Source organism: Pyxidicoccus caerfyrddinensis (assembly GCF_010894405.1).
In the GTDB taxonomy this organism is placed as follows: Bacteria; Myxococcota; Myxococcia; order Myxococcales; family Myxococcaceae; genus Myxococcus; species Myxococcus caerfyrddinensis.
Window position 1 is genome coordinate 228,922 of sequence record NZ_JAAIYA010000006.1, and the last position, 56,397, is coordinate 285,318.

General features: G+C 70.8%; 51 protein-coding genes (2 of these 51 cut by a window edge). 32 read left to right on the forward strand and 19 right to left on the reverse strand.

What is annotated here, in order from left to right; translation table 11 throughout:
- The 6 genes from G4D86_RS16315 to G4D86_RS52915 all read right to left on the reverse strand — a co-directional run.
- On the reverse strand, positions 1-1,820 hold the 5' portion of the coding sequence (locus G4D86_RS16315) for a leucine-rich repeat domain-containing protein (RefSeq protein ID WP_163994666.1). 208 nt of this gene lie to the left of the window's left edge; the window shows 1,820 of its 2,028 coding nt (coding positions 1-1,820); its start codon is at positions 1,818-1,820; the stop codon falls past the left edge of the window.
- A gap of 34 nt (positions 1,821-1,854) precedes the next feature.
- Positions 1,855-3,573, reverse strand: a complete 1,719-nt coding sequence (locus tag G4D86_RS16320; protein WP_163994669.1) for a caspase family protein — start codon at positions 3,571-3,573, stop codon at positions 1,855-1,857.
- Complete coding sequence (locus tag G4D86_RS16325; protein ID WP_205519595.1) at positions 3,570-4,322, reverse strand: hypothetical protein; 753 nt, start codon at positions 4,320-4,322, stop codon at positions 3,570-3,572. Before G4D86_RS16325 ends, G4D86_RS16320 begins: the two co-directional genes overlap by 4 nt.
- Positions 4,319-4,984 (reverse strand): RNA polymerase sigma factor, encoded by a 666-nt coding sequence (locus tag G4D86_RS16330; protein ID WP_240360284.1) that lies wholly within the window; start codon positions 4,982-4,984, stop codon positions 4,319-4,321. Before G4D86_RS16330 ends, G4D86_RS16325 begins: the two co-directional genes overlap by 4 nt.
- A gap of 594 nt (positions 4,985-5,578) precedes the next feature.
- Positions 5,579-6,235, reverse strand: a complete 657-nt coding sequence (locus tag G4D86_RS52125; protein ID WP_205519596.1) for a hypothetical protein — start codon at positions 6,233-6,235, stop codon at positions 5,579-5,581.
- A gap of 115 nt (positions 6,236-6,350) precedes the next feature.
- Positions 6,351-8,642 carry a lamin tail domain-containing protein gene (locus G4D86_RS52915; RefSeq protein WP_240360285.1) on the reverse strand — a complete coding sequence of 764 codons (2,292 nt, stop codon included), beginning with the start codon at positions 8,640-8,642 and terminating at the stop codon, positions 6,351-6,353.
- Positions 8,643-8,884: 242 nt separating this feature from the next.
- Between G4D86_RS52915 and G4D86_RS16345 the strand changes: the two genes are divergently transcribed.
- From G4D86_RS16345 to G4D86_RS16365, 5 genes are all read left to right on the forward strand, one after another.
- Positions 8,885-9,394 (forward strand): transcriptional regulator, encoded by a 510-nt coding sequence (locus G4D86_RS16345; RefSeq protein WP_163994678.1) that lies wholly within the window; start codon positions 8,885-8,887, stop codon positions 9,392-9,394.
- A 95-nt stretch (positions 9,395-9,489) separates the two neighbouring features.
- On the forward strand, positions 9,490-10,368 hold the full coding sequence (gene grpE, locus G4D86_RS16350; protein ID WP_163994680.1) for a nucleotide exchange factor GrpE: 879 nt from the start codon (positions 9,490-9,492) through the stop codon (positions 10,366-10,368).
- Between the two features lie 5 nt (positions 10,369-10,373).
- Entirely contained in the window at positions 10,374-12,197 is a 1,824-nt protein-coding gene (gene dnaK, locus G4D86_RS16355; protein WP_163994682.1) for a molecular chaperone DnaK, read from the forward strand.
- Positions 12,198-12,284: 87 nt separating this feature from the next.
- A complete protein-coding gene (locus tag G4D86_RS16360; protein WP_163994684.1) occupies positions 12,285-12,584 on the forward strand; it encodes a hypothetical protein in 300 nt (99 codons plus the stop codon).
- Between the two features lie 115 nt (positions 12,585-12,699).
- Positions 12,700-14,145 carry a serine/threonine-protein kinase gene (locus G4D86_RS16365; protein ID WP_163995138.1) on the forward strand — a complete coding sequence of 482 codons (1,446 nt, stop codon included), beginning with the start codon at positions 12,700-12,702 and terminating at the stop codon, positions 14,143-14,145.
- A gap of 95 nt (positions 14,146-14,240) precedes the next feature.
- Here the strand turns inward: G4D86_RS16365 and G4D86_RS16370 are convergent, their stop codons facing one another.
- The gene (locus tag G4D86_RS16370) at positions 14,241-15,026 is read right to left on the reverse strand and encodes a YsnF/AvaK domain-containing protein (protein ID WP_163994685.1); all 786 of its coding nucleotides are present in this window, start codon (positions 15,024-15,026) and stop codon (positions 14,241-14,243) included.
- 346 nt (positions 15,027-15,372) lie between these two features.
- On the opposite strand from G4D86_RS16370, the gene G4D86_RS16375 reads away from it, so the two are divergent.
- The 10 genes from G4D86_RS16375 (at position 15,373) to G4D86_RS16420 (ending at position 25,808) form a co-directional block, all read left to right on the forward strand.
- A complete protein-coding gene (locus G4D86_RS16375; protein WP_240360287.1) occupies positions 15,373-15,723 on the forward strand; it encodes a hypothetical protein in 351 nt (116 codons plus the stop codon).
- A gap of 34 nt (positions 15,724-15,757) precedes the next feature.
- Complete coding sequence (locus tag G4D86_RS16380; protein ID WP_163994687.1) at positions 15,758-16,468, forward strand: YsnF/AvaK domain-containing protein; 711 nt, start codon at positions 15,758-15,760, stop codon at positions 16,466-16,468.
- A 120-nt stretch (positions 16,469-16,588) separates the two neighbouring features.
- Positions 16,589-17,797 carry an ABC transporter substrate-binding protein gene (locus tag G4D86_RS16385; RefSeq protein WP_163994689.1) on the forward strand — a complete coding sequence of 403 codons (1,209 nt, stop codon included), beginning with the start codon at positions 16,589-16,591 and terminating at the stop codon, positions 17,795-17,797.
- Complete coding sequence (locus tag G4D86_RS16390; RefSeq protein ID WP_163994691.1) at positions 17,797-18,717, forward strand: branched-chain amino acid ABC transporter permease; 921 nt, start codon at positions 17,797-17,799, stop codon at positions 18,715-18,717. Before G4D86_RS16385 ends, G4D86_RS16390 begins: the two co-directional genes overlap by 1 nt.
- Positions 18,717-19,781, forward strand: a complete 1,065-nt coding sequence (locus G4D86_RS16395) for a branched-chain amino acid ABC transporter permease (RefSeq protein ID WP_163994694.1) — start codon at positions 18,717-18,719, stop codon at positions 19,779-19,781. The genes G4D86_RS16390 and G4D86_RS16395 overlap by 1 nt, the downstream gene beginning before the upstream one ends.
- Positions 19,778-20,659, forward strand: a complete 882-nt coding sequence (locus tag G4D86_RS16400) for an ABC transporter ATP-binding protein (RefSeq protein ID WP_163994696.1) — start codon at positions 19,778-19,780, stop codon at positions 20,657-20,659. The genes G4D86_RS16395 and G4D86_RS16400 overlap by 4 nt, the downstream gene beginning before the upstream one ends.
- Positions 20,656-21,411 carry an ABC transporter ATP-binding protein gene (locus G4D86_RS16405; RefSeq protein ID WP_163994697.1) on the forward strand — a complete coding sequence of 252 codons (756 nt, stop codon included), beginning with the start codon at positions 20,656-20,658 and terminating at the stop codon, positions 21,409-21,411. The genes G4D86_RS16400 and G4D86_RS16405 overlap by 4 nt, the downstream gene beginning before the upstream one ends.
- 165 nt (positions 21,412-21,576) lie before the next feature.
- A complete protein-coding gene (locus tag G4D86_RS16410) occupies positions 21,577-22,344 on the forward strand; it encodes a hypothetical protein (protein ID WP_240360288.1) in 768 nt (255 codons plus the stop codon).
- Positions 22,345-22,535: 191 nt separating this feature from the next.
- Positions 22,536-24,977: a sialidase family protein gene (locus G4D86_RS16415; RefSeq protein WP_163994701.1), complete on the forward strand. Its 2,442-nt coding sequence runs from the start codon at positions 22,536-22,538 to the stop codon at positions 24,975-24,977.
- Between the two features lie 63 nt (positions 24,978-25,040).
- The gene (locus G4D86_RS16420) at positions 25,041-25,808 is read left to right on the forward strand and encodes a methyltransferase domain-containing protein (RefSeq protein WP_163994702.1); all 768 of its coding nucleotides are present in this window, start codon (positions 25,041-25,043) and stop codon (positions 25,806-25,808) included.
- A 6-nt stretch (positions 25,809-25,814) separates the two neighbouring features.
- Here the strand turns inward: G4D86_RS16420 and G4D86_RS16425 are convergent, their stop codons facing one another.
- The 4 genes from G4D86_RS16425 to G4D86_RS16440 all read right to left on the reverse strand — a co-directional run bounded on the left by G4D86_RS16425 (position 25,815) and on the right by G4D86_RS16440 (position 29,776).
- Positions 25,815-27,887 carry a putative metal-binding motif-containing protein gene (locus G4D86_RS16425; RefSeq protein ID WP_163994704.1) on the reverse strand — a complete coding sequence of 691 codons (2,073 nt, stop codon included), beginning with the start codon at positions 27,885-27,887 and terminating at the stop codon, positions 25,815-25,817.
- 90 nt (positions 27,888-27,977) lie between these two features.
- Positions 27,978-28,592: a YiiX family permuted papain-like enzyme gene (locus G4D86_RS16430; protein WP_240360289.1), complete on the reverse strand. Its 615-nt coding sequence runs from the start codon at positions 28,590-28,592 to the stop codon at positions 27,978-27,980.
- A gap of 101 nt (positions 28,593-28,693) precedes the next feature.
- Positions 28,694-29,248 carry an RNA 2',3'-cyclic phosphodiesterase gene (gene thpR, locus G4D86_RS16435; protein WP_163994706.1) on the reverse strand — a complete coding sequence of 185 codons (555 nt, stop codon included), beginning with the start codon at positions 29,246-29,248 and terminating at the stop codon, positions 28,694-28,696.
- Positions 29,249-29,251: 3 nt separating this feature from the next.
- Positions 29,252-29,776: a metal-dependent hydrolase gene (locus G4D86_RS16440; RefSeq protein WP_163994708.1), complete on the reverse strand. Its 525-nt coding sequence runs from the start codon at positions 29,774-29,776 to the stop codon at positions 29,252-29,254.
- Between the two features lie 79 nt (positions 29,777-29,855).
- Here G4D86_RS16440 and G4D86_RS16445 point away from each other — a divergent pair, with 79 nt between their 5' ends.
- Both G4D86_RS16445 and G4D86_RS16450 read left to right on the forward strand, forming a co-directional pair.
- On the forward strand, positions 29,856-31,118 hold the full coding sequence (locus tag G4D86_RS16445) for an adenylate/guanylate cyclase domain-containing protein (RefSeq protein ID WP_163994710.1): 1,263 nt from the start codon (positions 29,856-29,858) through the stop codon (positions 31,116-31,118).
- A gap of 77 nt (positions 31,119-31,195) precedes the next feature.
- Positions 31,196-32,056: a caspase family protein gene (locus G4D86_RS16450; protein ID WP_163994713.1), complete on the forward strand. Its 861-nt coding sequence runs from the start codon at positions 31,196-31,198 to the stop codon at positions 32,054-32,056.
- A 75-nt stretch (positions 32,057-32,131) separates the two neighbouring features.
- Here G4D86_RS16450 and proS read toward each other — a convergent pair whose 3' ends face one another.
- The gene (proS, locus tag G4D86_RS16455; protein ID WP_163994716.1) at positions 32,132-33,565 is read right to left on the reverse strand and encodes a proline--tRNA ligase; all 1,434 of its coding nucleotides are present in this window, start codon (positions 33,563-33,565) and stop codon (positions 32,132-32,134) included.
- 179 nt (positions 33,566-33,744) lie between these two features.
- Between proS and G4D86_RS16460 the strand changes: the two genes are divergently transcribed.
- The 4 genes from G4D86_RS16460 to G4D86_RS16475 all read left to right on the forward strand — a co-directional run bounded on the left by G4D86_RS16460 (position 33,745) and on the right by G4D86_RS16475 (position 36,784).
- Positions 33,745-34,419, forward strand: coding sequence for a DUF4336 domain-containing protein (locus G4D86_RS16460; protein ID WP_163994719.1), 675 nt, complete (start codon positions 33,745-33,747; stop codon positions 34,417-34,419).
- Positions 34,400-35,119: a TetR/AcrR family transcriptional regulator gene (locus tag G4D86_RS16465; protein ID WP_163994722.1), complete on the forward strand. Its 720-nt coding sequence runs from the start codon at positions 34,400-34,402 to the stop codon at positions 35,117-35,119. The genes G4D86_RS16460 and G4D86_RS16465 overlap by 20 nt, the downstream gene beginning before the upstream one ends.
- A gap of 73 nt (positions 35,120-35,192) precedes the next feature.
- Complete coding sequence (locus tag G4D86_RS16470; protein WP_163994725.1) at positions 35,193-35,804, forward strand: MXAN_6652 family MXYO-CTERM-anchored protein; 612 nt, start codon at positions 35,193-35,195, stop codon at positions 35,802-35,804.
- Between the two features lie 203 nt (positions 35,805-36,007).
- Entirely contained in the window at positions 36,008-36,784 is a 777-nt protein-coding gene (locus G4D86_RS16475) for an endonuclease/exonuclease/phosphatase family protein (RefSeq protein ID WP_240360291.1), read from the forward strand.
- 42 nt (positions 36,785-36,826) lie between these two features.
- Here G4D86_RS16475 and G4D86_RS16480 read toward each other — a convergent pair whose 3' ends face one another.
- Together G4D86_RS16480 and G4D86_RS16485 are read right to left on the reverse strand one after the other, a co-directional pair.
- A complete protein-coding gene (locus G4D86_RS16480; RefSeq protein WP_163994730.1) occupies positions 36,827-37,378 on the reverse strand; it encodes a hypothetical protein in 552 nt (183 codons plus the stop codon).
- 129 nt (positions 37,379-37,507) lie between these two features.
- Positions 37,508-37,897: a hypothetical protein gene (locus G4D86_RS16485; RefSeq protein WP_163994732.1), complete on the reverse strand. Its 390-nt coding sequence runs from the start codon at positions 37,895-37,897 to the stop codon at positions 37,508-37,510.
- A gap of 235 nt (positions 37,898-38,132) precedes the next feature.
- Between G4D86_RS16485 and G4D86_RS16490 the strand changes: the two genes are divergently transcribed.
- The gene (locus G4D86_RS16490) at positions 38,133-39,512 is read left to right on the forward strand and encodes an NHL repeat-containing protein (protein WP_163994734.1); all 1,380 of its coding nucleotides are present in this window, start codon (positions 38,133-38,135) and stop codon (positions 39,510-39,512) included.
- Positions 39,513-39,588: 76 nt separating this feature from the next.
- Positions 39,589-40,242: a YdcF family protein gene (locus G4D86_RS16495; protein ID WP_163995141.1), complete on the forward strand. Its 654-nt coding sequence runs from the start codon at positions 39,589-39,591 to the stop codon at positions 40,240-40,242.
- Here the strand turns inward: G4D86_RS16495 and G4D86_RS16500 are convergent.
- Positions 40,223-41,764 carry a Do family serine endopeptidase gene (locus G4D86_RS16500; RefSeq protein ID WP_163994738.1) on the reverse strand — a complete coding sequence of 514 codons (1,542 nt, stop codon included), beginning with the start codon at positions 41,762-41,764 and terminating at the stop codon, positions 40,223-40,225. The two genes, G4D86_RS16495 and G4D86_RS16500, sit on opposite strands and share 20 nt — an antisense overlap.
- A 204-nt stretch (positions 41,765-41,968) precedes the next feature.
- On the reverse strand, positions 41,969-42,472 hold the full coding sequence (locus tag G4D86_RS16505) for a MarR family winged helix-turn-helix transcriptional regulator (protein ID WP_163994740.1): 504 nt from the start codon (positions 42,470-42,472) through the stop codon (positions 41,969-41,971).
- A gap of 110 nt (positions 42,473-42,582) precedes the next feature.
- On the opposite strand from G4D86_RS16505, the gene modA reads away from it, so the two are divergent.
- The 4 genes from modA (at position 42,583) to G4D86_RS16525 (ending at position 46,302) form a co-directional block, all read left to right on the forward strand.
- Entirely contained in the window at positions 42,583-43,350 is a 768-nt protein-coding gene (gene modA / locus G4D86_RS16510; protein WP_163994742.1) for a molybdate ABC transporter substrate-binding protein, read from the forward strand.
- Entirely contained in the window at positions 43,350-44,024 is a 675-nt protein-coding gene (gene modB / locus G4D86_RS16515) for a molybdate ABC transporter permease subunit (protein WP_163995142.1), read from the forward strand. Before modA ends, modB begins: the two co-directional genes overlap by 1 nt.
- Positions 44,021-45,091: a molybdenum ABC transporter ATP-binding protein gene (gene modC / locus G4D86_RS16520; protein WP_163994744.1), complete on the forward strand. Its 1,071-nt coding sequence runs from the start codon at positions 44,021-44,023 to the stop codon at positions 45,089-45,091. The genes modB and modC overlap by 4 nt, the downstream gene beginning before the upstream one ends.
- 92 nt (positions 45,092-45,183) lie before the next feature.
- Complete coding sequence (locus G4D86_RS16525) at positions 45,184-46,302, forward strand: serine hydrolase domain-containing protein (RefSeq protein WP_163994747.1); 1,119 nt, start codon at positions 45,184-45,186, stop codon at positions 46,300-46,302.
- A gap of 9 nt (positions 46,303-46,311) precedes the next feature.
- Here G4D86_RS16525 and G4D86_RS16530 read toward each other — a convergent pair whose 3' ends face one another.
- The 3 genes from G4D86_RS16530 to G4D86_RS16540 all read right to left on the reverse strand — a co-directional run bounded on the left by G4D86_RS16530 (position 46,312) and on the right by G4D86_RS16540 (position 51,145).
- Positions 46,312-47,922 (reverse strand): TIGR02996 domain-containing protein, encoded by a 1,611-nt coding sequence (locus G4D86_RS16530; protein ID WP_163994749.1) that lies wholly within the window; start codon positions 47,920-47,922, stop codon positions 46,312-46,314.
- 44 nt (positions 47,923-47,966) lie between these two features.
- The gene (locus G4D86_RS16535) at positions 47,967-48,938 is read right to left on the reverse strand and encodes a helix-turn-helix domain-containing protein (protein WP_163994752.1); all 972 of its coding nucleotides are present in this window, start codon (positions 48,936-48,938) and stop codon (positions 47,967-47,969) included.
- 146 nt (positions 48,939-49,084) lie between these two features.
- On the reverse strand, positions 49,085-51,145 hold the full coding sequence (locus G4D86_RS16540) for a S8 family serine peptidase (RefSeq protein ID WP_163994755.1): 2,061 nt from the start codon (positions 51,143-51,145) through the stop codon (positions 49,085-49,087).
- Between the two features lie 236 nt (positions 51,146-51,381).
- Between G4D86_RS16540 and glgC the strand changes: the two genes are divergently transcribed.
- From glgC to G4D86_RS16565, 5 genes are all read left to right on the forward strand, one after another.
- Positions 51,382-52,629 carry a glucose-1-phosphate adenylyltransferase gene (gene glgC / locus G4D86_RS16545; RefSeq protein WP_163994757.1) on the forward strand — a complete coding sequence of 416 codons (1,248 nt, stop codon included), beginning with the start codon at positions 51,382-51,384 and terminating at the stop codon, positions 52,627-52,629.
- A 237-nt stretch (positions 52,630-52,866) separates the two neighbouring features.
- The gene (locus tag G4D86_RS16550; protein WP_163994759.1) at positions 52,867-53,952 is read left to right on the forward strand and encodes a type III polyketide synthase; all 1,086 of its coding nucleotides are present in this window, start codon (positions 52,867-52,869) and stop codon (positions 53,950-53,952) included.
- Complete coding sequence (locus tag G4D86_RS16555; protein WP_163994762.1) at positions 53,946-54,521, forward strand: isoprenylcysteine carboxyl methyltransferase family protein; 576 nt, start codon at positions 53,946-53,948, stop codon at positions 54,519-54,521. Before G4D86_RS16550 ends, G4D86_RS16555 begins: the two co-directional genes overlap by 7 nt.
- Entirely contained in the window at positions 54,514-54,801 is a 288-nt protein-coding gene (locus G4D86_RS16560) for an acyl carrier protein (protein WP_163994765.1), read from the forward strand. Before G4D86_RS16555 ends, G4D86_RS16560 begins: the two co-directional genes overlap by 8 nt.
- A gap of 86 nt (positions 54,802-54,887) precedes the next feature.
- Positions 54,888-56,397: the 5' portion of a fatty acyl-AMP ligase gene (locus tag G4D86_RS16565; protein WP_163995143.1), read on the forward strand. It continues 200 nt past the right edge of the window; 1,510 of the gene's 1,710 nt are visible here — the first part of the coding sequence; it begins with the start codon at positions 54,888-54,890; its stop codon lies off the right edge, out of view.

The window sequence follows — 56,397 nt, forward strand, 5'->3', positions numbered from 1 at the left end:
CGCAGGTGGCCCAGGTCGGCCAGGGTCGTCAGGCCGCTGCTGAACTCCACGCCCAGCACGCGCAATGACTCCAGTTGCTCCAGGCCCTTCAGGTGCGTCAGCAGCGGGTTGTGGCCGACGAACAGGGTGTCCAGGCTGCGAAACTTGAAGGTGCCCAGGGAGGTGAGCTTCGCGTTCTCACTGATGCTGAGGTGGCTCGCGAACCTCAGCATGGGGAACGCGGCCACCGTCTCCAGCAGGGGGTTGCGGGCCACGTGGAGCAACCCCACCGAGGACAGCGTCTCCATCCCCGCCGTGGAGAGCAGGCCGTCGTTCTCCACCACCGTCAGGCCGCCGGTGACGGACTCGAGGGCCGGCATGCCGCTCAGGTCGGTCAGCGCGGCGTTTCGGGAGATGTCGAGCCTGTCGCCGATGGTCATCAGCGAAGCGCACGTCAGGGTGGGCAGCACCTTGTTGGAGGTGATGGTGAAGCTGCCACCCACCCGCCACAGGCTGGCGAAGGGCAGGCTCATCAGCGCGTCGTTGTCGCCGACGAGGATGGAACCCTTGAGCTCATGGAGCTCATCGAAGGACCCCGACGTCACCATGGCGTCGTTGTCAGAGAGGGTGATGTTGCCACCGGGGACGATGCTCCTCAGCCCGAACAGCGTGGGGAGGCTGGCATTGCTCTCCACGTTCAGGTCGCCCGCAACCCAGAGCCGGCTGCCCGAGCCCATCTGGTTTCCGAGCTTGAGCGTCTCCAGCGCCGAGTTGTTGATGATGAGCAGGTCCTGCGCCACGAAGCGCAGGCCGGTCAGCTCCATGCGGGTCAGCGAGCCGTTGTCGGTGATGACGAGCTGGCCCTCCACGGACTGGAGACCGGGGAGCACCACCTCGTTGACGACAGAGCTGTTGATGCGGAGGGAGCCCCGGACGCGGCCGATGCCCTGGAGCGCCGCGACGTCCGCCGCGCTCTTCACCTCGAAGGTGCCGTCGAACGTGCGCGCGGGATGGCACACGGCCGTGCTGGCGCCCACCTCCTGGTCCTCGAACGTCCCGTCGCCGTCGTCGTCCGCGCCGACCTCCACGCGAATCCCCCCGGCGGCGCACGCGGCGCCGATGGGCTCCGGGCGCTGCCGGACGCGGAGCTGCGGGATCTCCGTACAGGCGATGACCGAGGCCCGGCGCTCGTCGTCGTCGAGCACGCCGTCGCGGTCCAGGTCCACGCCCGCCTCCACCAATGAGCCCTCGGGGAAGCAGGGTGACAGCCGCGAGGGAGCCTGGCTCGCGCGGGTGACGACGGTGTCCGGCTCCGTGCAGCCATACACCTCGCTCGAGACTTCGGCGTCCTCCAGCTCGCGGTTGTCGTTGGCGTCGTAGCCGGCGCGCGACACCTGTCCGCCCAGGGCGCACCGCTCCCCGGGAGGCACGGCCTGGGCGCGCATCAGCACGCGCGGAATGGCCGTGGCGCAGAGGTACTCGGTGACCGTGACTTCGGCGTCTTCGAGCGTGCCGTTGCCGTCCACGTCCAGGCCCGTCTCCACCGCCCGGCCGCCATTCAGGCAGTGCGTGCCCGCCGGCTCCTCGCGCGTGCGCGTCAGCGCGCTCGGGGGAGCGTCATCACAGTCGTACGTGGTGCTCTTCACCTCGTCGTCGGCCAGCACGCCGTCGTCGTCCAGGTCCAGGCCCGTGAGCACCGCGCTGCCGCCGTGCTCGCAGTGGGGGCCCGCTGGCTCCTCGGTGATGCGGGTGAGCGGAGCGTGCTGCCGCACGAGCCGCTCCAGGTCGATGCCGTCACAACCCGCCGACAGCGCGAGCACCACCATCCAGGTCCATCTCATGGCTACGCTTCTCATGGGCCGCCTCGCGCTGCCTTCAGCGCCTCAGCGCCAGCTCCAGACCGTAGGAGCGGTCCCAGTGGTCATCCCCGTCGAGCGTGACGCGGTCCGCGGACAGCGTGGCCGCCAGCCGCAGCCGCAGCCCCGCCACCGTCGCCGTCACGCCCGCGGCCGCGTGCGTGGTGAGCATCACCGGGTCGCCCATGCGCAGCGCGCCCTTCGTCACGCCCAGCATGCCCCAGCCGGCCCCGGCCTCCAGGAACAGCGGCGCGCGGTACAGCCCCTCGGTGCCCACCAGCCCCTGCACCGTGGCGCGGTGCAGGCGGAAGCCGTCGCGCGCCACCGGCGTCAGCGCGTAGGTGCCGCGCACGCCGTAGTAGAGGAAGGGCGCGAACTCGTTGCGCCAGCCCACGCTCGGGCCCAGGGCGAAGGTGCTCAACCCCAGCGGGGCCCGCAATGCCGTCAGGCCCAGGTCCCAGCCCGTGGTCTTCGGAGAGCGCAGCACCAGGTGCGGCAGCGAGCCCCCTTCCGCGGGCGGGAAGGCTCGGCCCAGGTCCACCGGCACCAGGCCGGCGGCGGCCACGTATTGCTCGTAGAAGCCCTTGTCCAGGGGCACGGCGAACAGGCCGCGCCGCAGCGCCTCCTCGGCGGGACCGCGCTCCTGCAGCTCGCGCGAGGACATGTTCACCACCCCGGTGGACAGCTCCGCCAGGGTGATGCGCGCCTCCGCGTTGGGGGTGCGCACCCAGTACACGTCGCGCTCGGGCAGCCGCAGCAGCACGTACTGGTCTTCCGCGCGCCGCACGTCCGCCAGGCGCCGACCGTCGGCGTCCTCCACGGAGATGCGCGAGTGCTCGAAGCCGGAGGGCAGGGTGAGGCTCGGGCCCTTCGGGGCCGGGCCCACCAGCGGGCGCCGGGGCTCGGCGAGGGGTGCGAAGGCGTGGATGGTGAGCCGCGCCGGCAGGCCCTTCACCGCCTGGAGTGACGCGGAGACGAAGGCGCCCAGCTCGCTGTACTCCACCCGCCCGTCGCCGTTGATGTCCGCCGCGCCCATGAGGCCGGAGCGCGCCACGTGGCTGAAGACGCCGGCGCGGATGCGGGACCACTCGTGCGTCTCGCCGTCGTCGCTCTCCGCGAAGAGGGCGCCCACGGTGGGCCGGGTGGCCAGTTGCTCGCGCGCGAGCATGCCGCGCAGCTCCGCCAGCACGGCCGCGTCGGTGCCGCCGCCGCGGCTGCCCACCACGCCCGAGGCGCGGCACGCATCCACGATGACGTGCACGTAGTCCGCGCCGAGCGGGTCCACCACGTCGGAGTAGAGGCTCGCCTTGTCCAGCCGCCCCCCCGCGAGGGTGAAGTAGGCGCGGCCGGCCTCGTCCGTGTTGCCGTGGCCCACGTAGATGACGAGCACGTCCGTCTGCCGGCCCAGCTCGTCGTCGGCCAGGCTGGCCGCGCGCAGCCTTGCCACTTCGCGCTTCACCTCGTCCGGCGTGGGCGGACGGGCCCCGGCCAGCACGGGCCGGCCGCCGGCACGCGTCGAGGCGTCCGCGTCCACCAGCAGCGTCGTCTCCACGCCCAGCCGCTGGAGCGTCTCCGCCCACAGCACGCCGTCGTCATCCGCGAAGCGCAAATCCGGCAGCGACGGGTCATCGCTGCCGTTGTGGGCGATGACCAGCGCGCGGCGCACCACCCCTTCCGCCGAGGCGCCGCGGGCGAACAGCAGCGCGACAGCCCCGAGGAGCAGTCCCAACTTTCTCATGGACCCTCCTCTACCTTGACCTCCTGCTTGAGCACCACGGACCCTTCGTGCTCCTCCCCACGGAGGGCCGCCAGGGCCGCGGTCGGGCGGTCCGCGAAGGCCGCGGCGACTTCCACCGCGCCGGCCTGCCTGGGCATGGGGACGGTCAGCTCCAGGGTGCCTTCCTTGCCGGGCGTGCCGGACAGGGAGAAGGGGCCCGCCACGACTTCGGCCTTCTTCGCGCCGCGCACCTGCACGGCCACGTGGGTGTAGGGCGCGTTGCCACCGGCGGCGAAGGCCAGCATGGCGCCTGCCCGGCAGCTGTCACCCGCGTGCAGCTCGCGGATGGGCTGGCCGGCTGTCGCGCAGAAGATGCGCAGCGCCACGCCCGGCGGAGGCGTGCCCTCGCCGCGCGAGGTGAACTCGTTCAGTCCCGTGGCGTGCGGAGTCAGCACCACCGCCAGGAAGACGGCGGCCAGCGCGCCGCCGAGCACCGCCAGCGAGGGCCAGCGCGACGGGGCCTCCTGGGGTTCCGCCGCGGCCAGGGCCGCAGCGAGTCCGGCGTCACCCAGCGCCTGAAGCTCCACGGAGGAGGGCTGGTCCACGTCGCCCTCGAGGGCGCGGTGGGCCTGGGCCCAGCGCTCGTACCGGGGACCGCAGCGTGTGCAGCCATGAGCGTGGCGCAGCAGGCGGGCGGACTCGTGGGAGGACAGCGCTCCCAGCGACCAGCGCGTCAGACTGGCGTCGATGTGTCTCTCGTACCACCTCATGAGGGCATGCTCCCTATCGCGCACAAGGCGAGCGAGGCCAGGAGGACTCCCAGCTCCATCCGCCCGGGCTCGGCCGATGCTTCCAGCCAGCCCGAGGCCTTCAGATGCTCCGTGAACTGCGTCCGCAGCCGCTTCTCCCGCACCCGGACCTCTCCCCGGGTGAGCTGGAGCTGCTCGGCGGCGGATTCCTGCGACAGCCCTTCCACGAAGCGCAATTGCGCCAGCGCGCGCCCCTCTTCCGACAGCGCCTCCAGGAAGCGGCGCACCAGTGTGCGCACCTCGGTGCCCAGCGCCTCCTCCTCCGGGCTGCGGCTCTCGGTGGGCAGGTGGCTCAATTCCGGAGCGTCGTCCATGGGGACGGCCTCGCGTGCCACGCGCCCCGACGCCCGCATCAGGTCGATGGCCGTCGAGCGTGCCACCGTCAGCAGGAAGCCGAGGTAGGGGCGCACCCCGTCGTAGGCCTGCCGCATGTTGGGGCGGAAGGCGCGCACGAAGGTCTCCTGGTGGGCCGCGTCCAGGTCCAGCGCGGACAGGGCCACCGTCCGCGTCCCCGCCTCCCCGCCCACCGCGAACTTGCGCGACAGGTAGCGCAGCACCTCCGGCGAGTACGACCGATAGACCTGGGTGAGCACGGCCGCGTCCCCCCGGCGGAACGCGTCCAAGACGGACCTGTCGTTTCCTGGCAGCACGGATTCTCCGTCCCAGCCGAGCCGGCGCGGGCTCCGTGCCCGCGCCGTCCGTCACCCTCACGAAAAGGGATACGGAGCGTGCTCATAATCTGGGTCGTGCCAGGAACGACGAGCGGCCGATTCCTTGACCCGGAAGGCCGAATTCGTTGCGCGGACGCGGTTGTCAGGGCTCAAACGACCCGGCGAGGACTTCCGTACGTGCGGAAGCAGGGCCTGCGCCGGCGGGGGGCCTTACTTCTGCACGTGCAGAAGCAGGGCCTGTTCCGGCCGGGGGCTTCACTTCCGCACGTGCGGAAGCAGGGGTGCCTCACTTCTGCACGTGCAGAAGCAGGGCCTGCGCCGGCGGGGGCTCACTTCTGCACGTGCAGAAGCAGGGCCTGCGCCGGCGGGGGCTCACTTCTGCACGTGCAGAAGCAGGGCCTGTTCCGGCCGGGGGGCTTCACTTCCGCACGTGCGGAAGCAGGGGGTGCCTCACTTCTGCACGTGCAGAAGCAGGGCCTGCGCCGGCGGGGGGCTCACTTCTGCACGTGCAGAAGTGAGGCCTCATCCGAGCGGCCCGCCGGTCCTCTACCGCCGCGCCGGTGGTAGGTGCCCCTCGGGCTGGGGCTGCTGTCCGGGCAGCGGCCACCCCGGAAATGTCGTCGCCCACGCCGTGTGCACCCGGGCGAGCAGGCCGTCGCGGACGCCATCCTCCAGCCCCTGCGCCCGGGCCGGGGTGGTCTCCCACCAGCCGGCGTTGAAGAGGACCACGGCCGGACAGGCGCGGAGCACCTCCTGGAGCCGGGCGTCGGACGCCCCCGCGCGCTCGTGCAGGGCGCGGAGCTGCGACGCCAGCGGCCCCAGCGGCGAGTCCACGCCCCGGTAGGCCGGGCCATACCAGGCCTCGGTGAAGCGCACCGGGCCCACCAGGTGGGCATTGAAGTCCGCCAGCTCCTCCGCCGGCACCCACAGCTCCTGGTGTCCCCGGCTGCCCACCGTGCGCACGGGGAAGCGGGCGGCGTACGCCGCGTCCACGTCGAAGGCGGTGACGAAGCCCACGTGCCCCGAGCCCGCGTCCGGCGCGTTCCAGTCGCGGGCAATCTGCCGCGCGTAGGCCGCGTTCATGACGGGGTAGAAGATGGGCTGGTCCGGCAGCCGGGGCGGGAAGCCCGAGCAGTCGCTGGCCAGGACGAGCTCCGCCTCCTTCAGCCCCACCGGGCGGTACAGCGTGAGCGTCTCCACCATGGCGACCCCCCTCCTTTATATACGGGGTGGGCCCGGCCACTCTGAAAGGTGTCGCTGACGCCGGGCTGGCCCGGGCGGACGGGGGCAGAGCGCGCCCCCTGACCGCCGCGCCGCCCTAGAACGCCGTCCCGTTGGCGCGCTTGCCGGGCGAGGCGGTGAGACTGGCGTTCAGGGCGCTGTGCTGCACCCAGGTGCCGCTGCTGCTGGCATCCGGGCTCCGGTTGTAGGAGACGCCCTGGTAGGTGTCACGGTAGCTGGAGCTGTCCTGCACGGTGCCGTTCGGCAGGACGAGGTACACCACGTCTCCGCTGCTGCCCACGTTGACGCCCCGGTTGAAGCGCAGCCCGTCACCGCCGCTCGCATAGGCGACGTTGCTCGTGCCCGAGGGCACCGCGGAGGCGCCTCCGTAGACGACGTACGCCTTGCCCGGCTGCAGCACCGTACCGGCGGGGAAGACGTGCCGGGTGGGCTCCGCGCCGCTGTACGACTTGTCGTCGTGAAGCTTCCAGCCGCTGATGTCCACCGCCGTGCTGCCGGTGTTGAGCAGCTCCACGAACATCTGGTCGTAGTCCGGGGTGCTCGTCCCAGGCACGTTGTTCGGGATGGGCAGGTACTCGTTGATGAAGACCTGCTGCGCGGCGTGGTTCAGCACGAAGGTGTTGTCGCTGACGTCGAACACGGTGGCATCCCCCGTGTCGCTCACCCGCACACGGCCACCGCCGGACGCATCCGCGGGCACCGTCCACGTGTAGCTCCCGGAGGCGGCGGACACGGACGCGGCCAGGTCGCGCCAGGTGCCCCCATTGTCCACCGAGTACTGAAGCTTCACCGTGTCCACGCCGCTCGCCGTCCAGGTGATGGCGTACTGGGTGCCGGCCAGGAGCGTCTCCCCGCCGTTGGGCGCGGTGACCTTCAGCAGGCGCCCGCCCTGCCCGAAGTCGTAGCGGCTGATCACCGGGTAGTGGTCGGACGTGGACGCGCTGTAGTTGGAGATGAGCGGCTGCAGCACCCGGGTGGAGTTGGCGACGTAGTTGGCGGCCAGCTCGTTGGTGACGAGCTGATGGTCGATGAACGTGCTGCGGCCCACCGTGCTGCCCACGTTGGCCAGCGACAGGGCCTGGGTGACGAAGGTGTAGCGCTGCGTGTCGTTGACGAAGTTGCGGAAGGGGGTGTCGTACTTCTGCTGGGTGTCCGGGTCCGTGGTCGTGGACTTGTCCACGTCGTCATTCCAGTCACCCACCACCATGGCCCGCTGCGTGGGCAGCGAGGTGTCCAGGTAGCCCTTGAGCCACCCGGCCGAGGCCAGGCGCCGCGCGTACTCCTCCGCGCCCGCGAGCGCCTTCAGGTGCACGACGAGGGCGGTGACGTCCACGGTGGAGCTGCCCCGGGTGACGCGCAGGTCCACCCGCAGCGGGGGCCGCCCGGCGAAGTCGAAGTCCTTGTCCGTCAGGACGACCTCCGCCCGCAGCACCCGCACCACGTCCGACTTGAAGAGCACGCCGAGCTTCTGCTCGCTGGCCGTATAGGAGCCCGAGCCGGCGGATACGCGCGTGCTGTCGTCCGAGAGGAAGCCGTCGTACCCGGGCAGCCGCTTCTTCAGCTCGTTGAACTGCGCCGTGCTGACGATTTCGCCCACGCCCCAGAAGTCCACGCCCGCATCGGCGAGCACGGCCTGGACATTGGCCAGCTGCAGCGGGTCGTCCGTCGGACCGTAGGTGGCGTCGCCGAACCACTCGATGTTCCAGTTGCCCACCGACAGCGGGAAGTTCGACGGCAGCGGGCCGCCGTCGGTCTGCTCTCCCGGCGCGAGCACCGGCAGCCCGCGCCGCGCCTCGGACGTCGCCCCGCTGGCGTCCTGCACGCGCAAGGTGAAGGAGTAGGAGCCGCTGCCCAGGGGAACGCCGCTGACCACGCCTTCCGGGCTGAGCGACAGGCCCGACGGCAGCTGTCCGTCCGCCACGGACCAGCGCAGCGGCGGCCGGCCGCCCGCGCAGACGAAGGTGTACTCGTAGCTGCTGCCCACGACTCCGTTCGGCGCGGTGTCCTCGCCCAGATAGGGCGCTGGCCACACCTTCAGCGCCCAGGTGCGGGTGTCCTCGCTACCGGCCGCGTCCCGGACGTTCATGGTGAGGGTGAACTCGCCGGACTCGGTGGCCGGGCCCGTCAGCTTCGCCTCGGACGAAGAGAAGGCGAAGCCCGGCGGCACCTGGCCCCCCACAATCGTATAGGTCAGCGGCTGCGCGCCCCCGGTGGCAGGGAGTGCGGCCTCGTAGGGGGCGCCCACCGTGGTGGGGGACAGCTCGATGGCGGGAAGCCGTGGACCGTCCGTCGGGTCTCCACGGCCCTCGGAACAGGCGCACAGCAGGACGAGGACGGCGAGCGTCCCAGCCAATCGGGCAGACGACATGTCAGCGGGCTCCGGGGTGGGCTCCGGGCAGGGGACCCGAAACGCACCCGACACTCTAGCGCCACCTCGCTCCCGCTTGCACGAGGCGCGTGACACCTGCCCGCGCCCCACTGCCCGCACGGAGGCAATCGGCGCCGCCCTCGTGCGTGATTCCAGAAAGCCCGGGAAGGTTTTGCGCCCCCAACGGGCGTGGAGTGCCATGATTCACAGGGGGGCCCCGCTGCCCCACGGAGGACACAGCAATGGCCGAGAAGTGGGACAAGCAGCTGATGGACTTCCTCAAGCGCACCGGTGACGAGCTCAAGCGCACCACCGATGACCTGCGCGGCGAGGCCCAGCGCCTCCTCAAGGAGGTGAAGGACCCGCAGAACCAGACCAAGGTGAAGGAGGGGCTGGAGCAACTGCGCACCTGGGCTGCCACCACCAGCAAGGCGGCGACGGAGAAGATTGAGGGCGCCGTGCGCCAGGTCGAGGGCGCCGTGGAGCGCGCCTTCAAGCCCGAGGAGGGCGGGCCCCAGGCCCCGGCCTCGAAGGCCAGCCCGGCCTCTGGTGCTGCTTCCGCCGCGCCCGCCGCGGCTCCGAAGTCGGAAGGCCGCGCCGCGAAGAAGGCCGCCCCCAAGTCCATCGGCCGCAAGAAGGCCGCCGCAAAGAGCGCGGCCAAGGGCGCGGCCAAGGGCACCACCGCCAGGAAGGGTGCTTCGACTTCCAAGAAGACGATTGGTCGGTCGAAGAAGCCCACCGCAGGAGCGTGAAGTTCCGCTGCGTGTGAAGCCAGCCCGCTCGGACCCCGGGGCTGGGTTCTGCCAGTCGTTTCCCTGAGTTGGAACGGCCCCGGGCGCGTGACATAGTGCGCGCCGTGGCCGGCTCGAACGAGAAGGGCAGCATCCAGACGGACATCGGGCAGGACGTCATCGACGCGGCGGTCCGCAGCGTCGAACGTCACATGGACGATGATGACGAGGTGACGGTCATCGAGATGGAGGCCCCCGGGGCCCCCTCCGAGGACGTCGCCGAGGCCCCTCCTGCCGAGGAGAGCGCCCCCGCCGCGGCGGCGACGCCCGAGGAGGTGGCCGCCCTGCGCCAGGAGGTGGAGTCCCTCAAGGCGCAGCTCGAGTTCAGCCAGGCCAAGGGCCGCGAAACCATGGAGCGCCTGCGCGAGACGCACGAGCGCACCAAGGACGCGCAGGAGCGCACCCTGCGCGCCGCCGCCGACCTGGAGAACTACCGCAAGCGCGCGCAGAAGGAGAAGGAGGAGGTCCAGCGCTTCGGCTCGGAGAAGCTGCTCAAGGACCTGCTCCCCGTCCTGGACAACCTGGACCGCGCGCTCGACGCGGCGGCGAAGTCCCCGGACATCGACAGCTTCCAGAAGGGCGTGGCCATGACGCGCAAGTCCTTCGAGGACGCGCTCGGCCGCCACGGCGTGAAGGCCTTCAGCGCGAAGGGTCAGCCGTTCGACCCGCGCATGCACGAGGCGATTCAGCAGGTGGAGACGGCGGACGTGCCCGCGGGCCACGTGGCCCACGAGGTGGTGCGCGGCTTCTTCCTGAATGAGCGCCTGGTGCGTCCGGCCATGGTCGTCGTCGCGCGCCCGCCCGCGCCCGTCGCCGAGCCTGCTGCCGCGCCCGCCGCAGTCGAGTCCAAGGAGGCCTCACCGGCCTCCGCGTCCGCAGCCGAGGGGACCACCGTGCCCCCGCAGCCCGAAGATTCTTCCGGGGGGAGTCAGTAACCGTCATGGGCAAGGTGATTGGAATCGACCTTGGGACGACCAACTCGTGCGTCTCCGTCATGGAGGGCGGCGAGCCGGTGGTCATCCCCAACAGTGAAGGCAGCCGCACCACGCCTTCCATGGTGGGCTTCACCGACTCTGGCGAGCGCCTCGTGGGGCAGATTGCCAAGCGGCAGGCCATCACCAACCCGGAGAACACCGTCTTCGCGGTGAAGCGCCTCATCGGCCGAAAGTTCGACTCGCCCGAGGCGAAGAAGGCCATCAGCGTCAGCTCCTTCCGGGTGGCGCCCAGCCCCAACGGCGACGCGTGGGTGGAGATTCGCCAGAAGGGCTACAGCCCGCCGGAAATCTCCGCCATCGTCCTGATGAAGATGAAGCAGACGGCGGAGGACTACCTCGGCGAGCCCGTCACCGAGGCCGTGATTACCGCTCCGGCCTACTTCAACGACAGCCAGCGCCAGGCCACCAAGGACGCGGGCCGCATCGCCGGCCTCAACGTCCTGCGCATCATCAACGAGCCCACAGCGGCGGCCCTGGCCTACGGCCTGGACAAGGTGAAGGACGGCGGCACCGAGCGCATCGCCGTCTACGACCTCGGCGGCGGCACGTTCGATATCTCCATCCTGGAGCTCAACGCCGGCGTGTTCGAGGTGAAGAGCACCAACGGCGACACGTTCCTCGGCGGCGAGGACTTCGACCAGCGCCTCATCGACTACCTCGCCAAGCGCTTCGCCGAGCAGAACAACGGCCTGGACCTGCGCAGGGACCGCATGGCCCTGCAGCGCCTCAAGGAGGCCGCCGAGCGCGCCAAGCACGAGCTGTCCAGCGCGCCGGAGACGGAGGTCAACCTTCCCTTCATCACCGCCGACGCCAGCGGCCCCAAGCACCTCACCGAGACGGTGGACCGCACCACCTTCGAGGCGCTGGTGGCGGACCTCATCGACCGCACGATTGAGCCGTGCCGCATTGCCCTGAAGGACGCGGGCGTGCCGGCGCAGCAGATCAACCAGGTGCTGCTGGTGGGCGGCATGACGCGCATGCCGCGCGTGCAGCAGAAGGTGAAGGAGTTCTTCGGCAAGGAGCCGCACAAGGGCATCAACCCGGATGAAGTCGTCGCCGTGGGCGCGGCCATCCAGGGCGGCGTGCTCAAGGGCGAGGTGAAGGACGTCCTCCTCTTGGACGTGACGCCCCTGTCGCTGGGCGTCGAGACGGCGGGCGGCGTCTTCACGAAAATCATCGACAAGAACACCACCATCCCCTGCAAGAAGAGCCAGGTGTTCTCCACCGCGGTGGACAACCAGCCGCTGGTGAGCGTGCACGTGCTCCAGGGCGAGCGCGAGATGGCGGCGGACAACAAGACGCTGGCCCGCTTCGAGCTCGTCGGCATCCCCCCCGCGCCGCGCGGCGTGCCGCAGATTGAAGTCTCCTTCGACATCGACGCGAACGGCATCGTCCACGTCAGCGCCAAGGACCTCGGCACCGGCAAGGTCCAGCAGGTGCGCGTGGTGAGCAACTCCGGCCTGTCCGAGGCGGAAATCCAGGGGATGATTACCGACGCCCAGTCGCACGCGGCGGACGACAAGAAGAAGAAGGAGCTGGCGGAGCTGCGCAACAACGCGGACGGGCTCATCTACACGACGGAGAAGAGCCTGGAGGAGTACGCCAGCCTCCTGTCGGAGAAGGACCGCGACGAAATCAAGGCGGACCTGGAGCGGCTCAAGGGCCTGCTCAACACCTCCGACGCGGTTGCGCTGAAGGACGCCTTCCAGCGACTGGAGGGCAGCGCCTACCGCATCGCCGACGCCATCTACACGGGTCAGGCGAGCTGAAGCCGGCGCCTCCACCGGGCGCGCGCAATCGTTCGCGCGCCCGGTCGTAGACCGCGGTACCCCCGCGGTCCGCCCGAGGCAGCCTCCATGGAAAATATCGCCGAAGCCGTCACCACCGTCCTCATCGTGACCATGGTGGTGGGAGTCCCCATGCTGGGGCTCACCATCCGCTTCTCCCTCAAGCCCCTGGTGGAGGCCTTCATCCGCCTGCGCGAGGCGCAGCTGGGCGTCACCGACACCACGCTGCTGCGTGAGCGCATTTCCTACCTGGAGCGCGTGCTGGAGGCGCATGGCCTCATGGACGAGCGCAACCTGCTGCCGCCGCGTCAGGGCGCGCCCGAGCGTCTGCCCTCCGGCGTTTCCCTGAAGGACCGCGAGCGGGTGTAGTCCCGGGTTACCCGTCTTCCACGGGTGGCGCCCGCGGGTGTTGAATGCACCCGTGGAATTTCCCTCTCTGCAGACGGAAGTCGCCTTCCTGCGCGGCCTGGTGGCCGTGCACCGGATGGCGGACGACATCCTCGAGGACTGCCTGGAGCGGGGCCTGGACCTGGACGCCGGGCTGGACGTGTTCCTCACGCAGTGCGCGCGGATGGTGCATGCGCCCGCGGGCTTCGTGTCCCTGCGGGGCACGCGGGGCCCGGTGCTGACGCGTGTGCTGGGCGACCTGGGCGTGGACGTCTTCGAGGCGGCGCGCTGGACGGGGCCGCGCCGGCTGAAGGACGGGCGGATGCTCTTCTGCACCCGGCTGACGCTGGGGAAGCTGGAGCTGGGGGGCCTGGGGCTGGCGGTGGAGGGTGGCTTCGAGGACGGCGGCGGGCTGGTGATGAAGCTGGTGGAGGCCATCGGCGAGCAGCTCGACTCGGCGGTGCTGGGCTTCCTGGCGCTCACCGACGGGCGCAACGCGCTGGAGCGGCTGGACGAGCTGTCCCTGGACGAGACGCCCGCGCCGCGCGGCCGCATTGGCAAGTATGAAGTGGTGACGCCGCTGGGCACCGGCGGCATGGCGCAGGTGCTGGTGGCGCGGGCGCGCGGGCCGGAGGGACTGGGCCGGCTGGTGGCGCTCAAGCGCATCCTCCCACACCTGACCGCGGACCCCTCCATCATCCAGCAGTTCCTGGACGAGGCGCGCATCGGCCTGCGGCTGTCGCACCCCAACCTCGTCCACGTCTACGACTTCGGCGAGGCGCAGGGCGCCTACTACATCGCCATGGAGCTGGTGCGGGGCGTGGACCTGGACCGGCTCATCCGCGCGCTCAAGGGCCCGCTGGAGCCGGCGCATGCGGTGGCGGTGGTGGTGCAGGCGCTGCAAGGCCTGCAGGCGGCGCACGGCCTGAGGGGCGAGGACGGCGCGCCGCTGCAGCTCGTGCACCGCGACTTGTCCCCGCACAACCTGATGGTGGGGTTCGACGGGCGGGTGAAGGTGCTGGACTTCGGCGTGGCGAAGGCGCGCGCCCAGCGCACGGTGACGCTGCCGGGAATCGTGAAGGGCAAGCCGCTCTACATGTCGCCGGAGCAGGCGCGGGGCCAGCGGCTGGACGCGCGCAGTGACTTGTTCGCCATGGGCCTCATCCTCTACGAGGCGCTCACCGGGCGCCGCGCGTTCGACCGCGGGGACGAGCTGGCCTCCATGCAGGCCATCTGCGACGAGCGGCTGCCCCGGCCGGACTCGCTCCCGCGCCCCCTGTGGGACGTGCTGGAGGTGGCGCTGGCCAAGCAGCCCCAGTCGCGCTTCGGCAGCGCGCAGGAGATGGCGGACCGGCTGTCGGACGTATGCCGCCCGGCGAAGGACGTGGAGCTGTCCCGGCTCACCTCGAAGCACTTCCCGGACCGGCTGCGCGAGTTCAACCGCATGGACCGGACGGAGGCGGCCGGAAGGCCCGGCGTGCCGGTGGCCGACGGGAATGAGGAGACGAACGTGCGCCCTCCGCCCCGCAGGCCCGAGCGCTGAAGCGCGGGCGTCTTCCGGACATGAAACGCCCCCGCCTCCCTCGCGGGGGCCGGGGGCTGCTTCACGACTCGGCGTCGGAGCCCGTGGCGCTAACCTCAGTAACCGCGCTTCAGCGGGTCATCGCTGGGCGACTCCAGGGAGCGCTTGCCCTCCACGTCCCCGTCGGTGCGGATGCTGACGTCCTCGCGGCGGACGCTCTCCGCGACGCGGCGCTCCTCCTCGATGTCGTCCTTGTGGATGACGACCTCCTCATCCACCACGGCGCGCTTCCGGACCTCGACCTCCTCGGCGCGCAGCGGGACGACGACCGTCTCTTCCTGGAAGGAGGCATTCATCGCCGGGCGGTCCGGACTCACGTCGCGGCGCTCCACGCGCACGCGCTCGCGGCGCACCGGCACGTCCATCACCTTCTCCTCCTCGACGACGTCCTTCTTCACGCGCACCTCGCCGGCCTGCACCTCGCGCTTGACGACGTCCAGTTCCTCCTTGTGCACGGGGATGGAGATGTCCTCCGTGCGGCCCGTCACGGTGCGCTCGTTGCCCAGGCCCATGCGTGTGTCGGTGCCCAGCCCGCTGCCCGACAGCGAGGCATCCCGCTCCCCCAGGCCGCGCGTGTCCGCGCCCATGCCCAGGCCCGCCGTCGTGGCGTAGCGGTTGTCGTCGCGCGACAGGGTGCTCAGCGCTTCCTTGCCGTGGTTGAGGATGATTTCCCCGGCCCGGATGTCGCTGATTTCGGAGTACCGGACGAGATAGTCCTTCGGGAAGAAGAGGCCCTTCTCGATGTGGAACTCGCCGTCGCCGATGGCAAACACCTTGCCGAGCTTCTCGCCGTCGATGCTGCGGACGACCATTCCTTCTCTCACATCGGTACGCTGGAACATGGCTGACTCCTTGTGACCAGGGTGGGGTGCCGGGGCGGGACGCCCCCTCGGCCCTGGTGACTGCCTGCCTCGCGCGCCTGCACGAGGCCTCGGGTGTCCTGCGCCCCGGGTTTCATCGGGAAGGTGGGAGCGGGTGGGCCAAACGACAGGGGACGGGCAGTGCGGCGAGAGGGCCCGGTCAGGTGCCTGCCCACCCGAACGCGGGCACGGCCCCTTGCTCCCTCTCAGGGCGAGGAGCGCGACGGCAGGCGGGCATTCATCCCCGAGGGGTTTCATTCCGGAGACGGCCCACCCCACTTTCGTACGCGCCCTGAAGGCGCCGTGAGTGCCCACGCGGGAGACCTTGATGAGCACCAGGCAGGAGAGCACGCGGAAGGGACGCTGGAGCGAGCTGCTACTGGGCGGCGCGGCGGCGGGCCTGGGGGCGCCCCTCATGCTGCGCGGCCTGCGCCGCTTCCTCCACCTGGGCCAGGGGGGCTCATCCGCCAGCATGGGCTGGGCGGCGGGGCTGCTGGGCGCGCTCGTGGCCGGAGGGCTCGCGCGCCGCCGGCTCCACGCCGGCTCTGGAGGAGAGGAGCGCGAGGCTTCAGCGGCGTCCGGACAGGAAGTGCGCCAGGCAGTGGAGCGCGGGCCCCGGCGCGGGCCCAGCGGCAGGGAACAACCCTGGCACGAGGCCCTGGCGTCCACCCCCGGGTGAGCGCGGGACGTTGCCGGACTCGAGAGGAGCGGGGATGCGCACGGACGTAAGGGAAGGCATGCGGGTCTTCACGGCGGAAGGTGTGAAGCTGGGCAGCGTGGTGGGGTGCGGTGAGGACACCTTCGTCGTCGAGGGCGGGTTGCTCCGCGCGCGGGACTACGTGGCCCGCTATGGGGACGTGGTGGCGGTGCGCGACGGGGAGGTGCACCTGGGCCTCACGCGGGACGAGCTGACGCCCGGGCCTGGCAGCCGTGCGGAGCTGGAGGCCCACCGTCCGGAGTCGCGAGTCACCGAGAAGCTCGGGGAGGCGCATGACCTCGTCATCCCGCTGGCCCACGAGGAGGCCCTCCCCCGTGCCGTGGTGCACGAGGTGGGACACCTGCGTGTCCGCAAGGAGGTGCGCACGGAGGTGAAGCACTTCTCCATCGCCGTGCGGCGTGAGGAATTGGTGGTGGAGCGGATTCAGTCCGAGGACGGGGAGGGCGGCGCGAGCCCCCGGGCGGCACGGGAGGGGACGGTGCCGGGGGGGCTGGTGCCCTTCGAGGAGGCCACCCTGGTCATCCCCCTGCACGAGGAGCAGGTGGAGTTCACCAAGACGGCCCGCGTCTGGCAGGAGGTCACCATCGCCAGGACGACCCAGGAGGAGCTGCGCCAGGTGCACACCACCGTCCGCAGGGAGACAGCCCGGGTGGAGGAGCAGGGGGAGGTGCTCCACGACGGCCCCCCGGACGGGCTGCACTCCTGACTGACGCACCGCACGCAGCGTGTGGGAGCGGGCCGGCTCGGCTGCGAGCTTGACCCATGGAGAGGGCTCCCCTAGAAAACCGGGGCTTTGCCGTCATCCCCCCTTGGAGGGAAGCCCCGCATGCGACGCCTTGCCCCGATGCTGCTCGCCGCGCTCGCCGTCCTGGCGGCCGCCTGCGAGAAGAAGACGCAGCCCGCCCCGTCCGGTGAGGGCGGCGCGCAGACCGCGCAGCAGGCACAGCCCGCCCCTGGTGGTGAGACACCCGCGGGCTCCGACGTCATCCTCCTGGGCCAGGTGGGCGCGCTCACCGGCGGCCAGGCCACCTTCGGCATCTCCACGCGCAACGGCATCGAGATGGCCATCAAGGAGGCCAACGCCGCGGGCGGTGTGAAGGGCAAGAAGCTGGCCATCCGCGTCTACGACAATCAGAGCAAGCCGGAGGAGGCCGCGCAGGCCGCCACCCGCCTGATTACGCAGGACAAGGTGGTGCTCATCCTCGGCGACGTGGCCTCGTCCAACTCGCTGGCCATGGCGGAGAAGGCGCAGGCGGCGGGCGTGCCGATGATTACGCCCTCGTCCACCAACACCACCGTCACGCAGAAGGGTGACTTCATCTTCCGCGTCTGCTTCATCGACCCGTTCCAGGGCTACGTCATGGCGAAGTTCGCCCGGGAGAACCTGAAGCTGGGCAAGGTGGCGGTGCTCCAGGACAACAAGAGCGCCTACTCCATCGACCTGTCGGACGTCTTCACGCGCAAGTTCACGGAGATGGGCGGCAAGGTCGCCACCACGGAGAGCTACAGCCAGGGCGACACGGACTACCGCGCGCAGCTCACCGCCATCCGCAAGACGCAGCCGGAAGGCATCTACGTACCGGGCTACTACAGCGAGGTGGGCATCATCGCCCGCCAGGCGCGCGAGGTGGGTCTCAAGGTTCCGCTGATGGGCGGCGACGGCTGGGACTCCGAGAAGCTCTTCGAGCTGGGCGGCACCGCCATCCAGGGCAGCTACTTCTCCAACCACTACTCACCGGACAACCCGGACCCGCGCGTGCAGAAGTTCATCTCCGAGTACAAGGCCGCCTACGGTGGCGTGCCGGACGCGCTGGCGGCGCTGGGCTACGACGCGGCCCGCGTGGCGATTGAGGCCCTCAAGCGCGCCAAGGACCTGAGCGGCCCGGCCGTGCGCGACGCCATCGCCCAGACGAAGGACTTCCCCGGGGTGGCGGGCACCATCACCCTGGACGACAAGCGCAACGCCGTGAAGTCCGCCGTCGTCCTCAAGGTCGGGGACGGCAAGACCGAGTACGTCACCACCGTCAACCCCTAATGGCGCAGCTCCTCCAGCATCTCATCAACGGTCTGGCCTCCGGCACCATCTACGCGCTCGTCGCGCTCGGCTACACGATGGTCTACGGCGTCCTCAAGCTCATCAACTTCGCCCATGGCGACGTCATGATGGTCGGCGTCTACATGGGCTATGCCACCGCGTTCGCCCTCGGGCGCGAGGTGCGCGGCTCCCTGCTGGGCGTGGCGCTCATCTTCGCCGTGGCCATGCTGGGCTGCGCGCTGCTCGGCTTCCTCATCGAGCGGTTCGCCTACCGGCCGCTGCGCGAGAAGCCCCGGCTGACGGCGCTCATCACCGCCATCGGCATCTCCTTCGCGCTCTCGTACGGCTTCCAGCTCGACATCGGCTTCCTCCCTGGCGCGTCCCCGCGCGCCTTCCCGGAGGTCATCGAGCCGAAGGAGTGGATCATCATCGGTGACCGCGACGTCGTCGTGTGGAACTGGCAGATCATCAGCTTCCTCATCGCCGTGGGCCTGATGGTGGCGCTCCAGTACCTCGTGTTCCGCACGCGCTTCGGCCGGGCGATGCGCGCGGTGTCCTGGGACCACCGGGTGGCGGCGCTGATGGGCATCCCCACCGACCGCGTGATTGCGCTGACGTTCATGCTCAGCAGCGCGCTGGCGGCGGGCGCGGGGCTGCTCTACGCCATCAAGGACACGTCGGTGAGTCCGCTGATGGGGCTGTACGTGGGCCTCAAGGCCTTCGTGGCGGCGGTGATTGGCGGCATCGGCCACGTGCCGGGCGCGGTGGTGGGCGCCCTGGTGCTGGGTCTGGTGGAGGAGTTCGTCGTGGGCTACGCGGCCAGCACCTGGCGTGACGCGGTGGCCTTCGGCTTCCTCATCCTGGTGCTGCTGGTGAAGCCGGGCGGGCTGTTCGGCCGCGTTGCCGCGGAGAAGGTCTGATGGAGACCCCGGCTCTTCCGGTGCCCGAGGCGCGCTCCGCCATTCCGCCCGCGCTGCGCGGCATCCTCCCCGTGCTGGTGGCGCTGCCGGTGCTGGCGCTGTTCCAGTGGGTGACCAACGAGTCCCCCTTCGCCGTGTACCTGCTGTCGGTGATGGGGGTGAACATCATCCTCGCGGTGAGCCTCAACATCGTGAACGGCATGACGGGCCAGTTCTCCATCGGCCATGCGGGCTTCATGGCGGTGGGGGCGTACATCTCTGGCGTGATGTCGCTGAACCTCAAGGAGGTGGCGCTGTCCTTCCTCCCGGTGGCGGCCAGCGACCAGGTGCTCTTCACGCTGGCGCTGCTGGTGGGCGGCCTGGCCGCGGCGGCGTGCGGCTTCCTGGTGGGCCTGCCCTCGCTGCGGCTTCGCGGTGACTACCTGGCGATTGTCACGCTGGGCTTCGGCGAAATCATCCGCGTGGTGGTGCAGAACACGGACGCGTTCGGCCGCGCGCTGGGCCTGTCCGGCATCCCCCAGTACTCCAGCCCGTACATGATTTATTTCTGGGTCTTCCTCACGGTGCTGGTGGCGCGGCGCATCGCCGGCAGCAGCCACGGCCGCAGCCTGTGGGCCATCCGCGAGGACGAAGTCGCCGCCGAGGCCATGGGCGTGGACACCACGGGCTACAAGGTCCGCTCGTTCGTCATCTCCTCGTTCTTCGCGGGCATCGCCGGCGGGCTGTTCGCGCACTTCGTGCCCATCATCAACCCCGGCTCCTTCACCTTCGTGAAGTCGATGGAAATCGTCGTCATGGTGGTGCTGGGCGGCCTGGGCTCCACCACGGGCGCCATCGTCGCGGCCATCTTCCTCACGCTGCTGCCGGAGGGCCTGCGCTCGGCGTTCAACCTGCTGGGCACGGAGAGCACGCTGGCGCAGAAGGTGGACCAGATTCGCATGCCCATCTACGGCCTGCTGCTGGTGGTGCTGATGTTGTCGCGGCCGCAGGGCCTGTTCGGCACCCGGGAACTCTGGGACGTGCTGCCGCGGTGGATTCCGCGCCGGCGCAGGGGGCTGTCGTGAGCGCGGCGGTGCAGGCGAATCAGGACTCCCGGGCGCCGCTGCTCCAGGCGGACGGGGTGAGCATCCAGTTCGGCGGCCTCAAGGCGCTGACGGACTTCTCCCTCACCGTCCGCCAGGGAGATTTGCTGGGCCTCATCGGTCCCAACGGCGCGGGCAAGTCCACCGCGTTCAACGTGCTCACCGGCGTGTACCAGCCCTCCCAGGGCGAGGTGCGCGTGGCCGGGCAGCGGGTGAACGGGCGCAAGCCGCATCAAATCAACCACCTGGGCCTGGCGCGCACCTTCCAGAACATCCGTCTGTTCCGCGCGCTCACCGCGCTGGACAACGTGAAGGTGGCGTGCCGGGCGCAGGGCGCGCTGCACCCGACGGGGATGGGCGTATCCGCGAAGCTGAGCAACGCGCTCGTCAACTACCGCGACTGGTGGCGGGCGCTGATGCTCACCCCGCACTTCCAGGCGGAGGAGCGGGAGTTGACGCGGCAGGCGGAGCACCTGCTGGAGGTCATGGGCCTGTCGCACCGCCGCGACGAGGAGGCGCGCAACCTGCCCTACGGCGAGCAGCGCCGGCTGGAGATTGCGCGCGCGCTGGGCACCCGGCCCCGCGTGCTGCTGCTGGACGAGCCCGCCGCGGGCATGAACACCCGCGAGAAGGCGGACCTGATGGTGCTCATCCGCAAGCTGCGCGACGACTTCAAGCTCGGCGTGCTGGTCATCGAGCACGACATGAAGCTGGTCATGGGCATCTGCGAGCACATCACCGTGCTGGACCACGGCGAGACGATTTCCCGGGGCGCTCCGGCGGAGGTGCGCGGCGACCGGAAGGTCATCGAGGCGTACCTGGGCGACAGCTACCTGGAGAGCCACGGAGGGGCGGCGTGAGCGAGGCTCAGGTGAAGACGCTGGGCGAGCGCCGGGCCTTCCCGCCGCTCCTGGCGGTGGACGGCATCAAGGTGCACTACGGCGCCATCCAGGCGCTCAAGGGCGTGTCGCTGACGGTGGGCAAGGGCGAGGTGGTGGCCCTCATCGGCGCCAACGGCGCGGGCAAGACGAGCACCCTGCGCGCGGTGAGCGGCATGCTCAAGCCCAGCGCCGGCCGGATTACGCTCGAGGGCAAGGAGACCACGTCCCTCAAGGCGCACCAACTGGTGCCGCGCGGCATGGCGCACGCGCCGGAGGGGCGGGGCGTGTTCCCCAACCTCACCGTGCTGGAGAACCTGGAGCTGGGCGCGTACCTGCGCAAGGACGCGGCCGGCATCCAGCAGGATTTGGAGAAGGGCTTCACGCTCTTCCCGGTGCTCAAGGAGCGCCGCAAGCAGTTGGCGGGCACGCTGTCCGGCGGCGAGCAGCAGATGCTCGCCATTGCCCGCGCGCTCCTGAGCCGGCCCCAGCTGCTGCTCCTGGACGAGCCCTCGCTGGGCCTGGCGCCGCAGGTGACGGAGACCATCTTCCGCACCCTGCGCGAGGTGAACGCCACCGGGGTGAGCGTGCTGCTGGTGGAGCAGAACGCGCACCTCGCGCTCAACTGCGCCCACTACGGCTACGTGCTGGAGACGGGCGAGGTGGCGATGGCGGGCCCCGGCAGGGCGCTGCTGGAGAGCCCCGAGGTCCGTCGCGCCTACCTGGGCGAGTAACGGAAGGACGTAGGGCCAACCCCTTACGTCCTCCCGCTGACGCTCCCCGACCGCAGAAGTCGCATTGAAACTGGCAAGCCCCCGAATCTCGGGTAGTCAGCAGGCAAGCAGTTCGTCTAGCGTCCGAAGACGCACCGCGTTCAACCTCAATTAGGAAGCGTGCCCATGCCTTCGTTGTCCCGCCTCCTCGCCGCCGTTGCCACAATCGCGCTGATTGCCGCCGCGTGCGCCGGTCAGCAGAAGACCGACAACCAGCAAGCCTCCTCCACGATTGAGGAGATTCCCAACGAGGGCGGCGACAACTCGGCCCCCCCGGTGGACACCGGCCCGCAGCTGGCCACCGTGAATGCGGAGGAGGGCTTCTCCGTGAAGATGCCCGGCCAGCCGCAGGTGCAGCGGCAGAAGGTCACCATTCCGGCGGGCGACGTGGCCACGGCCGCGTACTCGCTCCAGACTCCGGAAGGCGTCATCTTCTCCGTCAGCATCGCGGACTACCCGGAGAAGGTCGTCGCCGCGCGTCCCGCGGAGGCCTTCCTCAACGAGGGCCGTGACGGCCTCACCAACCAGCTCAAGGGCACCGTCAGCAACGAGCAGGAAGTCACTGTCGACGGCTACCCCGGCAAGTCCTACACGGTGTCCTCGCCCAACGGCGAGGTGAAGGCGCGCAACTACCTGGTGGGCCCGCGCCTCTACACCATGCTCGTCCTCTACAACCCGAGCATCGGCGCGCCGGGCTCGGACGACTTCCTCGGCTCGCTGGCGCTCGTCAACCCGCCGCCGCCGGTGCAGCGCGCGGGTGCGGCTGGCGCGGATGCCGGCACGGCCGACGGCGGCCTGGTGGCTGCCGACAGCGGCACGAGCGTGGAGCCGGCGGCCGACGCGGGCACCACCGCGCCGGACGCGGGCACCACCCGCCGCCGCCGCGCGAAGTAGGTCGTCACCCCGGGCACGCTCCCTCGCGGGGGAGCGTGCGCCAGGTACGCTCCCACGAGGAAGCGTGGGCCGGGCGGCAGGCAGCCTGGCGGGCTCGGCGTATGGGCCCATGTGGTTGTTTTGACCCGGTTTCCTTCCCTATGCCCCGGTCCTAGCTTCCTTCCGGGGAGTTGACAGGGAGGGGGACAGGAATGACGGGGCTGGCTGGTGCCCTGCTCGCCGCGGTGCTCGCGGCAGGCGGGACGTCGCTGGTACCGGTGAGCGGGGGCAATGCCCTCACGCTCCCGGCACAGCGACACATTGTTCGCATCGAGACGGGTTCAGGGCGTCCTCCTTCGTTGCTGGTGGCCATCCAGCACGGGGGCAGGGACGGCAAGGGGCTGGTGCTGTACCGCTCCGAGGACGGGCTTCGCTCGCTCCGGCGCGTCGCGGACATCCAGTCGGACCCGACGCACGCGGACCGGGCGGAATTGCTCGCGGTGGGGCGGGACGTGGCGCTCGTGTACTCGTACGAGGACCCGTCGCTGGCGCCCTCGCGGCGGCATGACGTGTACTTCCAGTGGTGGCGCTACCAGTCCGGCTCGGACACGTGGACGCCGCAGCCGGCGGTGCGCGTGCTGGACACGCCGGACGACAACACGGGCTTCTCACGGGCGCTGCTGGCGAGGGACTCGCGCGGGCGGTTCTGGGTGCAGGCCTTCCGGCTGGAGCGGGACGGCACCTCCACCGCGGTGGTGTCGGTGTCCACGGACGGCGGCGCCAGCTTCACGCGGCAGCCGGACCTGGGGAAGGTGAAGCACCGGGGCGGTGGGCGGCTGCTGAGCGTGGGCTCGCGGCTCGTCTTCTTCTACGCCATGCACGACGGCTTCGAGCCCACGCGCATGCGCATCCGCAACGACTCGGACCCGCTGGACACGTGGGGCTCGGTGCGCGACGCGTTCTCCGACGGCATCTACCACGGCGCCGCGCTGAGCGCGGTGGAGGACGGGCAGGGCGGCATCGACCTCGTCTACAAGGACGAGACGGAGAAGCTCTACTACCGGCACTTCGACGGCACGTCCTTCGGGCCGCGCGTCCTGGTGGAGGGCACGTCGGACTGGGCGATGCAGGCGGCCACCACGCGCATCGGTGACACGCTGTATGTCTTCTACAACCGCGTGCGCGTGCTGAACGAGCACTACGAGCTGCGCGTGCGCGTGCTGAAGGACGGGAGCTTCGGCAACGCGGTGACGCTCGACGGGGACGAGACGTTCAAGGGCTACCTCAACGCGGTGGACGTGCTGCCCGCGGACAGCACCGAGGTGCCGTGCCTCTTCGGCGAGGCGCCCGATGCGAGCAATTGGGGCACGGTGTCTCGCGTGGCGTTGTCCGTCACGCCGCAGCCGGTGCCGGATGGTGGGACGGATGGAGGCACGCCGCCGCCGGATGGTGGGACGGGGACGGATGGGGGGACGCCGGGAACCGACGGAGGCACGAGCACGGATGGCGGCACTCCAGGTACCGACGGAGGCACGAGCACGGATGGCGGCACTCCAGGTACGGACGGAGGCACGAGCACGGACGGGGGCACCCCGGGCACCGACGGAGGCACGCCGCTGCCGGACGGGGGCACGTCGGGGGCCATCACGCTGGAGCCCGTGTACACGAACACCACGCACGAGGTGCTCGCGGTGGATGGCGCGGGCACGGTGTATGCGCTGGCGCTCGACGGGAGCCGCTCGAACCTGGTGGCGAGCACGGACGGCGGGCGCACCTTCACGGCGCGCGGGCAGAACGGCGGCAACCTCTGGGTGATGGCCGCGATGAAGAACGGCACGCTGCTCGCGGTGGCGAGCCGCAGCGGCGTCTACCAGCTCCAGCGCTCGACGGATGGCGGGCGCACGTGGGGGAGCGCGGTGAGCCTGGGGAACTACCGCGCCTACGGCCCGCGGAGCTTCGCGGAGCTGGGGAGCACTTGGTTCTTCCTCGAGTACCAGACCTTCACCTCGTCCAACACGCCGATACGGCTGTGGGCCAGCAGCGACGGTGGGGCCACATGGGCGGTGCGCTCCACGCTCACCGCGCACCGGCATGGCTACTCGCTCTTCGTGGACGCGACGACCAACGTGCTGTGGGCCACGATGGGCAGCAGCAAGGCGCAGTCGGCGGTGCTCCGCTCCACGGATGGCGGGCGGAACTGGACGACCCTCTTCAGCGGCTACGCGGCCAATGGCGTGGCGGGAGCGGTGCAGTCGGACGGCGCGCTGCTATTGGGACAGTCCACGCTGTTCGAGCCCGAGCACCCGAAGCTGCTGCGCCTCTTCCCGAGTGGCCGCGTGGACGCGCTGCTGGAGCTGCCCGGCCCCGCGTACTCCTTCATGCCGGTGCCCGGCGGTGGCTGGGCCATGGGCACGGGCTGGGCAAGCGCGGGAGACGTCCAGGCGCCGGGTGACCTCTACGCCCGCCTCTTCACGAGCGGAGACGGGGTGACGTGGCGAGAGGCGCTGCGCTACGAGCGGCTGAGCAGCAGCGCCTTCGCACAGGCGGATGTGTGGGGCGTGCTGCCCTCGGGAGACCTGGTGGTGCGGATGGACAACGTGCGTGGCTTCGGCACGTCCGGCCGCGGCTTCCAGGTGCTGAGAGTGAAGCGCTGAGCAGCCCATTGGGTTACACCTCCTGGCGCGCGGTGCCCGCGGCACCGCCAGGAGGTGGTCGCCATGTGGGACCCGACGCAGTACTCGCACTTCCGTGACGAGCGGAAGCGTCCCTTCTTCGAGCTGCTGATGCGCGTGGACGTGGATGCGCCCGCGCAGGTGGCGGACCTGGGCTGTGGCACCGGTGATTTGACGCGCGTGCTCGCCGGGCGGTGGAAGGACGCGCGGGTGTACGGCGTGGACTCGTCGGATGCGATGGTGGAGGAGGCGCGCCGCCGTCCGCCGCCGGAGTCCCTGCGCTTCGAGGTGGCGGACCTCGCGGGCTGGGAGGCTCCGGCGCCGCTGGACGTGCTCGTCTCCAACGCGGCGCTGCACTGGGTGCCGGACCACGGCGCGCTCTTGAAGCAGCTGGTGGCGAAGCTGGCGCCCGCCGGGGTGCTGGCCTTCCAGGTGCCGGCCAACTTCGAGGCGCCCTCGCACCGGCACATCGACGAGGTGCGGGCCCTGCCGCGCTTCGCCCCGAAGCTGGAGGCGGTGCGCCGGGGGCACGCGGAGCCGCTCGCCACCTACGAGGCGTGGCTGTCCGACCTGGGAATGACGGTGGACGCGTGGGAGACGGCGTACCTGCACATGCTGCCGGGCGAGGACGCGGTGCTCCAGTGGTTGCTGGGCACCACGCTGAGGCCCGTGCTGGCGGCGCTGGGGCCGGAGGAGGGAAGGGACTTCCTCGACACGCTGAAGCCCCTGCTGCGCCAGTCCTACCCGAAGCACGCGCGAGGCACGCCGTACCTCTTCAGCCGCCGCTTCGTGGTGGCGCGGCGGATGCGCTGAGCCGCGTCACTGGGGCCAGTGGAGGATCTTCCCGTTGTTGCCCACCACCCACAGGTCCGCGGGGCTGGTCCCGGCGATGTCCTTGAACTGGACGTTCGCGACCTCGTGGATTTTCTGCCAGTCCACGCCGTTGTACCGGTAGATGCGGCCCTTGGTACCGCTTTGGGCGGTGGCGTAGGCCGAGTTCGCGCCAAAGGCGACGACGGAGGTGAGGTCGTCGCTGTTGGGGAAGGTCAGCTTGCTCCAGGTCGTGCCGTTCCATTTCAGGGCGGACCCGCTATCGCCTACGGCGAAAGCGACCTTGTCATTCACCACCCAGATGCCAATGAGGCGCCCCAGCCCGGAGATGGCCTGCACGTTCTGCGTCTGCCACGTCCCATCGCCAGGCATGTAGCGGTAGATGCGAGGCCCGACCGTGCCAGTGGAATAGCCGCCGGCCGCGAAGAGCGTGTTCCGGGTCGTTCCGTGGACGTCGAACACATAGCTGATGTCGTTGGCGGTGGGGTTGAAGGTCACCGTGGTGGTGGCACCGTCCCAGAGGAAGGCCGCACCTTCGCCAACGGCGCTGCTTGCACTGACTCCGTAGAGCTCGAGGACGGAGTTGTTCCGGACGCCCGTGATGCCGTAGGTGGCCAGGTCCGTGACGGTGACCTGGGTGCAGCTCGTGCTGGTCGAGTCCTGATTGGCCAACCGGCCACTGGCGGACGTGAAATAGGCGCGGCCATTGTTGTTCGGGTCGGCCCACACGGCATACCAGGCGGTAGACGCATCGCCACACCCGGACGTTGTCACGGTGAAGCCCGAGTCTCCCGGCCTCATCACGGCGCGGCGATTGTTGTCCCCCGTCGCCCATACCCCACCGGGCGTCCAGGTGGAGACCGAGTGCCATATCTGCGTCCCCGAGCCTTCGGTGCGCGTGTTCCACGTCCCTCCACCCGCCGGGCACGCAGCGGCGGTCTCGACGAGGGTGTCACAGTCATTGTCGAGCCCATCGCACAGCTCGGTCGCGTTGCGGTACGTGAAGGGATTGCCGTCGTCGCAGTCCTCTCCCTGGCTGACGAAAGCGCCCGCGGGCTGCACACAGGTCTGCTGCCGATCGCTGGTCCGGCCAAACCCGTCGCCGTCATCATCCGGGTACCAGCTGGGCACCGGCTGGGGAATCACGCACGTGAGGGCCGTGCCTTGCGCATTGCACTGCTGCGTACCGTTGCACTGCGTGCCCGGGTCATTGCACGCCTGGTTGAGTTGCGGGAAGTCCTCGTCACTCGGGCCGTCGCAATCATTGTCCTTGCCGTCGCAGCGCTCCTGCGCGCCGGGAAACACGTTGGCACCGGTGCCGACTCTGTCGTCGCAGTCATCGTTCGGGCTGGTGACGAAGCCCGTGGGCACGCCGTTGCAGAAGGCCGTGGCAGTGGCGTTCTTGTCCCCGTGCCCATCCCCGTCCGCGTCCGGGTACGCCATGGCAGCGCTCGGCACGTTGCAGACGACCTTGCCGTTGTCGCCGCAGGCGCTCGTGCCCTGGCAGTTGGTGCCCGTCGTGCACGACTGTCCCAGTTGGAGCTCCACCGCATCCGCCTGGTCATTGCAGTTGTCGTCCACGCCGTTGCACAGCTCTTCCGTCACGCCCGGGTTGATGGTGGGCCTGTCGTCATTGCAGTCCGTGCCGCCGGTGAGCCTGGACACGTAGCCGTCCGCGTCCTCGTCTTCCGCGAGCAGCAGCAGCGTCGTGGACGTCGACTCGCCTCGCGTCATGGTGACTGCCTGCGACCTGCGCACCACCGGTTCGCCGTCGCAGGTGCGCTCGAAGGCCTGCGCTTCCACCTCCACCGCGCTGCTCCAGTTGTCGGGCGGGAGCACGCCCACGACGATGCTGCCGCCAGTGGCCTCGCCCCTGACCTTCTCGGCCGCCACGTCCTCGGAGAGCGGGTCGTGGCCACCTTCCACGTCGCGCGCAATCACCCGCACGCAGCCGGGCTTGAAGCCATCGTAGCTCACGGTGACCTTCACGCCACCCTGAGGAGTCTCTTCCTTGCAGCCAGCAAGCGCGAGGAGGGGGAGGAACAGCAGGACGCGTCGCATACCGCGCATCCTAGCTGTGTGCTCCCGCAATTCCACAGCCCCGCCCCCCTCCCGCCCGCTCGCCTCGAGGTCCGGGTGTTCGGGTGGGAACTATCTCACCGCGGGGAAGTCCGAGTGCACCACCTCCAGCTTCTCATCGACGGCCAGGCTGGCAGGCGTCACCAGCTCCAGGTCCAGCGGAACCTTCACGCCATAGCGCTCGCGCATGACCTTCTCCAGGCCCTGCACCTTGAGCGAGCCCAGGCGCTCCATCTTCCCGTACTCCACGCCCGCGCCCTGGGCGTACGCCTTGCGCACCAGCTCCGAGCAGTACATCGCCTCGTCATCCCAGCCGAACTTCCAGTCGTACGGCTTGCCCAGGTGCTTCTTCGCCGCGTCCACCGCCTGCTGCCGCTGTGCGTCGCTCAGCTCCTTCGGCCGCAGCACCAGGATGTGGCCCTTCAACCCGCGCGCCTTCCACTTCGCGAAGGGCACGCGCTGCACCGGCTGGACGGCCTCCACCACCCAGGCCCCCTGGGGCGTCACCTCCACCATGCCGACATGGGACAGCGGGCTCTCCGTCGCCGCCCGGATGGCCTCCGACTGACGTGAGCGCGAGGTGTGCAGGACGATGTCTCCCGTCCGCAGCGACGCCTCCAGCCGTGGCGCCGCGACCGCGCCGTGCGCTCCGAGCCACACCGCCACGAGGACACTCCACCGCATCATCCAGTCCTTTCCGGCGCTTGCCCGCGCCTGCCCGGAAACAGTGCAGACCCGGTGCCAACCGGCCAGGACAGCGCTCGTACCGCACTCTCCGCGTGCGCGCCTCACCCCGCGCGCGTGAGCGGTACCTCCAGCCGGGAGTGGTAGTGCCCCCCTTTGCTCTCGAAGAGGATGAGCCGGTCCACGCGCCCCTCGCCGAAGTCCGCCTCCGCCAGCGTCTGCGAGCACCGCGCGAGGGCCGGGTCTCCGCGCGGGTCCTTCGAGCGCGCCAGGGTGAGGTGCGCGGTGTACTCGCGGTGCTCGGGCTCGAAGCCCAGCGGTTGCAGCGCCGCGGCCGTGTCCGCCTGCAGCACCTTCAGCGCCTCCGTCGCCCCGCGCACGTCCGCCCAGAGCACGCGCGGGTGGGACGGCGAACCAAAGCTCCCCCCGCCTCCGACGGACAACACGAAGGGCGCGTGTCTCGGGCCCACCGGCTCCAGCGCCGCGCGCAGCTCCGGCAGCCGCGCCTCGTCCACGTCGCCCAGGAACACGAGCGTGAGGTGGACGCCCTCCACCTTCACCCAGCGGGCATGAGGCGCCAGGACGCGCAGCCGCTCCAGCCCGGCGAGGGTGCGCGCCTCAATCGTGCTTCCCAGCGTGACGGCGGTGAACAGGCGCATGGCTCAGGACTCCTGGCGGCGCCCACGCGGCCAGAGCGCGTAGGCCCAGAAGGGGATGAAGGCGAGCAGCTCCACGCCGACGACATACAGGCCGCGCGCGGACAGCATCCTCGCGCCGATGGGCGACACCGGCAGCGGATGCACCGGCGCGAAGTAGCGCCCCTCCGAGAAGGGCCACAGCAGCGCCGCGCCCAGGCCGCCATCGGTGAGCGCGTCCAGCAGTCCGTGGCTCGCCACCGCGAGGAGCGTGAGCGCCCCCCACCGCGCGGCCGGAGCGCGCAGCGCCCGCGCCACCATCATCGCGACGAGCGCCACGCCCAGGGCGAACACCAGCGAGTGCGACGCGCCCCGGTGCCCCCACGGCGCCGCGTAGGCGATGCCGAACTTGAAGCCCACCACGTCCGCGTCGGGCAGCAGCGCGAGCAGGGAGAGCAGCGCCATGGCGCCCGCCTGCCTGCGCAGGGATGCGCCGCCCGCCTCGTACCTCCCCAGGGCCATGCCCACCGCCACGTGACCGATGCTCGCCATATGCCGGAAAGATAGCCCACCTGGACGCGGTGGCCCGTGACTGGAGGGGGCGCAGCACGTGGGCTAGCGTCCGGGCTCCATGTGGAATCGCTCCCATGTCGAGGACACACTCCAGCGGCGCCTGAGGGGCTGGCGCTCGCAGGTGGGTGAGTGGCTCAACCGGTTCCGGTTCGCGGGCGGGGCGGGCTGGCTGTTCGTGGCCTGGCGGTACGAGTGGCAGGTGCCCCTGGACAGGTTGGCCCTCTACCCGGGATTGGCCTTCCTGCTGTGGCTCGCCGCGCGGCGCTTTCCCGCGCTCCTGCGCCGGTCGGCCCTGCTGCTCGCCTTCGTGGACATGCCCGCCGTCTTCATCATCCAGAAGATGGCCGTCGAGCGGCTGGCCCTCCAGCGTCTGACCGACCCCTCCGCGACGGACCCGGGCTTCGTCGCGGTGATGTCGCTGGGCGTCTACATCACCCTGGTGGTCATCGTGGCGCTGGTGACGCTGTCGCGCGTGAGCGTGGTGGCGGCCGCGGCGGTGGCCATCGCCCTGCAGACGTTGCTGGCGGACGCTGCCGGCCTGCCGAGGGAGTCCTTCTTCTCCGGCGTGGTGCTGGTGCTGTCGCTGGCCGCGCTGGCGGCCGTCTTCATCGGCCGGCAGGTGCTGGGCCTGGTGACGCAGGTGGCCCAGGAGGAGGTGCAGCGCGAGCGGCTGGGCCGCTACTTCTCCCCGGAGGTGGCCCGCCATCTCGCCGAGCGTGGCGCCGAGGCGGGCGGCGGCGAGCACCGAGAGGTGACGCTCCTCTTCTCCGACATCCGCGGCTTCACCTCCATGTCCGAGCGCATGGACAGCCCGCAGGTGGTGGCGCTGCTCAACGAGTACCTCTCGCGCATGGTGGAGGTGGTGTTCCGCCACGGAGGCACGCTCGACAAGTTCATCGGCGACGGCATCCTCGCGTACTTCGGCGCGCCGCTGGAATTGCCGGGGCACCCCAAGGCCGCCGTCGCCTGTGGCCTCGCCATGCTGGAGGCGCTGGAGAAACTCAACGCCGAGCGCGCCGCGCGGGGCGAGGAGCCGCTGCGCATCGGCATTGGCATCCACACCGGGCGCGTCGTCGTCGGGGACGTGGGCAGCGAGCAGCGGCGCGAGTACACGGTGATTGGCGACGCAGTGAACCTGGCCAGCCGGATTGAGGGGCTCACCAAGAAGGTGGGCGTCCCCATGCTCGTGTCCGGAGCGACGATGGGGGAGTGCCAGGCAGGCTTCGACTTCGAGCCGGCCGCCCCCCTGCCCGTGGCTGGCAAGGCCGAGCCCGTGGCCACCTTTGCCCCCCGCAAGCCGGGCCTGCTCGCCGCGAACTGAGCGCCCGGCCGCCGCCCCGCTGAGTCACAAGGTCCGCACCCGCGCTCCATCCGGACAACCACGGAGGAGTGTGACTCATGGCGCAGGGATATTCGTTGAACATCGGCTTGAACTCGGTGGACCCGGCTCACTACGCGGGCTGGGACGGGGCGCTCCTGGCCTGCGAGGCGGACGCGGACGACATGGAGGCCATCGCCCGCGGGCAGAAGTTCGGCAAGGTGACGAAGTTGCTCACGAAGGAGGCGACGCGCGCTCGCGTGCTGAAGGAATTCGACGAGGCGGCCCGGGTGCTGGCACCCGGCGACTTGTTCCTGCTGACGTACTCGGGGCACGGCGGCCAGCTTCCGGACATGAACGGCGACGAGGTGGACGGGCGGGACGAGACGTGGGTGCTCTTTGATGGCGAGCTCGTCGACGACGAAATCTACGCCGCGCTCTCGAAGCTGAAGCAGGGCGTGCGCGTGTTCATGCTCTCCGACAGCTGTCACAGCGGCTCGGTGAGCAGGACGGCCTACGCGGCGCTGCGCAGCAGCGGCAACCTGGCGATGCTGGCGGACTCGGTGCAGGACACGCACGAGGAGGAGCGGCGCTTCCGGAACATGCCGGAGGTCATCGCCCTGCGCACCTACCGGAACAACCGCCCCATGTACGACGCCATCATGAAGGACCTGCCGAAGGAGGACCCGCGCGCGACGATGAAGGCCACGGTGCTGCTCATCTCCGGGTGCATGGACAATCAGCTCTCCAGCGACGGCACGTTCAACGGCCTGTTCACCGCCAACCTGCTGCGCGTCTACAACGGCGGGAAGTTCCGCGGCAGCCACAACACCTTCCACCGCCGCATCTGCCGGCGCATGCCGCCCCTGCAGTCGCCGGCCTACTCCATCGTCGGCGTCCCCAGCCGCGAGTTCGAGCGCCAGACGCCGTTCCATCCCTGACGCACGGGCCCTGAAACGCCAAAGGGCCGCGGGAGTGACTCCCCGCGGCCCTTCGTCAACGACTGGAGGCGTGGCTCAGTACGACTTGGAGAACACGATGCGGCCCGGCGAGGGCTCGCCGGTGACGACGCACTTGCCCGGCTCCTGCTTGAGGCTGAAGGGGCGGCAGCGCGTGGTGAGCCCCGTCTCCTCCTTGATGCGGGCCTCCACCTTCGCGTCCCCGTTCCAGTGGGCCAGCAGGAAGCCGTCGTCCGCCTTCGCCTTCAGCTCCTCGTAGGAGTTGACCTCGAAGGTGTGCGAGTCGCGGAAGGACTTCGCCTTGTTGAACAGGTCCTTCTGCATGGAGTCCAGCATGGACTGCGCCTTGGAGACGGCCTCGCCCAGCGGGATGAACTCCTTCTGCTTCAAGTCGCGGCGCACCATGACGCACGAGTCCTTGGCCAGGTCCTTGGGGCCAATCTCGATGCGCACGCACGTGCCGGTGAGCTCGTGCTCGTAGTACTTGAAGCCCGGGCCCTTCGACTCGTCGTCGTCCACCGTGACGCCCAGGCCCTGCTTGCGCAGGTCCGCGGCCAGCGCGTGGCTCTTCTCCAGCACCTGCGTCTTCTCCGCGTCGGACGCCTTGCCGAAGATGGGGATGATGACCACGTGCGTGGACGCCAGCTTCGGCGGGACGATGAGGCCCGAGTCATCCGAGTGCGTCATGATGAGGCCGCCGATGAGGCGCGTGGACGAGCCCCAGGACGTCTGCCAGACGTAGTGCTGCTTGCCGTCGCGGCCCTGGAACTGGGTGTCGAAGGCCTTGGCGAAGTTCTGCCCCAGGTTGTGGCTGGTGCCCGCCTGCAGCGCCTTCTTGTCCTGCATCATCGCCTCGATGCTGTACGTGCGCAGCGCGCCGGCGAACCGCTCCGACTCCGACTTGCGCCCCGGCAGCACCGGCATCGCCATGTAGTCCTCGGCGAACGTCCGGTAGACCTCCAGCATCTGGAGCGTCTCCTTCTCCGCGTCCTCCTCCGTCTCGTGGCAGGTGTGGCCCTCCTGCCAGAGGAACTCGGTGGTTCGCAGGAACAGGCGCGTGCGCATCTCCCAGCGCATCACGTTCGCCCACTGGTTCAGGAGCAGCGGGAGGTCCCGGTAGCTTTGAATCCACTTGGAGAACGAGCGGTTGATGATGGTCTCACTGGTGGGCCGGATGACGAGCGGCTCCTCCAGCTTGGCGCCGCCCGCGTGGGTGACGACGGCCAGCTGCGGGTTGAAGCCCTCGACGTGCTCGGCCTCCTTCTTCAGGTAGCTCTCGGGGATGAGCAGCGGGAAGTAGGCGTTCTTGTGCCCCAGGTCCTTGAACATCTTGTCCAGGACGCGCTGCATGTTCTCCCAGATGGCATAGCCGTTGGGCCGGATGACCATGCAGCCCTTCACGTCCGAGTAGTCGGCGAGCTTCGCCTTCTGGACCAGGTCGACGTACCACTCGGAAAAGCCCTTCTCGCGGGTCGTGAGCTTCTCGGCCATGTGCTGGGCACCCTTCTTGAAGTCGTTGAAAGAGGAGGGTTGCCTACGACGGGCCCCCCCGGAAATCAACGGCCCCGTCGCCCCTTGCGTTCCCTGCCCCATGGAATGGGTTGCAGTATTTTCGACCGACGGTCAAAATACGGAACACAGGTTGGATATCCCCGTATTCCGGAGGCGCCATGCTTCGTCCCCTGGCCGACGACGTCCACATCCTCACCGTCCCCTTCAAGCTGGGGAGCTTCGACCTGGGGGGCCGGATGACTGTCGTCCGCCTGCCGGACGGAGGGCTGTGGGTGCACTCGCCCGTCCGCTTCACCCCGGAGGTGCGCGCCCAGGTGGACGCGCTGGGCCCGGTGCGCTTCCTGGTGGCGCCCAACCTCATGCACCACCTGGCCATGCAGGACTGGGCGGCGGCGTACCCGGACGCGAAGGTAGCGGCGCCCGCGGGCCTCAAGCGCAAGCGGCCGGACCTGCGCATCGACCTGGAATTGGGTGACGCGCCGGACGCGGGCTGGGCGGGCGTCATCGACCAGGCCTTCATCCGGGGCATGCCGAGGCTGGACGAGTCCCTCTTCTTCCACCGTCCCAGCCGCACGGTGCTCGTCACGGACATGGCCTTCAACGTCCACCGCACGGGCTCGTGGTTCACCCAGACGTACCTGAAGCTGTGCGGCGCGTGGCAGCGGCTCTCGCCCACGCTCATCACCAAGGCCATCATGAAGGACAAGGCGGCGGTGCGCGCCTCGCTGGAGAAGGCGCTCGCGTGGGACGCGGAGCGGGTGGTGGTGTGCCACGGCTCGGTGGTGGAGACGGGCGGCAGGAAGGCGCTGGCGGATGGCTTCGCCCGGCTCTAGCGGAGGCGGGCGGAAGTCCCCGGCCGGGCGCCGTCGCGCCTCGCCTCGCGCCGAGGCACCCGCTGCCGACACGGAGGAGCGCGAGGCCCGCAAGGCGCGGCGCCAGGAGGGCCGGCGCAAGGTCATCCTCACCGCCGCGCGCACGGTGCTGGTGCGCGAGGGCATCTCCGGGCTGACGCTGGACGCGGTGGCCGCGGAGGCGGACCTGAGCAAGCCGTCGCTCTTCTACTACTTCCGCTCCAAGGAGGAGCTCGTCGGGGAGCTGGCGGTGGAGGGCCTGGCCCGCGAGGTGGAGGTGCTGGAGGCGGCGGTGGCCTCCGCGGACAGCGGGGTGGAGGCGCTCGCCGCGCTGGTGCGGGCCCGGGTGGACCTGTACGCGGAGGACCTGGACGCCTTCCGCGTCGTGTACCTCTGGCCCCAGCTGCTCGGCCGCCAGTCCGACGCGCAGCGCGAGCGCGTGTATGCGCTGAGCGCGCGGCTCAACGACGCGCTCGAGGCGCGGCTCCAGACGGACGCGCGCGCGGGCCGGCTCGCCCCGGGCTTCCAGCCACGCCGGCTGGCCAACGTCGCCTGGACGGTGGCGCACGGCCTGCTGTCGCTGGTGGCGGGGCTGGAAAATGCCGGTGGAAGCACGCGGCACACGTTGTCGCAACTGCGTGACGAAGCCTGTGCGCTGCTGCTGCGGACCGCCGTGCGCTGAGTGTTGCTGTGAACGCTTGCCGCGTCGCGCTATGAAGGGCCTTCATCCCAGTCGTTCGCCTTCAGGAGGCTTCATGCGGTCGTCTCGTTCGTCTCTCTGGATTGCCGGCACCATGGCGGCGTGCCTCGTCTCCGGCTCCGCCTTCGCCTACGCCACCGGTCAAACCGGCTACAGCGGCAAGCAGTCCGGCAACACGTGCATGAACTCGACCTGCCACACGGGCGGCACGCCGCCCACGGTGACGCTGGAGGGCCCGGACACGCTGGCGGCGGGCACCACCGGCAACTACACGCTCGTCATCAAGGGCGGCGCGGGCGTGCGCGGCGGCTTCAACGTGGCGGTGGACACCGGCTCGGTGGAGGCCGGCTCCGACTCCAGGAAGACCAGCGGCGAGGTGACGCACAAGGCGCCCAAGGCCTTCTCCAACGGCGAGCTCCGCTTCGACTTCACCCTGGTGGCGCCTTCCAGCGGCAAATTCATTCTGCTCTACGGCGCGGGCAACTCCACCAACTTCAACAACGAGCCCACCGGCGACGCCTCCGCGCAGACCACGAAGACCATCACCGTGACGGGTGGCGCCGTGGACGAGGGTGACGACGGGGGTGGCTGCTCGGCCGCCGCGGGCGCGCCGCTGCTGGGCGCGGTGCTGATGCTGCTCGGCGCCCGCTCGCGCCGCCGCAAGTAGCCCGCGCTGCCGCATCGCGTAGGCGGCCGCCTGCCCTGCGAACGGGCCCGGCGGGGTGGGGCGACAGCCTCCGGGGGCGCGGCCTAACATCCGCGCCCTTGTCCATGCACCTCCGCCGACTCCTTCCCATCCTGTTCCTGATGGGGCCGCTCGCGTGTGTGAGTGGCCCCGGCCTCCGTCCGCCGGAGGTCCCTGTCTCTTCCGTGCAGCGCAAGACGGGGGAGCTCCGGGTGATGACCTTCAACATCCAGTCCGGGGCGCACGGACTGGAGGGCGTGGCGGGCGTCATCCGCGCCTCGGTGCCGGACGTCGTCGCGCTGCAGGAGGTGGACGTCGGCTCCACGCGCGCGGGCGGGGTGGACCAGGTGGCGGAGTTGTCCCGCCTCACCGGCCTGCCGTACCGCGCCCACTTCCGCACCACGGAGCTGTATGGCGGCGCCTATGGCATCGCCCTGCTGTCGCGCTTCCCGCTGGAGGCGCTGGCGCAGTACCCGCTGCCGGTGCCTCGCGGCGCGGAGCCCCGCACGCTGGCCCACGCGGTGGTGCGGATGGACGGGCGCGAGGTGAGCATCTACCTCACGCACCTCATCCGCCGTCCCTTCAACGGGGATGCGCGCGTGCGCCAGAGCGCCCTGGTGGCCCGGCTGATGGCGGCGGACTCGCGGCCCAAGCTGCTGATGGGGGACCTCAACGACGACCCGGACTCGCGCCCCATCCGCCTGCTGCGGCGGGACATGCGCGACGTGGTGGCCGCCACCGGCGGGGCGCGCGGCACGTACCCCATGCCGTTCATCCTCCCCACGCTGCGCATCGACTACGTGCTGGCGTGTGAGGCCTTCACCCCGGTGTCCAGCCGCGTGCTGCACGTGGCGGTGTCGGACCACTACCCGGTGGTGGCGGACCTGCGGCTGAAGCCGGAGTCGCTTCCGGCGGTGGCCGAGCGCCCCGCCGAAGCGGGCGCCGTCGGCTCCGCGCCCTGATGCGCGAGGCCGCCTCGACAGCGCGCGGGGCGGCCGGGTGCGTCAGCTCGCGTTGAAGCGGTACAGCACTTCCTTGTCGCCCTTGCTGTAGCCCTTGAGCACCTGGTGCTGGAGATTCTTGGCGCCCAGCTGCGTCAGGCCGCCGAAGGCGAAGCCCATCACCGACAGCTCGAAGTACACGTGGGGCTTGGGCACGTTGGTGATGCTCAGGTCCGTGTGGCCCTGGCCGGGATGGACGTTGAGCTCTCCCTCGGTGAAGTAGCCCTTCCAGATGCCGGGGGTGAACAGGAGGAAGCGGCGCAAGTCACCCGGGCTGAACATCGTCTTGAGCTGGCCCTGGCTCAGCGCGTACTCGGCGGACTTGATGCCGAACTGCCACCAGGCGCTCTTGTTGCCGCCGTAGAAGCGGGCCAGCAGGTCCTCATTGAGATGGAGGAAGGCGTCCACCGGCATGCGCGTCACGGGCATCACCGGGTTGGCGAAGAACGGCTCCTTCTTCGCGAACTCCGCGAGGAAGGCCTTCCAGGCCGCCTCGCCGAAGGTCTGCACCATCATCTGCTGCCGCGCCAGGAACGCGACGCCTTTGACATCCATGCGTTGTCCTCCACCGCGGGCCCCGAGCGCGCCCGTGGACGTGTTCCCGGCGTGCTCCGGGCGCAGCCATTGTGCGCCGGACCTTGGAGGGTGGGAAAGAGGTAATGGTGGAAAATTGCAGCCTGTTTGCTAGTCGAGCTGGAGACCGCAGTCGGCGCAGGCCCCGGCGACGAGGGGGGCGGCGGTGCCGCAGGCGGGGCAGGGCGGCTCGCCCTCTTCGTCCTGGGCGGGCGGGGGCTGCATGAGGGTGCCTCCCGAGCCGAGCCCCTCGGCCTGGATGCTGTCCAGCCAGCGCTGCTGGAGGAGCGTGGCCACGCGAGGGCCGTCCTCGGGGCGCACCAGCACCTGGAACTTCGGGGTGCAGCCGACCTTGGCGCACGCCTCGCGGTGGACGAGCGCCGGGACGTCCGCGCCCAGGCAGGCGTCCACCAGCCGCCGTGCATCCATCAACGGCATCTCCGCGCAGGGCACCAGCTCCGCGTCGGACAGCACCTTCGCCGCGTCTTGCTCGGTCATCATGCGGCGGATTGGAGCGCAGCTGGGAGGCGCCCGTCTACTGTGCTCGTACGTTCGCCTGCCCTCCCGGCATGAGGGCGCGGGCGTGTGACAGTGGACTGTCAAACCCACCCCCGGAGAGGTGGCGCTGGGACGGCTGAATCCCCACCGTGCGTGCGATGTGACGCCCGCTGCCCGTGGGCCCGGGCGCCGCGGTGGGGGAAGCAACATGCGTCGTGGATGGGGATGGAGTGCCTGCGTGGCACTGGTGCTGGCGGCGTGCGGTGGGCCGGTGGAGCAGGGGGACGAAGGTGACTGGCAGGGGCCCTCGGAGACGGCGCCGCTGACGCCCGCCGAACCGATGCGAGCCCAGGCGCAGGCGACCTCGGCGGGTGGTGGCTCGCGCTGGCTCCAGTCGATGAAGGGCGTGGGCAAGGAGTTCATGGCCGGCGTGGGGCATGACTCGGAGGGCAACGCCGTGGTGGCGCTGAACGTGGCGGAGGGTGCCCCCAGCGACAGCCTCACGGACGGCGAGGGAGCGCTGGCCTCGTACCTGCCGAACACCTTCGTGGTGTCGAAGTACGGCGCGAGCGGCGAGCGACTGTGGTCCTTCCCCCTGCCAGGCTTCGCGGAGGCGCTCACGGTGGACTCGCAGAGCCACGTGCTCATCGCGGGCCGCAACCCTGCGGGCGTGGACTACGGCGGAGGGCCGCTGCCCGCGGGGCGCTTCATTCTCAAGCTGGACCGGGAGGGTGACTTCCTGTGGGCGTACAGCCTGGAGTCGCTGGGGGTGTCCTCGGGCTTCGTCATCCAGCGGATGGACGCGGACCGCTGGGGCAACGTGGCGGTGGCGGGCACGCTGCCGGACCTGGTGCTGCGCGACGTGCCCGCGCTGCTGAAGCTGGGCCCGGACGGTGACTTCCTGTGGCTGCACGCGGACAACCGGCAAGGCCGCGGGCGGAGCGTGGCGGCGGACAGCGAGGGCAACGTCTACCTGACGGGCTTCCACTTCGTGCGGGTGCGCGGGGACACGAACTTCCTGCCGTTCCTCCGCCGGCTGGACGCGGAGGGGAACACGGTGTGGGAGCGGACGCTCGCCACGGACTACGGCAATGCGAGCGGCGTCGCCGTGCACGGCAACCGTGTGCTGATGACGGGGGACTTCCTCAAGCCGCTGACGTTCAAGGGGCAGCGGTACAAGGCGAAGGGAAGCTGGAGTGATGCGTACGTGGCGGCGTTCGACCGCGACGGCAACGAGCGCTGGGTGCGGGTGCTCGGCTTCTCCGGGCTGGACGTGGCCATGGACTATGACGACGGCGCCGTCGTCGTCGGCCGGTACGAGGATGGGGATGACCTGGGCACGGGCCCCATGGCGGGCGTGCCGGGCGTGCAGTCCAACCTCTTCGTCGCGAAGCTGGACCGCGTGGACGGCGCGCTGCGGTGGGTGCGCGGCTTCGCCATGAACCACCCGGCCGGCACCGACGTGTCCGGGGACCGCTACTTCGTCTCGTCGCATTCCACCACCGGCGTGTGCGCCGTGGCGGGCTCGCGAATCGCGGCGGCGGACCTCGGCATGGGCATGATGCCGTCGCCGATGGGCGGCCGGCGTGACGCGTTCCTGGAGGGCTTCGACCCCTGAGGCCGGGGCGGAATGAACGTTCCTTCCAGCCACACCGCGCTCGCGACCCGGCCGGGGCGGGGCTACCGTGCCGCCGGTGCCGCCTTCCTCGCTGTCCCCCAGACAGGGTCTCCTCCGCCGCCTCCTCATCGTCGCGGCGGGAGCGCTGACGTGTGGCGTGTTCGGCCTGGCGTGGGTGGTGGACCGCTTCGGCCAGCGCGAGCGGGCGGAGTCCGCGGACGCGGTGGTGGTGCTGGGCGCTCGCGTGCTGCCCGGCGGCGTGCCCTCCGGTGCGCTGCGGGCGCGCACGGAGAAGGCCGTGGAGCTGTACCAGCGCGGCGTCGCGCCCCGGCTCGTCTTCTCCGGAGGCGTGGGCGTCAATCCCCCGTCGGAAGCGCGGGTGATGCTGGCGCTCGCGATGCGGCTGGGCGTGCCGGCGGAGGCGTGCATCCTGGAGGAGGAGAGCCACTCCACGGAGGACAATGCGCGCCTCGCCGCGAAGCTGCTGCGGACGCTGGGCGCGCGGCGCGTGGTGGTGGTCTCCGACCCGTACCACCTGCTGCGGGCGCGGCAGTACTTCCGCCTCAACGGCCTGGACGTAGCCACCAGCCCCGCGCTGGAGACCGAGCGCAACCTCAACGCGGTGGACCGCTTCTACTGGACGGTGCGCGAAGCCATCGCCCTGCTGCTGCACCCGCGCGTGCTCCTGGCCCGCGCACCCGAGGACGCGCCTACTCCGCCGGCACCGTGAGCGCGCGCAGCTCGCGCACGCCCCCCGGCAGCGCCACGCGCAGCAGCACCGTCTGGCCGGGCTTCGCCTCCCGCAGCAGCCGCATCAAGTCCCCGGCGCGGTGCACCGGCTTGCCGCCGGCCTCCACCACCACCATCCCCGGCGCCAGCTCCGAAGCCCCGGCCGCCGAGCTCTCGTCCACGTCCGTCACCAGCGCGCCCGTCGCCGGCAACCCCTGCGCGCGCGCGAGCCGTGCGTCCATGTCCGCCAGGCCCAGCCCCAGGCGCTGGTGCGCCGGCTGCTCCCGCTCCTCGGGATGGCTCCGAGACGCCACGCCCTCCAGGTCCGGCCGCGTGCCCAGCGTCGCCTTCACCTCCGCCTTCTTCCCGCCCCGGTAGACGGAGAAGGTGAGCGGCGTGCCGGGAGCCGTCAGCGCCACCAGGCGCGTGAGCGTCCTGCCCGAGTCGATGGGCTTCCCGTCCGCGGCGATGATGACGTCATCCCGCTGGAGTCCGGCCTTGGCGGCGGGCGTGTCCTCGGAGACGTCGGTGACGATGGCGCCCGTGCGCGCCGGCAGGCCGAGCGCCTCGCCCAGGTCCGCCGTCAAATCCTGCACGGACACGCCCAGCCAGCCGCGCGTGACGGCGCCGTTCTTCTCGAGCTGCGGCACCAGCGCGCGGACCAGGTTGCTGGGCACCGCGAAGCCGATGCCGGTACCCCCGCCGATGATGGCGGTGTTGATGCCCACCACCTCGCCCCGGAGGTTGAAGAGCGGCCCGCCGGAGTTGCCGGGATTGATGGCGGCATCCGTCTGGAGGAAGTCGTCGAACGGGCCCGCCTCGATGTCGCGGGCCTTGGCCGAGACGATGCCCAGGCTGACGCTGGAGCCCAGCCCGAAGGGGTTGCCGATGGCCACCACCCAGTCGCCCACGCGCAGCGCCTCCGAGTCGCCCAGCCGCACCACCGGCAGCGCCTTCGCGTCGGCCGGAAGCTGGAGCCGCAGCACCGCCACGTCCGTGAGCGGGTCCGTCCCCAGCACCTTCGCGCGCAACGTGCGCCCGTCGGGCAGCTGCACGTGAATCTCCAGCGCGTCCTGCACGACGTGGTTGTTGGTGAGCACCAGCCCCCGGCCGTCGATGATGAAGCCCGAGCCGACCCCCTGGCGCGGCGTCTCCTGGGGATGCGGGGCCTGGCGGCCAAACGGCGTGAAGGGCCCCCAGGGAGTGCCACCGAAGGGGGTGTCGCCCTCTTCGCCCCAGGGCGAGTCCTCCGACCCGCGGCGCGACGGCGCGGCCTCGCGGACCTCGACGTTGACGACCGCGGCCCTCACGGACTCCACCAGCGGGGCGACGGACGCGAGCGCGGAGCTCATGTCTGGAGGCATCGGCTGCTCGGCGGGAGCGCGGCCCCTGGTGTCGGACGAGGCCTCTTCCCGGGCCGCGGGCGGCGGAGCGGAGGAGGGCTCCTCGCTGCTCCGGCGGCAGCCCGCCAGCATGAGGACCAGCCCCAGCCCCGCCGTGAGCGTGCGTGTGCTGCGCTTCATGGCCTTCCTCCCTCCATTCAACGCCCGGCCCCGCGCGGGGCCGCCCTGCCCGCTCCTCCAGCGAAGCCCCGCTCGGGGACTCGTCCCGATGAACGCGCCCTGGCGCCGATGCGCACCGCCCGGGGAGTGCCTACGAGCTGAACCCTGATTCACCCTGCATGCGAAGGTGGGCAGGCGTGCCCGGAGCGCGGAAGGTCGACGGCCTCAGGCCGAGCGCTCGCGGGAGCTGGGGGGGGCCCCCGCCTGCGAGTCGATGCGGCGCAGGAGCTTCTCGAGGATGCGGAAGAGGGCCTTGCGGTCGCTGGTGTCGAGGATGCTGAGCAGCTGGCCCATGCCCTGGAGCGTGAAGCGCTCGAGCTTCTGCCAGGTCGCCTGCCCGTCAGGCGTGAGGCGGCAGCGGACGACGCGGCGGTCCGACGCGCTGCGCTCGCGCATGAGGTGGCCCTCGCGCTCCAGCCGGTCCACGACGCCGGTGACCGTCTTCTCCGTGACGCCCAGCCGCCGGGCCAGCTCGCCCATGGTGAGCGCGCCGTCCTGACCCAGCCACAGCAGGGCATGCACCTGCGGCGGCGTGAACTGGAGCTGCTCGCACGTGCTGGCGATGGGGTCACGGAGCGAACGACGCCGGCCCAGCGCGAGCAGCAGCTGCTGCAGCTTGTGCACGTCGGTCGAGACGTCTTCTTCCTCTTTATGGATATTCCGTGACACGGAGTATGCCTTAGCGGCCTGGGGGTTGCGGGTCAACCCGTTGTCGCGGCGGGGGCGCTCATGTGGACAATGAGCCCTCGCCTGCCCTGGAAAGTGAGAAGCACCCCATCATGCGTCCCTTCTCCCTCCTCTGCTCTCTTCTTCTCTCGCTGACCGCCATGCCCGCACTCGCGGAGAAGGCGCTGGTGTTCGCCGCGGCGAGCACCACCAACGCGCTCCAGGAGCTGGCGCCGGCCTTCACCCGGGCCACCGGCCACGAGGTGGAGTTCGCCTTCGGGGCGTCCAGCGACCTGGCTCGGCAGGCGGTCGCGGGGGCTCCGGCGGATGCCTTCCTGTCGGCGGATGCGGTCCGGATGGACACCCTGGAGAAGGCGGGGCTGGTGCAGTCCGGCACCCGGGTGGACCTGCTTTCCAACCGGTTGGTGGTGGTGGTGCCGTCCGACGTGAAGGGTCGGCTGGCGGGGCCGGAGGGCTTGAAGGGGGTGAAGCGGCTGGCGCTGGCGGACCCGGCGGCGGTGCCCGCGGGGGTGTACGCGAAGGCGTGGCTGGAGAAGGCGGGGCTGTGGAAGGCGCTGGAGCCGAAGGTGGTGCCGGCGCTGGACGTACGCGCGGCGCTGTCGGCGGTGGAGTCGGGGCGGGTGGACGCGGGCGTGGTGTACGCGACGGACGCGGCGCAGTCGAAGAAGGTGAAGGTGGCCTTCGCGGTGCCGGACGCGGACGCGCCGCGAATCACCTACCCGGTGGCGGCGCTGGCGAAGGGGAAGGTGCCGGAGGCCGGTCGGGCCTTCGTGCGCTTCCTGCAGACGGACGAGGCGCGCAAGGTCTTCGCGCGGCAGGGCTTCATCGTGCTCGGTGGGAAGGAGCAGCGCGCTCCGTGATGGAAGGCACGGCGGGGCTCGTCTTCTTCACGGTGACGGTGGCGGCGGTGGCCACGCTGCTCATCCTCCCGCCCGGGGTGGCGGTGGCGTACGCGTTGGCGCGGTGGGACGGGCCGGGCAAGGGGCTGGTGGAGACGGTGCTGGCGCTGCCCATGGTGCTGCCGCCCACGGCGGTGGGTCTGGTGCTGCTGGAGTTGCTGGCGCGCAACGGGCCTTTGGGACGGGTGCTGGATGCGTGGGGCGTGGAGGTGGTCTTCACGCCGAAGGCGGTGGTGCTGGCGAGCGCGGTGATGGCCTTCCCGCTGCTGGTGCGCTCGGCGCGCTCGGGATTCGAGGAGGTGGACCCGAGGCTGGTGGCGGTGGCGCGCACGCTGGGGGACACGCGGGCGAGGGCATTCTTCCGGGTGACGCTGCCGCTGGCGTGGCGCGGGGTGCTGGTGGGGGCGCTGCTGGCGTTCTCCCGCGCGCTGGGCGAGTTCGGCGCGACGGTGCTGGTGGCGGGCAACATCCCCGGGCGCACGCAGACGCTGTCGCTGGCCATCTTCCACCGCACGCAGCTGGGCGAGGACGCGGAGGCGTTGCGGCTCGCGGGCGTGGCGACGCTGCTCGCCTTCGTGGCGGTGTACGCGACGGAGGTGGTGACACGGCGGCGGGGACGGCGGGGGCGGGCGTGAGCCTGGTCCTGTCCCTCCGGCTTCCGTTGGCGCGCTTCACGCTGGAGGTGGAGACGCGCCTGTCGGGCGCTTCCGTGGCGGTGTTGGGGCGCTCGGGCTCGGGGAAGACGTCGCTGCTGGAGGTGCTCGCGGGGCTGCGGCGCGGAGCTCGGGGACGCGTGCAAGTGGGAGGGCGGGTGCTGTTGGACAGCGCTGCCGGCGTGGACGTGCCGCCGGAGGCACGGCGCATGGGCTACGTGCCGCAGGACGCGCTCCTCTTCCCGCACCTCACCGCCGGACAGAACGTGCGCTTCGGTGAGCGAAAGGGCCGGCCCTCCCGAGCAGAGGAGGCCATCTCCCTCCTGGAGCTGACGCCGCTGCTGCACCGCTATCCACCGACGCTCTCCGGTGGCGAGAAGCAGCGCGTGGCCCTGGCGAGGGCACTGGCCACGGACCCGGCGTTGCTGCTGCTGGACGAACCGCTGGCCGCGCTGGACGTGGCGCTGAAGGAACGGGTGCTGCCGTACCTGCTGCGGGTGCGCGACGAGGCGAAGGTGCCGATGCTGTATGTGACGCACCAGCTCGGCGAGGCACGAGTCCTCGCGCATGAAGCGCTGCTGCTCGACGAGGGCCGGGTCCGCGCGGTGGGCCTCGCGTCCGAGGTGCTGGGCACGACGGCACGTGGGCTGCTCGCGTCGGAGGGGGAGGGCGAAGAGAACATCCTGGAGGGCACGCTGGAGCGACCGGAGGGTGGCGGCCTGCGGTTGCGAGTCGCGGAAGGACTGGCGCTCTGGGTGCCGGACGCGCTGGAGCTGTCCGTGGGTATGCGCGCGGCGTACGCGGTGCCCTCCGAGGACGTGTTGCTCTCCATGGGCCCGCTGTCCGGAGTCTCCGCGCGCAACGTGCTCATGGGGACGGTGGCGAAGGTGGAGCCCGCGGCGTCGGGAGAGGATGCGGCCACGGTGGACGTCGCCGGCGTGAGCTGGGTGGTGCGGCTCACCGCGGCCTCCGTGCGTGAGCTGGGCGTGGTGCCGGGGGCTCGCGTGTACCTCGCGGTGAAGACCGCCGCGTGTCGCCGGCTGCGCTGAGCGGCGCTCCAGACTCGCCGCCATCGGGTAACAGAAACGCAGTCCTCCGGTGTTCGGGTGCTCGCACCACGTCACTCACTGGAGGACACGAAATGGGCAGGTATCGTTCCGGTCGGCTCGCGCTCGGCGCATCGCTGTGGTTGTTGCTCGCGGGATGCGGCAAGGACGAGCCCGAGGGCACCCGCTGCGAGCAGCTCGCGCCCCGGCTGCAGAGCGCGCTCGAAGAGGCGGCCGCGGCGGAGGACCTCCCCGGCATCACCGTCTCGCTCCGTCTCCCGGAGTGCACGTGGCATGGCGCCACGGGCCTGTCCCGGGTGGAGTCCGCCACCGCGATGAAGGCCGAGGACCGGCTCCGCGCGGGAAGCATCACCAAGACCTTCGTCGCCGTGGTGGCGCTGCAGCTCCAGGCCGAGGGAAAGCTGTCCCTGGACGCGCCGCTCGCGACGTGGCTCCCGGACTTCCCCCGCGCGGACCGCATCACCGTGCGCCAGCTCCTGAACCACACGGCCGGCACGGCCAACTACACCCAGAACCCGGACTTCCTCGCAGAGGCGATGGGCAACCCCGGCAAGGTGTGGGTGCCCGAGGAAATCATCGCGTACGGCGCGGCCCGTTCACCTTCCTTCGAGCCGGGAGCGAGCTGGGAATACTCCAACACCAACTACATCCTCGTCGGCCACATCATCGAAGCCGTGTCGGGCACCTCGCTGGCACAGCAGCTCCGCACGCGCATCATCGAGCCCCTGAGCCTGACGAGCACGGGGCTGGACGGAGCCGAAACGGTGCCGTCCCTCGCCGTGGGCGGGTACACGCGAGACCCGGAGAATGGCGCGTGGACGAACCTGGAGGGGTTGCTCCACCCATCCGCTGCGGGTGCGGCAGGCGCGCTGGTGTCGAGCGCGGACGACCTCAGCCGCTTCTTCGAGGTCCTCCTCTCGGGGGACCTGCTCACGGCGGAGCAGCGCGCGGAGATGTCCCAATGGGTACTGGCCCGGGATAACGAGGCGTCCGGCTATGGACTGGGCCTCGTGCAGTGGACGGACTCCGTGGTGCCGATGCAGGGCCACGACGGCAGCATCCCCGGCTTCAACGCCCTTGCGGCATGGCTGCCCACGCGGAAGGCCTCGCTGGCGGTAATGACCAATCACGAGGGCGCCCGGTTGCCAGGCCTCACGACGCAGAAGCTGCTGAAGGTCCTCACCGCGCCGTGAGCCCCCGCGTCAGCTCTCCAGCGTGGCCCCCAGCTTGCGCGCCCGCTGCTCGACGGCCTTCCGATGCCCGGTGCGCAGCTGATGGGCGACGACGAGGCTCGCCGGCTCGAGCCTGGCAATCTGGTCCAGGCCCCGCAGCACATCTCCCTGCACGAGCGCCTCGTGGGGCTCGTTCATCGACGTGGTGAAGACGCGGACCGAGAGCCTGCCCGAGGCGTCCCTCACGAAGTGGTAGCCGCTGCTCCAGTCATTGCCATCGTGGCGGACCATGCGGAAGGTGAGCTCGGGGACCTTCAGCTTCGGCACGAGCGCGAGGAGGGACATCGAGGACTCGGCACCGGAAGGGTCATGGCCGGAGAGGCTCATCCTCACCTGGAGTCGCTCCAGGCGCGCGACGAGGGGCGACGTGAGGAACTCGCGCGCCTGCCGCGGGTAGACCTGGAGGTCGAGCTCGCGAAGCCGCGGAAAGGCGTCCTTCGCCCTGGCGAATTCGAGCCACTCATCGGAGGCACTGCCATCCACGAGCGCCTCCAGCTGCGGCATCGCGGCGAGCGCCTCGAGGCCGACGTCGGTATGAGCGAGCGAGCGCAGCGACCTCATGACTTCATGCGTGGTGATGTCGTAATCGCCTTCCCCTTCGAGGTGCTCGACGGTGGCCCAGAGCGGGTGGCCGGCGGTCTTCTCGATGGCGCTTTCGAGCGCGCGTGAGTTGCCCTGCTTCAGCGCCGCGTGGGAGAGGAAGCCGCGCGAGAAGGTGCAGTCGGGCTTCAGCACGCCGTCGAGAGGACCGAGCAGCTCCTTGCGAGCCGTCTTGATGAGCTGCCGCTCCCGCTTCACCTCGGCCGGCGTGAGCGGGCGCCGCGCCGCTTCGAGCTGGAGGGCGATGAGCTCACCGCGAGGATGGCCCGCTTCGAGCAACACGTCCGCGAGCACGGCGCGCGCCTCGTCGTCTTCCGGCTTCGCGAGCACCTGCGCGAGGAGCGTCGCGGAGTCTGCCGAGCGCGCGGGCTTCGCGGCCTCGGCTTCTGTGCGGAGGGCCGCGTCAATCACCGTGAGCATCTTGCGGGTGTCGGCGGAGAGCGCCGTGTCTTTGACCGCGTCGAGCTGCGGACTGATGCGGTCGAGGTGCGCCGCGAGGAACTCCTCATGGGCCACCGCGAGGTCGTAGCCGGCGCGCGCCTTCACGAGACTCTCGGCGGCCCGGGCATCCAGGATGCGGCGCGCGAGCGGCGCCAGCCGTGTCCAGAAGGGACGGGCGCCGGTGCTCGTGAAGGGAGGGTCGGCGTACCGGTCCGCGACCCAGCGGTCGATGCGAGGGTCCATCGGCCAGCCTTCCAGCGCTTCGAGGCGCGGGCGTGCCTTGACCGACCCCTTGTCGAGCAACGTGTCGAGCAACGCCGACAGCACGGCGGCGTCCGGCTTGCTGGCGACGGCTTCCCACGCACCGGAAAGCGGCTGCCCGCCGGAGACCTTCGCGCCCACCGACACCACGCGGTCCGCCAGCTCACGGTGCGGCGCGGCCCGCCAGGCGTCGAGGAGCCCCGCGAGCACGGTGCCCCACTCGCCGCTGCCCGCGGCCGCCACGAGAGCAGCTTCCTTCGACTCGCTCTTCTTCGACATGGCCCCGCACTTTCCCTCGAAAGGGGGCCCTCCCGCTCGGAATCTCAGTGCCGTACCGGGCGCCGCCGGGACCGCGTGTCACCGAGCAGCAGGGCTCCTTCCGCGCGGCACTCGCGGGGCGTCATGCCGAACGCCGCCTTGAAGGCGCGGCCGAAGTGGGAGAGGTCCTGGAATCCCCACCGGAAGGCGATGTCCGCGATGGTGCGCTCCCGCAGCTCCGGGGCGAGCAGCGCCTGCCGGCACCGGGCGAGCCGCCGTGCGAGCACCCAGCGCATGAAGGACTCGCCTCCTTCCGCGAACAGTCCATGCAGGTAGCGCGTGGAGCAGCGGAAGTGGGAAGCGACGGTCGCCGGGCTCAGCGCGGGGTCCGCGAGGTTGCGCTCGGCGTAGTCGCGGATGGCGTGCCGCCGGGCCTCGCGCACACTCCTCGTGTCCGGCCGGGGTCCATCCTCCTTCGCGTTGAAGCCCACCGCGAGCAGCGACACCAGGATGTCCGAGAGCGAGCCGGAGACAGGCTCCGCGACTTCGTTGCGCGCGAAGGCGTTCACGTACGCGGACACGAGCGCGCCCGTGCCCTCGTTGGCCCGCAGCACGCTGCCAATCGACTTGTCCGCGTCCACGAGTCGCGGCCGGAGCGCGGCGTACGGCACGAGGATGACGACGCGGCGATACGCGGTGTCGAAGGAGAGTTGGCCGGGCCGCACCCCGTCGAGCAGCTCCACGTCGCCCGGCTGCGTCTGATACTCCGGCCGGCGCGGCTGCCGCACCGTGCAGACGCCCTCCAATTGCATGCAGATGAAGAAGCACTCGCGCGGCGCCCGGGCGATTTCCGTCTCCCCCCGGTACACCCGCTGCGAGGCCGAGTGCACGTGCGTCACCGACAGCGGCCCCGCTTCCCGATGGTCCAACCTGCCGAAGAACGGCTCGTTCCTGCGCTTCTGCTCCGTGCGCAGGCCGAGGAAGACCCGGCTCGCCGTCTCCTGCCAGTACTCCATCCGCTCCTTGGCGGAGACCATGTCGGTAGTGAAGACAGCAGGCAACGCGCACCCCCGGGCCGAGGAGACGGACGAGACCGCTGGCACATCATGGCCAGCGACCCCGTTCGCTTCCAGCATCCCCCAGGTACGGAGGTGTGCGGCAGCCATTGCCTCCTACCCGGGGGCTATGGGCCCGTCAGGCGGCTGAGCGTGAAGGGCGAGCGGTACCATGTGCCGCCCGGGAAGCTCACCTGCGTGGAGGCCGTCGCCGTCGAGGGCACCCCCGCCGAGCCGCTGACGGTGAACGTGCCCGCGGGCTGCACCGCCGTCGAGGGCGTCCCCGTGCACCCCGGGCACAGGTTGGTACCCGTCACGTAGCTCAAGCTGAACGAGAGCGACGTCGAGCCGCTGTCCACCACGCCCTGCACCCACGTCGGACGGGTGCCGTTGTAGATGAGGACGTTGGCGACGTGCACCGTCCCCCGCGAGTCGAAGAGGATGCCCCAGCCGGACTCCTGGGCGTTGTACCAGTTGCCGCTCAGGTTCATCGTCGTGAAGCCGCCGCCGAAGGCCAGCGGCTGGATGGGCTCGTTGCCCGACGCCGCGCCCTTCGTCCACACGTAGCGCCACTGCCCGGCGCTGAGGGTGAGCTTCGCCGTCCCCACCTTCGTGGCGGACGCACTCGAGCCATTCCAGTACGACTCGTAGAGGTCACCCGCCCACACGCCCGTCTCGGCGGTGAGGGTGCTCATGTACCAGATGGGCGCGCCAGCAGAGGTATAGGTGAGCCACGTGAGCGAGAGCGAATCGGTGGCGGCGTACTGGATGTCCAGGCCGTTGCCGTTGCGCGCCGGGTTGTACCAGTTGCCCTTCGCGGGCTTCGTCGGCAGCGGCGGGTAGATGGCGGCGGCGGCGTTGATGAGGCCCGTGCCGCACGCCTTGCACGGCAGCGGCGTGGCGGTGCCCTTGATGCGCGCGGTGACCTGCGCGGGCGTCATCGACGGCCGCTGGGAGAGGATGAGCGCCGCGAGCCCCGCGACGTGCGGTGACGCCATGGACGTCCCGCTGAGGTAGCGGTAGCAGTAGTCCCCCGGCAGCAGCGTGGTGCCCGCCTTGTACGCCGCCCACGTGGACACGGCGCCGTCCGTCCCGCTGTACGTCGTCCCGTCCACGGGGCAGCCGATGCCGTCGCCGTAGAAGGCGGGGCCGCCGCCCGGCGCGGTGACGTCGACCCGCTCCCCGCGGTTGCTGTAGGGCGCGAGCTGTCCGTCCCGTCCGCTCGCGGCCACGGCGATGACGCCGGTGCACGAGGCGGGCGTCACGTTGGCGGTGTCCGCCGTGTTGTTGCCAGCGGCGGCGACGACCACGACGTTCTTCTGCACGGCGTACGTCACCGCGCTCTGGATGTAGGCGTAGCCCGAGCACGGGGCCGTCCCGCTGGTCGTCCCGAAGCTCATGTTGATGACGCGCGCGCCGTTGTCCGCGGCCCACCGGATGGCGTTGCCCACGTTGCTCAGCACGGGCGCGTTGTTGTTGGACACCTTGACGGGCATGAGCTGGCAGCCCCAGCAGACGCCGGCGCCGCCGATGCCGTTGTTCGCATTCGCGGCGACGATGCCGGCCACGTGCAGGCCGTGGTGGTACGTGTCGTCGTCCGTCGGGTCCGCGTCGTTGTCACCGAAGTCGTAGCCCGCGGTCCACTTCCCGTTGAGGTCCGGGTGCGAGAGCCTGCCGGTGTCCAGCACCGCGACCTTCACCGAGCCGGTGACGCTGTTCCACGCCGTGGGCAGGTTGATGGCGGGGTAGTGCCACTGCTGCGCGTACAGCGGGTCGCTCGGCACCGCGAAGTACTCCATGTAGAGGTCCTCGTGCGCGTACTCGACGCGAGGGTCCGCGCGCAGCGCCTCGATGGCGCCGAGCAGGTCCGCCTCCTCCTCGGCGATGGACGCGCCCAGGCGCCGCTGCTCCGGCTCCAGCGACCAGAGCCGCGCGCCCCCGGCGAGCGCCTTGTCGTCCTGGGCCCGGAAGCCGCGAAGCGTGGGCGGAGAATCGCGCAGGCTCGCCTCGGCCGACTCCCGGAACTTCACGATGACGTGTCCCGGGACGAAGCGGCGCGCGGGCTCCCGCAGCGAGGCCTGTGCGTGGGACGGCGGAGAAGACGGTGGGGTGGGGGCTTCGCCGCACGCGACGAGGGACAGGGACAACGCCAGGGCACCGAGCCAGGGCGCTCGAGACAGGGACTTCATGACGACCTCCAGTGACGGCCGCGGAGCGTCAGCGCCCCGGACCGTGGAGGCAGAGATAGGGCGGGGCGCGCACGGGGAATCGGCCAGGAGTGCATGCGGATTCGACCGGGAGCGCACGCGGGGCTCCCTGGGGTCCCGGGTCTCTGACGCACGCGGCCACGCCGGACGCCCGCCCCTGAAACCAGACAAACCCGAGTTGCCCCCTATACTGCGCGGCGGGAGGGACACTTCACCGCATGGGCACGCGCATTCTCGGGATGGTCCTCGCAGGGGGGCAGGGAACGCGGCTCGCGCCGCTCACACAGCGGCGCTCGAAGCCAGCGGTGCCCTTCGGGTCGAAGTTCCGCATCATCGACTTCGCCCTCAACAACTTCATCAACTCGGGCATCTACTCCATCTACGTCCTGACGCAGTTCAAGGCGCAGTCGCTGACGGAGCACATCCAGCGCGGGTGGCGCTTCGGCTCGGTGATGCTGTCGGACTACTTCATCACGCTCGTGCCGGCGCAGATGTACCTGTACGAGGAGCTGGGGCCCGTGTGGTACCGGGGCACGGCGGACGCCATCTACCAGAACATGCACCTGGTGGAGAACCACCTGCCCGAGCACATGGCCATCTTCTCCGGCGACCACATCTACAAGATGAACGTGGCGCACATGCTGGAGATGCACGAGGACCTGCGCGCCGACATCACCATCGCCGCGTACCCTACGCCGCTCGCGGACGCGCACCGCTTCGGCGTCATGCAGGTGGACGAGCGTGGCCGCGTGACGGAGTTCCAGGAGAAGCCCAAGGACCCCAAGGCCATTCCGGGCCGGCCCGACACGGCGCTGGCCAGCATGGGCAACTACATCTTCCGCAGCAAGGTGCTGGCGGAGTTGCTGGAGGTGGACGCGAAGACGGAGGGCTCGCAGCACGACTTCGGCAAGGACGTGCTGCCCCGCGCGCTGCGCGACGGCTACCACATCCAGACGTACGACTTCGCGAAGAACCCCATCCCCGGGCAGACGCGGCCCAACACGTACTGGCGCGACGTGGGGACGCTGGACGCGTACCACGAGGCGTCCATGGACCTCGTCTCCATCAACCCCGAGTTCGACATCTTCAACGCCGAGTGGCCGCTGCGCACCGCCAACGAGTACAGCCCGCCGGCCAAGTTCGTCCACGAGTCGGGCGAGCGGGTGGGCCGCGCGCTCAACTCCATGGTGGCCGGAGGCTGCATCGTCTCCGGCGGTGTGGTGCGCGAGAGCATCCTCTTCCGCCGCGTCCGGGTGAACAGCTACGCGAAGGTGGAGCGCTCCATCGTCTTCGACGAGGTGGACATCGGCCGTCACGCGCAGGTGAAGAACGCCATCATCGACAAGGGCGTGCGCGTGCCGCCCAACGCGAAGATTGGCTTCGACCTGGAAGCCGACAAGGCGCGCGGCTTCACGGTGACGGACTCCGGCATCGTCGTGGTGCCCAAGGGCTACCGCTTCGAGTAGGCCGCGTTCAACGCCTGTTCAGGCTTTGGGGTGCATTCCTTCAACGGGACTGCGTCTTGTCGCCCGTGTAACAGCGCTCTCCCGGTGACTTCTCGGAGGGTGGCTGCGAGTCTACCGTACGACACTGGCGCGGGGGGCGCGTCCGGCGGAGTTCATCCAGGTGCGACGCGTCTCGCGTCGCACCCGGCCTCCGGGTAAGCCTCATCCTGAGCGCGTCGCGAAGGACTCGAGAACTTCATGCATAGCAGCGCACCCGGCCAGGACACCTCGCCCTTCATCCGCGCGGTAGGTCGTGCCCTCCCTCCGCACTACGCCACACAGGAGCAGCTCATCGCGGCCTTCCGCGAGCTGTGGGCCCGGAAGCACTTCAACCTCGAGCGGCTCGAGGACCTGCACCGCGCCGTGCAGGTGGGCGGCCGCCACCTCGCGCTGCCGATTGAGGCGTACCCGCCGCTCACCACCTTCCAGCAGCGCAACGACGCCTGGATTCGCGAGGCCACGGCGCTGAGCGAGGTGGTGGTGCGTCAGGCGCTGGACAAGGCGGAGCTGGCGCCTTCGGACGTGGACCACGTCTTCTTCGCCACGGTGACGGGCATCGCCACGCCCAGCATCGAGGCGCGGGTGGCCAACCGAGTGCGCTTCCGCGAGGACTTCAAGCGCACGCCCCTCTTCGGTCTCGGGTGCGTGGCGGGCGCGGCGGGGCTCGCGCGCGCGGCGGACTACCTGCGCGCCTTCCCGACGCACACCGCGCTCGTCATCGCCACGGAGCTGTGCTCGCTGACGTTGCAGCGCGAGGACCTGTCCATCCCCAACATCATCGCCTCGGGCCTCTTCGGGGACGGCGCGGCGTGCGCGGTGCTGCGCGGCGCGGCGGCGCCCGGCGCGAAGGGCCCCAGGGTGGTGGCGTCGCGGTCCGTCTTCTACCCGGAGACCGAGCGCGTCATGGGCTGGGACGTGGTGGACTCGGGCTTCAAGGTGGTGCTGTCCGCCAAGGTGCCCAACCTGGTGAAGGACCACATCCGGGGCAACGTGGACGGCTTCCTCGCGGAGCACGGCCTTGGGCGCAAGGACGTGCGGCACTGGGTGGCGCATACCGGTGGGCCCAAGGTGCTCAAGGCCTTCGAGGAGGCGCTGGAGCTGGAGGCGTCCACGCTGGAGCGCTCGTGGGCGTCGCTGCGCGAGGTGGGCAACCTCTCCTCGGCGTCGGTGCTCTTCGTGCTGGGCGAGACGCTGGAGGACGCGGGGGCGCGTCCGGGTGACTGGGGCGTGATGATGGCCATGGGGCCGGGCTTCTGCGCGGAGATGGTGCTCTTGCGATGGTGACCTCCACCCAAGCCGTCTTCCTGGGCTTCATGGCGCTGCTCGTGGTGGAGCGGCTGGTGGAGCTGGTGCTGTCCAAGCGCAACGCGGGACGGGCCTTCGCGCGGGGCGGCGTGGAGACGGGGCAGGGGCACTACCGCTTCATGGTGGTGTTCCACACGCTGTTCCTCGGGGCGTGCGTGGCGGAGGTGCTCGTCCTGGAGTCGCCCTTCCCGGGAGGGTGGGGCTGGGCGGCGCTGGGCGGGGCGGTGGCGGCGCAGGCCTTGCGTTACTGGGCCATCGCGACGCTCGGGGACAGGTGGAACTCGCGCATCATCGTGGTACCGGGGCTGCCGCCGGTGACGGGCGGGCCCTACCGCTTCCTGCGTCATCCCAACTACGTGGCCGTGGTGCTGGAGCTGGCGTGTGTGCCGCTCATCCACGGCGCGTGGCGGACGGCGCTGTGCTTCTCGGTGGGAAACGCGGCGCTGCTCTTCGTGCGGATTCGCGCGGAGGAGGCGGCGCTCGGCGACGCGTACGCGCGCGAGTTCGCCCACCGTCCCCGCTTCATCCCGGAGGTGCCCCGTGACTGAGACCGAACTGCAGGTGCTGGCGGAGATCCGCCGCATCGCCGCCGACGAGCTGGAGTGGAAGGGCGCGGTGGAGCCGACGCACGACCTGCTGAAGGACCTGCAGCTCGACAGCCTGGGGCTGACGGTGCTGGCGGTGGGGCTGGAGAACCGCTTCCGCATCCGCCTGTCCGAGGAGGATGCGCAGGAGGTGCGCACGGTGGAGGACCTGGCGCGCCTGGTGGCGCAGCGGGCCGCGGCGTCCGGAGCACCGGCCCCGAGGACCCCGGAGGTGCGCCCGTGAAGGGCGCGGGCTCTGAAGTTACGCCCGTGACGGGGGCCGTGAAGGGCGCGGTCCTGCCCGCGCTGAAGCACCCGACGGTGAACGCGATGCTCGCGGCCACGGCGCGCACCACGTCGCACGGGCTGACCTTCGTGGACGCGAGCGAGCGGGAGGTGTCCGTTCCGTGGGCGGAGGTGTACCGCCGCGCCCGGCGCACGGCAGCGGGGCTGGCGCGGCTGGGCGTGCGCGAGGGCGAGCGGGTGGCGCTGCTGTTGCCCACCTCGCCGGGCTTCATGGACGCGTACTTCGGCACGCTGCTGGCGGGAGCGGTGCCGGTGCCGCTCTACCCGCCGGTGCGGCTGGGGCGGCTGGAGGAGTACCACCGGGCCACGGCGCGGATGCTCCAGGTGACGGGGGCGGCGGCGGTGCTGACGGACTCGCGGGTGCGGCTGCTGCTGGGGCCGAGCGTGGAGCGCGCCCGGCCGCGCCTGGGCTGCCACACCGTGGACGAGGTGTCGCGCGGGGACGAGGAGCTGGAGGTGCCGGTGCGTCCGGAGGGGCTGGGGCTCATCCAGTTCTCGTCGGGCTCCACGGTGGACCCGAAGCCGGTGGCGCTGACGCAGGGGGCGCTGATGTCGCAGGTGGCGGCGCTGGAGGTGGCGATGCCGCTGCGGCCGGGGACTCCGCCGGTGGGCGTGAGCTGGCTGCCGCTGTACCACGACATGGGGCTCATCGGCTGTGTGCTGTCGGCGCTGTACTACCCGGGGAACCTGGTGCTGATTCCGCCGGAGGCATTCCTGGCGCGGCCCGCGCTGTGGCTGCGCGCGCTGTCGCGGCACAGGGGCTTCATCTCGCCCGCGCCCAACTTCGCGTATGGCCTGTGCCTGAAGCGGGTGAAGGACGAGGACATGCAGGGCATGGACCTGTCCTCCTGGAAGCACGCGCTCAACGGCGCGGAGCCGGTGTCGTCGGACACGCTGCGCCGCTTCGCGCAGCGCTTCGAGCGGTGGGGCTTCTCCGCGCGGGCGCTGCGGCCGGTGTACGGGCTGTCGGAGGCGTCGCTGGCGGTGACCTTTCCACCGGAGGGCCGGGGCCCGCGCTCGCTGGGCGTGGATGCCGGAGTGCTGGCGCGCGAGGCGCGGGTGGAGACGGGGACGCGGGAGTTGGTGAGCGTGGGCGGGCCGGTGGCGGGCTTCGAGGTGGAGGTGCGGGACGCGGCGGGCGCGGCGCTGCCGGAGAAGCGGGTGGGGCGCGTCTACGCGCGGGGGCCGTCGTTGATGTCGGGCTACTACGGCGACGCGGAGGCGACGGGCCGGGCGCTGTCTGCGGAGGGCTGGCTGGACACGGGCGACCTGGGCTTCCTGGCGGACGGGGAGCTGTACCTCACGGGCCGGGCGAAGGACGTGGTCATCATCCGGGGGGCCAACCACGCGCCGCAGGCGTTCGAGGAGCCGCTCCAGGCGGTGGACGGCGTGCGCACGGGCTGCGCGGTGGCGCTGGGCTTCACGCCGGAGGGCGGCGAGGACGAGGCGCTGCTCATCCTCGCGGAGCGCGCGGGGCCGGGGGCGGCGGAAGAGGTGGAGGAGCGCATCCGCGCGGCGGTGGTGGAGGCCACGG

Coding starts and splice junctions, on each gene's coding strand:
- dnaK (WP_163994682.1), top strand. CDS start 10,374: ATGGGCAAGGTGATTGGAATCGACCTTGGGACGACCAACTCGTGCGTC.
- G4D86_RS16415 (WP_163994701.1), top strand. CDS start 22,536: ATGACGGGGCTGGCTGGTGCCCTGCTCGCCGCGGTGCTCGCGGCAGGC.
- G4D86_RS16550 (WP_163994759.1), top strand. CDS start 52,867: ATGCATAGCAGCGCACCCGGCCAGGACACCTCGCCCTTCATCCGCGCG.
- G4D86_RS16440 (WP_163994708.1), bottom strand. CDS start 29,776: ATGGCGAGCATCGGTCACGTGGCGGTGGGCATGGCCCTGGGGAGGTAC.
- G4D86_RS16445 (WP_163994710.1), top strand. CDS start 29,856: ATGTGGAATCGCTCCCATGTCGAGGACACACTCCAGCGGCGCCTGAGG.
- G4D86_RS16540 (WP_163994755.1), bottom strand. CDS start 51,145: ATGAAGTCCCTGTCTCGAGCGCCCTGGCTCGGTGCCCTGGCGTTGTCC.
- proS (WP_163994716.1), bottom strand. CDS start 33,565: ATGGCCGAGAAGCTCACGACCCGCGAGAAGGGCTTTTCCGAGTGGTAC.
- G4D86_RS16555 (WP_163994762.1), top strand. CDS start 53,946: ATGGTGACCTCCACCCAAGCCGTCTTCCTGGGCTTCATGGCGCTGCTC.
- G4D86_RS16390 (WP_163994691.1), top strand. CDS start 17,797: ATGGCGCAGCTCCTCCAGCATCTCATCAACGGTCTGGCCTCCGGCACC.
- thpR (WP_163994706.1), bottom strand. CDS start 29,248: ATGCGCCTGTTCACCGCCGTCACGCTGGGAAGCACGATTGAGGCGCGC.
- G4D86_RS52125 (WP_205519596.1), bottom strand. CDS start 6,235: ATGGTGGAGACGCTCACGCTGTACCGCCCGGTGGGGCTGAAGGAGGCG.
- G4D86_RS16430 (WP_240360289.1), bottom strand. CDS start 28,592: ATGATGCGGTGGAGTGTCCTCGTGGCGGTGTGGCTCGGAGCGCACGGC.
- G4D86_RS16380 (WP_163994687.1), top strand. CDS start 15,758: ATGCGCACGGACGTAAGGGAAGGCATGCGGGTCTTCACGGCGGAAGGT.
- G4D86_RS16360 (WP_163994684.1), top strand. CDS start 12,285: ATGGAAAATATCGCCGAAGCCGTCACCACCGTCCTCATCGTGACCATG.
- G4D86_RS16325 (WP_205519595.1), bottom strand. CDS start 4,322: ATGAGGTGGTACGAGAGACACATCGACGCCAGTCTGACGCGCTGGTCG.
- G4D86_RS16395 (WP_163994694.1), top strand. CDS start 18,717: ATGGAGACCCCGGCTCTTCCGGTGCCCGAGGCGCGCTCCGCCATTCCG.
- G4D86_RS16480 (WP_163994730.1), bottom strand. CDS start 37,378: ATGGATGTCAAAGGCGTCGCGTTCCTGGCGCGGCAGCAGATGATGGTG.
- G4D86_RS16370 (WP_163994685.1), bottom strand. CDS start 15,026: ATGTTCCAGCGTACCGATGTGAGAGAAGGAATGGTCGTCCGCAGCATC.
- G4D86_RS16420 (WP_163994702.1), top strand. CDS start 25,041: ATGTGGGACCCGACGCAGTACTCGCACTTCCGTGACGAGCGGAAGCGT.
- G4D86_RS16410 (WP_240360288.1), top strand. CDS start 21,577: ATGCCTTCGTTGTCCCGCCTCCTCGCCGCCGTTGCCACAATCGCGCTG.
- G4D86_RS52915 (WP_240360285.1), bottom strand. CDS start 8,642: ATGTCGTCTGCCCGATTGGCTGGGACGCTCGCCGTCCTCGTCCTGCTG.
- G4D86_RS16465 (WP_163994722.1), top strand. CDS start 34,400: ATGGCTTCGCCCGGCTCTAGCGGAGGCGGGCGGAAGTCCCCGGCCGGG.
- G4D86_RS16385 (WP_163994689.1), top strand. CDS start 16,589: ATGCGACGCCTTGCCCCGATGCTGCTCGCCGCGCTCGCCGTCCTGGCG.
- G4D86_RS16425 (WP_163994704.1), bottom strand. CDS start 27,887: ATGCGACGCGTCCTGCTGTTCCTCCCCCTCCTCGCGCTTGCTGGCTGC.
- G4D86_RS16345 (WP_163994678.1), top strand. CDS start 8,885: ATGGCCGAGAAGTGGGACAAGCAGCTGATGGACTTCCTCAAGCGCACC.
- glgC (WP_163994757.1), top strand. CDS start 51,382: ATGGGCACGCGCATTCTCGGGATGGTCCTCGCAGGGGGGCAGGGAACG.
- modB (WP_163995142.1), top strand. CDS start 43,350: ATGGAAGGCACGGCGGGGCTCGTCTTCTTCACGGTGACGGTGGCGGCG.
- G4D86_RS16450 (WP_163994713.1), top strand. CDS start 31,196: ATGGCGCAGGGATATTCGTTGAACATCGGCTTGAACTCGGTGGACCCG.
- G4D86_RS16485 (WP_163994732.1), bottom strand. CDS start 37,897: ATGATGACCGAGCAAGACGCGGCGAAGGTGCTGTCCGACGCGGAGCTG.
- G4D86_RS16320 (WP_163994669.1), bottom strand. CDS start 3,573: ATGAGAAAGTTGGGACTGCTCCTCGGGGCTGTCGCGCTGCTGTTCGCC.
- G4D86_RS16470 (WP_163994725.1), top strand. CDS start 35,193: ATGCGGTCGTCTCGTTCGTCTCTCTGGATTGCCGGCACCATGGCGGCG.
- G4D86_RS16525 (WP_163994747.1), top strand. CDS start 45,184: ATGGGCAGGTATCGTTCCGGTCGGCTCGCGCTCGGCGCATCGCTGTGG.
- G4D86_RS16365 (WP_163995138.1), top strand. CDS start 12,700: ATGGCGGACGACATCCTCGAGGACTGCCTGGAGCGGGGCCTGGACCTG.
- G4D86_RS16375 (WP_240360287.1), top strand. CDS start 15,373: ATGAGCACCAGGCAGGAGAGCACGCGGAAGGGACGCTGGAGCGAGCTG.
- modA (WP_163994742.1), top strand. CDS start 42,583: ATGCGTCCCTTCTCCCTCCTCTGCTCTCTTCTTCTCTCGCTGACCGCC.
- G4D86_RS16460 (WP_163994719.1), top strand. CDS start 33,745: ATGCTTCGTCCCCTGGCCGACGACGTCCACATCCTCACCGTCCCCTTC.
- G4D86_RS16535 (WP_163994752.1), bottom strand. CDS start 48,938: ATGGTCTCCGCCAAGGAGCGGATGGAGTACTGGCAGGAGACGGCGAGC.
- G4D86_RS16530 (WP_163994749.1), bottom strand. CDS start 47,922: ATGTCGAAGAAGAGCGAGTCGAAGGAAGCTGCTCTCGTGGCGGCCGCG.
- G4D86_RS16500 (WP_163994738.1), bottom strand. CDS start 41,764: ATGAAGCGCAGCACACGCACGCTCACGGCGGGGCTGGGGCTGGTCCTC.